This is a genomic window from Pseudomonas rhizosphaerae, assembly GCF_000761155.1.
Taxonomy (GTDB): Bacteria; Pseudomonadota; Gammaproteobacteria; order Pseudomonadales; family Pseudomonadaceae; genus Aquipseudomonas; species Aquipseudomonas rhizosphaerae.
Genome location: NZ_CP009533.1, coordinates 3,914,133 through 3,971,803 on the forward strand (window position 1 = coordinate 3,914,133; position 57,671 = coordinate 3,971,803).

At 63.3% G+C, this 57,671-nt stretch carries 49 protein-coding genes and 1 pseudogene (2 of these 50 cut by a window edge); 17 read left to right on the forward strand and 33 right to left on the reverse strand.

Annotated elements, in window-relative coordinates; genetic code table 11:
• The 12 genes from yccS to LT40_RS17440 all read right to left on the reverse strand — a co-directional run.
• A protein-coding gene (gene yccS / locus LT40_RS17385) for a YccS family putative transporter (protein WP_043192352.1) crosses the window boundary here: on the reverse strand, positions 1-1,878 show its 5' portion. 312 nt of this gene lie to the left of the window's left edge; only the first 1,878 of its 2,190 coding nucleotides appear in the window; it begins with the start codon at positions 1,876-1,878; the stop codon falls past the left edge of the window.
• 256 nt (positions 1,879-2,134) lie between these two features.
• A complete protein-coding gene (locus LT40_RS17390; RefSeq protein WP_043192353.1) occupies positions 2,135-3,313 on the reverse strand; it encodes a BaiN/RdsA family NAD(P)/FAD-dependent oxidoreductase in 1,179 nt (392 codons plus the stop codon).
• Positions 3,314-3,414: 101 nt separating this feature from the next.
• Positions 3,415-4,752 (reverse strand): ATP-dependent RNA helicase DbpA, encoded by a 1,338-nt coding sequence (gene dbpA, locus LT40_RS17395; RefSeq protein WP_237749334.1) that lies wholly within the window; start codon positions 4,750-4,752, stop codon positions 3,415-3,417.
• A 115-nt stretch (positions 4,753-4,867) separates the two neighbouring features.
• Positions 4,868-6,295, reverse strand: coding sequence for a multidrug transporter subunit MdtD (mdtD, locus tag LT40_RS17400; RefSeq protein WP_043192355.1), 1,428 nt, complete (start codon positions 6,293-6,295; stop codon positions 4,868-4,870).
• Between the two features lie 131 nt (positions 6,296-6,426).
• Complete coding sequence (locus tag LT40_RS17405; protein ID WP_043192356.1) at positions 6,427-7,755, reverse strand: TldD/PmbA family protein; 1,329 nt, start codon at positions 7,753-7,755, stop codon at positions 6,427-6,429.
• Positions 7,752-9,194: a TldD/PmbA family protein gene (locus LT40_RS17410; protein WP_043192357.1), complete on the reverse strand. Its 1,443-nt coding sequence runs from the start codon at positions 9,192-9,194 to the stop codon at positions 7,752-7,754. The genes LT40_RS17405 and LT40_RS17410 overlap by 4 nt, the downstream gene beginning before the upstream one ends.
• 174 nt (positions 9,195-9,368) lie before the next feature.
• Entirely contained in the window at positions 9,369-11,075 is a 1,707-nt protein-coding gene (gene betA / locus LT40_RS17415) for a choline dehydrogenase (protein ID WP_043192358.1), read from the reverse strand.
• Between the two features lie 90 nt (positions 11,076-11,165).
• Positions 11,166-12,638 carry a betaine-aldehyde dehydrogenase gene (betB, locus tag LT40_RS17420; protein WP_043192359.1) on the reverse strand — a complete coding sequence of 491 codons (1,473 nt, stop codon included), beginning with the start codon at positions 12,636-12,638 and terminating at the stop codon, positions 11,166-11,168.
• Positions 12,639-12,686: 48 nt separating this feature from the next.
• Positions 12,687-13,280: a transcriptional regulator BetI gene (betI, locus tag LT40_RS17425; protein WP_043192360.1), complete on the reverse strand. Its 594-nt coding sequence runs from the start codon at positions 13,278-13,280 to the stop codon at positions 12,687-12,689.
• Positions 13,281-13,592: 312 nt separating this feature from the next.
• Positions 13,593-14,774, reverse strand: a complete 1,182-nt coding sequence (gene choV / locus LT40_RS17430) for a choline ABC transporter ATP-binding protein (protein ID WP_043192361.1) — start codon at positions 14,772-14,774, stop codon at positions 13,593-13,595.
• The gene (gene choW, locus LT40_RS17435) at positions 14,771-15,616 is read right to left on the reverse strand and encodes a choline ABC transporter permease subunit (protein WP_043192362.1); all 846 of its coding nucleotides are present in this window, start codon (positions 15,614-15,616) and stop codon (positions 14,771-14,773) included. Before choW ends, choV begins: the two co-directional genes overlap by 4 nt.
• A gap of 75 nt (positions 15,617-15,691) precedes the next feature.
• Positions 15,692-16,639: a choline ABC transporter substrate-binding protein gene (locus LT40_RS17440; RefSeq protein ID WP_043192363.1), complete on the reverse strand. Its 948-nt coding sequence runs from the start codon at positions 16,637-16,639 to the stop codon at positions 15,692-15,694.
• Between the two features lie 653 nt (positions 16,640-17,292).
• On the opposite strand from LT40_RS17440, the gene gbdR reads away from it, so the two are divergent.
• On the forward strand, positions 17,293-18,387 hold the full coding sequence (gene gbdR, locus LT40_RS17445) for a choline metabolism transcriptional regulator GbdR (protein WP_043192364.1): 1,095 nt from the start codon (positions 17,293-17,295) through the stop codon (positions 18,385-18,387).
• A 152-nt stretch (positions 18,388-18,539) separates the two neighbouring features.
• On the opposite strand, the gene LT40_RS17450 is transcribed toward gbdR, so the two are convergent.
• Positions 18,540-18,797: a hypothetical protein gene (locus LT40_RS17450; protein ID WP_043192365.1), complete on the reverse strand. Its 258-nt coding sequence runs from the start codon at positions 18,795-18,797 to the stop codon at positions 18,540-18,542.
• Between the two features lie 221 nt (positions 18,798-19,018).
• Between LT40_RS17450 and LT40_RS17455 the strand changes: the two genes are divergently transcribed.
• Both LT40_RS17455 and LT40_RS17460 read left to right on the forward strand, forming a co-directional pair.
• Positions 19,019-20,251, forward strand: coding sequence for an AAA family ATPase (locus LT40_RS17455; protein ID WP_043193794.1), 1,233 nt, complete (start codon positions 19,019-19,021; stop codon positions 20,249-20,251).
• Complete coding sequence (locus tag LT40_RS17460) at positions 20,248-20,874, forward strand: hypothetical protein (protein ID WP_052393456.1); 627 nt, start codon at positions 20,248-20,250, stop codon at positions 20,872-20,874. Before LT40_RS17455 ends, LT40_RS17460 begins: the two co-directional genes overlap by 4 nt.
• Before the next feature lie 140 nt (positions 20,875-21,014).
• Here LT40_RS17460 and LT40_RS17465 read toward each other — a convergent pair whose 3' ends face one another.
• The 4 genes from LT40_RS17465 to choX all read right to left on the reverse strand — a co-directional run bounded on the left by LT40_RS17465 (position 21,015) and on the right by choX (position 24,516).
• On the reverse strand, positions 21,015-21,467 hold the full coding sequence (locus LT40_RS17465; RefSeq protein ID WP_043192366.1) for a thioesterase family protein: 453 nt from the start codon (positions 21,465-21,467) through the stop codon (positions 21,015-21,017).
• Positions 21,464-22,429, reverse strand: coding sequence for an L-carnitine dehydrogenase (locus LT40_RS17470; protein ID WP_043192367.1), 966 nt, complete (start codon positions 22,427-22,429; stop codon positions 21,464-21,466). The genes LT40_RS17465 and LT40_RS17470 overlap by 4 nt, the downstream gene beginning before the upstream one ends.
• 119 nt (positions 22,430-22,548) lie before the next feature.
• On the reverse strand, positions 22,549-23,433 hold the full coding sequence (cdhC, locus tag LT40_RS17475) for a 3-dehydrocarnitine:acetyl-CoA trimethylamine transferase CdhC (RefSeq protein ID WP_043192368.1): 885 nt from the start codon (positions 23,431-23,433) through the stop codon (positions 22,549-22,551).
• 162 nt (positions 23,434-23,595) lie between these two features.
• Entirely contained in the window at positions 23,596-24,516 is a 921-nt protein-coding gene (gene choX, locus LT40_RS17480) for a choline ABC transporter substrate-binding protein (protein ID WP_043192369.1), read from the reverse strand.
• Between the two features lie 228 nt (positions 24,517-24,744).
• On the opposite strand from choX, the gene LT40_RS17485 reads away from it, so the two are divergent.
• Positions 24,745-25,692, forward strand: coding sequence for a GlxA family transcriptional regulator (locus LT40_RS17485; protein WP_043192370.1), 948 nt, complete (start codon positions 24,745-24,747; stop codon positions 25,690-25,692).
• A 191-nt stretch (positions 25,693-25,883) separates the two neighbouring features.
• A complete protein-coding gene (locus LT40_RS17490) occupies positions 25,884-26,141 on the forward strand; it encodes a hypothetical protein (protein ID WP_043192371.1) in 258 nt (85 codons plus the stop codon).
• Positions 26,142-26,151: 10 nt separating this feature from the next.
• On the opposite strand, the gene LT40_RS17495 is transcribed toward LT40_RS17490, so the two are convergent.
• The gene (locus LT40_RS17495; RefSeq protein ID WP_043192372.1) at positions 26,152-26,568 is read right to left on the reverse strand and encodes a DUF3010 family protein; all 417 of its coding nucleotides are present in this window, start codon (positions 26,566-26,568) and stop codon (positions 26,152-26,154) included.
• Positions 26,569-26,570: 2 nt separating this feature from the next.
• Positions 26,571-26,972, reverse strand: coding sequence for a lysozyme inhibitor LprI family protein (locus tag LT40_RS17500; protein WP_043192373.1), 402 nt, complete (start codon positions 26,970-26,972; stop codon positions 26,571-26,573).
• A 374-nt stretch (positions 26,973-27,346) separates the two neighbouring features.
• Between LT40_RS17500 and LT40_RS17505 the strand changes: the two genes are divergently transcribed.
• From LT40_RS17505 to etfB, 6 genes are all read left to right on the forward strand, one after another.
• The gene (locus LT40_RS17505) at positions 27,347-28,324 is read left to right on the forward strand and encodes a dipeptidase (RefSeq protein WP_043192374.1); all 978 of its coding nucleotides are present in this window, start codon (positions 27,347-27,349) and stop codon (positions 28,322-28,324) included.
• 119 nt (positions 28,325-28,443) lie between these two features.
• A complete protein-coding gene (locus tag LT40_RS17510; RefSeq protein ID WP_043192375.1) occupies positions 28,444-28,974 on the forward strand; it encodes a DUF5943 domain-containing protein in 531 nt (176 codons plus the stop codon).
• Positions 28,975-28,992: 18 nt separating this feature from the next.
• Positions 28,993-31,053, forward strand: coding sequence for a dimethylglycine demethylation protein DgcA (dgcA, locus tag LT40_RS17515; RefSeq protein ID WP_043192376.1), 2,061 nt, complete (start codon positions 28,993-28,995; stop codon positions 31,051-31,053).
• A gap of 119 nt (positions 31,054-31,172) precedes the next feature.
• Complete coding sequence (dgcB, locus tag LT40_RS17520; protein WP_043192377.1) at positions 31,173-33,125, forward strand: dimethylglycine demethylation protein DgcB; 1,953 nt, start codon at positions 31,173-31,175, stop codon at positions 33,123-33,125.
• Positions 33,125-34,345: an electron transfer flavoprotein subunit alpha gene (gene etfA / locus LT40_RS17525; protein WP_043192378.1), complete on the forward strand. Its 1,221-nt coding sequence runs from the start codon at positions 33,125-33,127 to the stop codon at positions 34,343-34,345. The genes dgcB and etfA overlap by 1 nt, the downstream gene beginning before the upstream one ends.
• 28 nt (positions 34,346-34,373) lie before the next feature.
• Positions 34,374-35,144, forward strand: a complete 771-nt coding sequence (gene etfB / locus LT40_RS17530) for an electron transfer flavoprotein subunit beta (protein ID WP_043192379.1) — start codon at positions 34,374-34,376, stop codon at positions 35,142-35,144.
• 56 nt (positions 35,145-35,200) lie between these two features.
• On the opposite strand, the gene LT40_RS17535 is transcribed toward etfB, so the two are convergent.
• The 6 genes from LT40_RS17535 to gbcA all read right to left on the reverse strand — a co-directional run bounded on the left by LT40_RS17535 (position 35,201) and on the right by gbcA (position 43,474).
• Positions 35,201-37,225: an acyltransferase family protein gene (locus LT40_RS17535; protein ID WP_052393457.1), complete on the reverse strand. Its 2,025-nt coding sequence runs from the start codon at positions 37,223-37,225 to the stop codon at positions 35,201-35,203.
• 120 nt (positions 37,226-37,345) lie between these two features.
• Positions 37,346-40,360 (reverse strand): RHS repeat-associated core domain-containing protein, encoded by a 3,015-nt coding sequence (locus LT40_RS17540; protein WP_052393458.1) that lies wholly within the window; start codon positions 40,358-40,360, stop codon positions 37,346-37,348.
• 173 nt (positions 40,361-40,533) lie between these two features.
• Positions 40,534-40,812 (reverse strand): hypothetical protein, encoded by a 279-nt coding sequence (locus LT40_RS17545; protein WP_043192380.1) that lies wholly within the window; start codon positions 40,810-40,812, stop codon positions 40,534-40,536.
• Positions 40,781-41,107 (reverse strand): hypothetical protein, encoded by a 327-nt coding sequence (locus tag LT40_RS17550; protein ID WP_043192381.1) that lies wholly within the window; start codon positions 41,105-41,107, stop codon positions 40,781-40,783. Before LT40_RS17550 ends, LT40_RS17545 begins: the two co-directional genes overlap by 32 nt.
• Entirely contained in the window at positions 41,100-41,876 is a 777-nt protein-coding gene (locus tag LT40_RS17555; protein WP_148308576.1) for a hypothetical protein, read from the reverse strand. Before LT40_RS17555 ends, LT40_RS17550 begins: the two co-directional genes overlap by 8 nt.
• A gap of 302 nt (positions 41,877-42,178) precedes the next feature.
• A complete protein-coding gene (gene gbcA / locus LT40_RS17560; protein ID WP_043192383.1) occupies positions 42,179-43,474 on the reverse strand; it encodes a glycine-betaine demethylase subunit GbcA in 1,296 nt (431 codons plus the stop codon).
• A gap of 287 nt (positions 43,475-43,761) precedes the next feature.
• Between gbcA and gbcB the strand changes: the two genes are divergently transcribed.
• Entirely contained in the window at positions 43,762-44,862 is a 1,101-nt protein-coding gene (gene gbcB, locus LT40_RS17565; protein WP_043192384.1) for a glycine-betaine demethylase subunit GbcB, read from the forward strand.
• A 148-nt stretch (positions 44,863-45,010) separates the two neighbouring features.
• Here gbcB and LT40_RS22120 read toward each other — a convergent pair whose 3' ends face one another.
• Complete coding sequence (locus LT40_RS22120; RefSeq protein ID WP_410904288.1) at positions 45,011-45,883, reverse strand: methyl-accepting chemotaxis protein; 873 nt, start codon at positions 45,881-45,883, stop codon at positions 45,011-45,013.
• Positions 45,866-46,636 (reverse strand): annotated as a pseudogene (locus LT40_RS22125) (MCP four helix bundle domain-containing protein); the annotation flags it as partial. The pseudogene LT40_RS22125 and the gene LT40_RS22120, both read right to left, overlap by 18 nt.
• A 256-nt stretch (positions 46,637-46,892) precedes the next feature.
• Between LT40_RS22125 and LT40_RS17575 the strand changes: the two are divergent.
• The 3 genes from LT40_RS17575 (at position 46,893) to hemE (ending at position 48,585) form a co-directional block, all read left to right on the forward strand.
• Complete coding sequence (locus LT40_RS17575; RefSeq protein WP_043192386.1) at positions 46,893-47,117, forward strand: hypothetical protein; 225 nt, start codon at positions 46,893-46,895, stop codon at positions 47,115-47,117.
• Complete coding sequence (locus LT40_RS17580; RefSeq protein WP_043192387.1) at positions 47,114-47,407, forward strand: cell division protein ZapA; 294 nt, start codon at positions 47,114-47,116, stop codon at positions 47,405-47,407. Before LT40_RS17575 ends, LT40_RS17580 begins: the two co-directional genes overlap by 4 nt.
• 113 nt (positions 47,408-47,520) lie before the next feature.
• Positions 47,521-48,585, forward strand: coding sequence for a uroporphyrinogen decarboxylase (gene hemE, locus LT40_RS17585; RefSeq protein WP_043192388.1), 1,065 nt, complete (start codon positions 47,521-47,523; stop codon positions 48,583-48,585).
• A gap of 108 nt (positions 48,586-48,693) precedes the next feature.
• Here the strand turns inward: hemE and LT40_RS17590 are convergent, their stop codons facing one another.
• Positions 48,694-49,962, reverse strand: coding sequence for an MFS transporter (locus tag LT40_RS17590; RefSeq protein WP_043192389.1), 1,269 nt, complete (start codon positions 49,960-49,962; stop codon positions 48,694-48,696).
• A 204-nt stretch (positions 49,963-50,166) separates the two neighbouring features.
• Between LT40_RS17590 and LT40_RS17595 the strand changes: the two genes are divergently transcribed.
• The gene (locus LT40_RS17595; RefSeq protein ID WP_043192390.1) at positions 50,167-50,937 is read left to right on the forward strand and encodes a ParA family protein; all 771 of its coding nucleotides are present in this window, start codon (positions 50,167-50,169) and stop codon (positions 50,935-50,937) included.
• Between the two features lie 223 nt (positions 50,938-51,160).
• On the opposite strand, the gene trxC is transcribed toward LT40_RS17595, so the two are convergent.
• Positions 51,161-51,604, reverse strand: coding sequence for a thioredoxin TrxC (trxC, locus tag LT40_RS17600; protein ID WP_043192391.1), 444 nt, complete (start codon positions 51,602-51,604; stop codon positions 51,161-51,163).
• Positions 51,605-51,760: 156 nt separating this feature from the next.
• On the opposite strand from trxC, the gene LT40_RS17605 reads away from it, so the two are divergent.
• Positions 51,761-52,483 (forward strand): aspartate/glutamate racemase family protein, encoded by a 723-nt coding sequence (locus LT40_RS17605; RefSeq protein WP_043192392.1) that lies wholly within the window; start codon positions 51,761-51,763, stop codon positions 52,481-52,483.
• A 1-nt stretch (position 52,484) separates the two neighbouring features.
• Here LT40_RS17605 and LT40_RS17610 read toward each other — a convergent pair whose 3' ends face one another.
• From LT40_RS17610 to mscK, 4 genes are all read right to left on the reverse strand, one after another.
• Entirely contained in the window at positions 52,485-52,829 is a 345-nt protein-coding gene (locus LT40_RS17610) for a type II toxin-antitoxin system HicB family antitoxin (RefSeq protein WP_043192393.1), read from the reverse strand.
• Positions 52,826-53,089 (reverse strand): type II toxin-antitoxin system HicA family toxin, encoded by a 264-nt coding sequence (locus LT40_RS21420; protein ID WP_084139839.1) that lies wholly within the window; start codon positions 53,087-53,089, stop codon positions 52,826-52,828. The genes LT40_RS17610 and LT40_RS21420 overlap by 4 nt, the downstream gene beginning before the upstream one ends.
• Before the next feature lie 196 nt (positions 53,090-53,285).
• Positions 53,286-54,731 (reverse strand): protein adenylyltransferase SelO, encoded by a 1,446-nt coding sequence (gene selO, locus LT40_RS17615; protein ID WP_043192394.1) that lies wholly within the window; start codon positions 54,729-54,731, stop codon positions 53,286-53,288.
• A 26-nt stretch (positions 54,732-54,757) separates the two neighbouring features.
• Positions 54,758-57,671, reverse strand: the 3' portion of a protein-coding gene (gene mscK / locus LT40_RS17620; RefSeq protein ID WP_043192395.1) for a mechanosensitive channel MscK. The gene runs 467 nt beyond the window's last position; the window shows 2,914 of its 3,381 coding nt (coding positions 468-3,381); the start codon falls outside the window, past its right edge; it ends in the stop codon at positions 54,758-54,760.

Here is a 57,671-nt window from a genome sequence, read left to right on the forward strand (position 1 = left end):
GTAGCTGAGCAAGGTGTGCGACAGCACCAGGAAGCGGAAGCCGACGTCGGCTTCCTTGCGGAAGTGCCCCGGCTCCATGAGCATGTTGGCCAGGGTGGTGGAGAGCGCGGCATCGGCGTTGTGCGCGTTGCGCCGGGCCAGGCGGTAGGCGAGGTCGTCGCTCTTGCCATTGGCGTACTGTTGCATGATCTGGCGCAGGTAGATGCTGTTGCAGGTCAGGGTATTGGCCAGCACCTTGTTCAGTTTGCGGCCCTGCCAGTCGGGCAGGAACAGGAACACCGCCAGGCCGGCGATCAGGCTACCGAGCAGGGTGTCGAACAGCCGTGGCAGGAACAGGCCGTAGCCGTCGCCGGTCTGGTTGAAGCAGAACAGCACCATCAAAGTGATGGCCGCAGTGGCCAGGGTGTAGCGCGTGGTGCGGTTGACAAAGAACACCAGGCCGGCGCCGATGGCGAACAGCGATTGCACGATGGGGCTGGGGAACAGATCGAACAGCGCCCAGCCCACGGTCAGGCCGATGGCGGTGCCGATGATGCGCTGGCCCAGCTTGCGGCGGGTGGCACCGTAGCTGGGCTGGCACACGAACAGGGTGGTCAGCATGATCCAGTAGCCCTGGCTGGGGTGGATCAGATGAACCATGGCGTAGCAGATCACCAGCGCCAGGGGCAGGCGCAAGGCGTGGCGGAACAGCAGCGAGGTGGGCGTGAGGTTCTGCCGAATGCGGCCCCAGAAGTCCTTGAGGGTGTGCGGCGAGCGGTCCAGCAGGCTGCTGTCGCGGGCATCGGCCAGACGGTCGGGGTTGCCGGCGTCGCTGAGCAATCGGTCGAGGGTGCCAAGGTTGGCCGCCAGTGCGCGCAGCGAACGCAGCAGCCCACGCCAGGCCGGGTTGCTCTGGATGCGCAGGTGTTCGAGCGAGGCGCGCAGGTCGCTCAGGGCTTCGGCGAAGCTGTCGTCGTAGATGAACGGCTGGCGCAACTGGATCGACTCGCCCAGGCGCTGGCAGGCGACGCCTTGCTGGCGCAGCAAGCGCTGGCAACGGAACAGCACGTCGCTGTGGAAAAAGGCTTCGGCCAGCGCGTTGTAGGGGTAGTGGGAAGAGCTGGCGCGTTCGTGGATGTCCTGGGCGAGGAAATACAGCTTCAGGTAACGACTGACCTTGGAGCCGGGACGGCCGTTGCCGACCCGGTGCAGGATGATTTCCTTGGCGGCGTTGAGCGCCGCCACGACCCGACCGTTCTGCTTGGCCAGCTCCAGGCGGCGGGCTTCCACATCCAGTTGGCGAATCGGTTCGAACAGGCTCGACTTGAGTTTGAGGTACTGCCCCAGTTCGCTGAACAGTCGCGCCAGGGCCTGTTGCACCGGCTGGTTGGAAAACAGCACCTGCCACAGCACCGAAAGCAGGCCGTACCAGGCGGCACCGGCCACCAGCAGCAGCGGCTCGCGCCACAGGTTGCTGACTTCGCCGCCGCGCTGGTCGACGCCAATCATGGTGTAGACCGAGAGGATCAGGGTGGCGTAGGCGATCGCCCCGTAGCGCTCGCCCAGCGCGCCGAGCATGGTCAGGGCGAAGCTGGCCACGGCCAGGGCGGTGACAAAGACGTAGGGGTAGGGGAACAGCAATTCCACGGCGAAGGCGGCGACGGTGAAGCAGGACAATGTGGCCGCCAGGGCGCGGATGCGGCCTTGCCAGTTGTCGTCGGTCTCGGCCAGGGCGCAGGCGATGATGCCCAGGAACAGCGGGACCAGCAGGCGCATCTCGTTTTCATACCAGCACAGCGCCATGCTGCCGGACAGGGCGATGAACACCCGTACGCTGTAGCTGAACTTGTCCAGTGCCCACAAGCGGCGCATGGATTGGCGGAACGACCTGGATGCCATGAAGAGGGAATAGACCTGTAGGCGAGGGAGCTGATGAACGGCGTCAATCTATCACTGTCGGCGGTCGACGGGTACTGCGCGGTGGCCCCGACGCGGCTCGCGCCGCTGCTACAAGAGCGGTGGTGGGTCGATGGTGCGCGGTGGCTCCGACGCGGCTTGCGCCGCTGCTACGGGGGTGGTGGTGGATCGATGGGGTGTGGGGACTCTGTAGCAGCGGCGCGAGCCGCGTCCGGGGGCGCTGCGCACTGGCGTCGTGCTACACGTACTGCGCTGCTGCGTAACCCGAGGCCCAGGCCCACTGGAAATTGAACCCGCCCAGGTGCCCGCTGACGTCGAGCACCTCGCCGATGAAATACAGACCCGGGCTCTTCAACGATTCCATCGTCTTGGAGGACACCTCGCGGGTATCGACCCCGCCCAGGGTCACCTCGGCGGTGCGGTAGCCCTCGGTGCCGGCGGGCACCAGTTGCCAGGCGCCCAAGGTGTTCGCCACCGCCTGCAACTCCACCGGGGTGTACTGCTTCATCGGCTTGGACACGAACCAGTGTTCGGCCAGCAGGTTGGCCATTTTCTTGGTGAAGACTTCGCCCAGCAGGGTCTTGAGCTCCGAATTGGGTCGTTCGGCCTGCTGTTGCTGCAACCAGGCCAGCGCATCGTGATCGGGCAGCAGATTGATCTCGACGCTGTCGCCAGGCTGCCAGAACGAGGAAATCTGCAAGATCGCCGGGCCGCTCAGACCACGATGGGTAAACAGCAGGTTCTCGCGAAACGCCTGATCGTTGCAGCTCACCAGGCAATCCACCGAAGTCCCCGACAGCTCGGCGCAGATATCCTTGAGCTGGTCGGTGATGGTGAACGGCACCAGGCCGGCGCGGGTGGGCAGGACGCTGTGGCCGAACTGGCGAGCGATCTGGTAACCGAAGCCGGTGGCACCCAGGGTCGGAATCGACAGGCCACCGGTGGCCACCACCAACGACTGGCACGCCAACGGCCCCATTGAAGTCTGCAAGCGATAGCCTTCGGCGGTTTTCTCGATGGCCTGCACCGAGGTGTCCATGCGCAACTCGACGCCTGCGCTTTCACATTCGGCCAGCAGCAGGCCAAGGATGTCGCTGGACTTGTTGTCGCAGAACAGTTGGCCGAGTTTCTTCTCGTGGTAGGGCACGGCGTGCTTGGCCACCAAGGCGATGAAGTCCCATTGGGTGTAGCGGGCCAGGGCCGACTTGCAGAAATGCGGGTTCTGCGAGAGGAAGTTGGCAGGTTCGGTGTACATGTTGGTGAAGTTGCAGCGACCGCCGCCGGACATGAGGATCTTCTTGCCAGGCTTGTTGGCGTGATCGATCAGCAGCACTTCGCGGCCCCGCTGTGCGGCACTCAGGGCGCACATGAGGCCGGCGGCACCGGCGCCGATGATGATGACGGGGGTAGAGCGCACTGCTGGGTCCTCTTGCTTCGTGGGGTGTCAGGGGTGGCCTCTTCGCGGGCAGAGACCCGCTCCCACAGGGTCGTGTGGGAGCGAAGAGGCCTAGCCTGCAGTCAGAGAATCCGCACGCGCAGCGAACGGCCCTTGATCTTGCCGCTGTTCAGCCGCTGCAACGCCTGCTGGGCGATCCCGCGTTCCACGGCCACGAAGGCCTGGAAATCAAAGATGGCGATCTTGCCGACCTGGGTGCCGGGGATGCCCGCATCGCCGGTGAGTGCGCCGAGGATATCGCCCGGACGCACCTTGTCCTTGCGCCCGGCACCAATGCACAGGGTGCTCATCGGCGGCAGCAGTGGCTCGCCGCCCTTGGACGTCAGGCTGTCGAGCTCGGCCCAGGCCAGTGGCGATTTCTGCAGTTGCTCGATGGCCTGCGCCCGATGCGCCTCGGCCGGAGCGACGAAGCTGATCGCCAAACCTTTCTCCCCGGCGCGACCGGTACGGCCCACACGGTGGATGTGGATTTCCGAATCGCGCGCCAGCTCGACGTTGATCACCATGTCCAGGGCATCGATGTCCAGGCCGCGGGCGGCCACATCGGTCGCCACCAGCACCGAAGTGCTGCGGTTGGCGAACATGGCCAGAACCTGGTCGCGGTCGCGCTGCTCCAGGTCGCCATGCAGCGCCACGGCGCTGATGCCCTTGCTGGTCAGGTGATCGACCACTTCCTGGCACTGCTGCTTGGTGTAGCAGAACGCCACGCACGACTGCGGGCGGAAGTGGCCCAGGGCGCGCACCACGGCGGCCATGCGGTCATCCGGCGAAATCTCGTAGAAACGCTGCTCGATCTGGCTGTCGGCATGCAGAGCCTCGGCCTTGACCTGCTGCGGATCGCGCATGAACTTGGACGACAGCTGCTTGATCCCGACCGGGTAGGTGGCCGAGAACAGCAGGGTCTGCCGGCGTTCCGGAGTCTGCTCGATGATGTCGGCGATGGAATCGTAGAAACCCATGTCGAGCATGCGGTCAGCTTCGTCGAGCACCAGGGTGTTGAGCCCGTCGAGCACCAGCGAACCCTTGCGCAGGTGCTGCTGGATACGTCCCGGCGTGCCGACGATGATGTGCGCGCCGTGCTCCAGCGAAGCGATCTGCGGGCCGAACGACACGCCGCCGCACAGGGTCAGCACCTTGATGTTGTCTTCGGCACGCGCCAGGCGGCGGATTTCCTTGGCCACCTGGTCGGCCAGCTCGCGGGTGGGGCACATGATCAGCGCCTGGCAGCCGAAATAGCGCGGGTTGATCGGGTTCAGCAGGCCGATGCCGAACGCGGCCGTCTTGCCGCTGCCGGTCTTGGCTTGGGCGATCAGGTCCATGCCCTTGAGAATCACCGGCAAGCTCTGCGCCTGGATCGGCGTCATCTGGGCATACCCGAGGGATTCAAGGTTGGCCAGCATGGCGGCGGACAGGGGCAGCGTGTTGAAAGCAGTGGCAATGGTGGTCACGGGACGGGCCTGCAAAACAAAATGTCGCGCAGTGTATCAGTCCCGTGGCCTTTCGCCCTAAACCTCCCTAGTGCTCGACCGGAGGTTCCTGACGAGGTGCGCGCCGTCCATCGCTGTCGGACAGCTGCACGAAGATCCCGGCGGCGAGCATTGCCATCAGCCCGATGGTCAGGAAGGTGGCCTGGAAGGCGCCCAGCACCGTGTCCACGCCCTCGTTGCCCAAAGACGCGGTGAAGCCACCCAACAGGGCGCCGGCGCAGGCCACGCCCAGGCCCAGGGAGAGCTGTGCCACCACCGAGAGCAGGCCGTTGCCGCTGCTGGCGCTTTCGTCGTCCAGATCGATCAGGGTCACGGTGTTCATCGCCGCGAACTGCAGCGAGTTGACTGCGCCGAGCAGGCCCAGCTGGGTCAGCAGCAGCCAGTAGGGCGTGCTTTCCGAGACCAGGCCGAGGCTGGCCAGTAGCAAGCCCAGCAGCAAGGTGTTGCCAGTGAGCACGATGCGATAGCCGAAGTGCTCGATGATCGGCCGGGAAAATGATTTGGCCACCATGGCCGCAGCCGCCAGCGGAATCATGCTCATGCCGGCTTCCGAAGGCGAGTGCCCCAGGGCCACTTGCAACAGCAGCGGCACCATGAAGGGCAGGGCGCCGCTGCCCAGGCGCGCGAACAGGTTGCCGAGGATGCCGATGGCGAAGGTTCGCGTGTGGAACAGTTTCGGCGAGAACAGCGGGTTGTCGATCTTTCCCGCCCGCAGCCAGTAGGCGGCCAGGCAAGCCATGCCGACGAACAGCAGCAGCATCACCCGCAGGTGCGGCAGGTGCAGCTCGCCCAGGCCTTCCATGGCGATGGTGATGAGCACCATGGCGGCACCGAACAGCAGGAACCCGATGCCGTCGAAGCGCGTCCGCTCGGCGCCGCGCAGGTCGGGCACGAAGTGCCACACCGCCCAGCAGCCCAGCGCGCCCACCGGCAGGTTGATGAGGAAGATCCAGTGCCAGCTCAACCATTCGACCATCCAGCCGCCCAACGTCGGGCCGAGCAGGGGGCCGAGCAGCGCTGGCACGGTGATGAAGCTGAGGATGCGCACCAGCTCCGAGCGCGGGTAGGCACGCAGCACCACCAGCCGGCCCACCGGCAGCATCAAGGCACCGCCCAGGCCCTGGATGACCCGTGCCACCACCAGCATCGCCAGGCTCTGGGACAGCGCGCACAGCAGCGAGCCGATGCTGAACAGCATGATGGCGCTGAAGAACACCTTGCGCGTGCCGAAGCGATCGGAAATCCACCCGGACGCCGGGATCAGCAACGCCACCGTCAGCATGTAGGCGATGATCACCGACTGCATGCGCAACGGGTTTTCCGCAAGATCGCTGGCCATGGCCGGCAGCGCGGTGTTGAGGATGGTGCCGTCCAGGGCCTGCATGAAGAAGGCAATGGCGATGACCCAGGGCAGCCAGCGAGCGGTAGCGGGATCCAGTGTTGGGCGCGTGGACATGGGGCCTCTTGTTGTTTGAGGTTGATGATGGATGTTCATGGCCAGCCGGTAAGAGCGGTCATCGGCCGCGAAGGGTACGTTGCGGTGTGCCTGATACACCGCGGTGTGGTTTTCGCAGCCAGAGACCGCTCCTACAGGGTCAACAGCAACCGCTTCACCAACGCGCCGGGCAGCAGGCTGGAGCTGGTCTGGCGCTCGCCGTAGGTGCTGGTCGAGAGAATCAGCTCGCGCTCGGCCGTCAAGGCTTCCAGCTGGTCACCCAGGACACTGTAGACGCTGTCGTCGAAACGCATGGTATTGACCGGTGCAACGATGTGACCGTCCTCCACCCAGAAAGTGGCAAAGCGGGTCAGCCCGGTCATGCGCGCCGCCGGCATGTCGGAGTAGTTCAGGTACCACAGGTTGCTGATGTACAACCCGGTCCCCAGCCGTTGCAGCGCGTCGGCCAACGGCAGGTCACCGGCGGCCATCTGCAGCGCCCCCGGCATTTCCGAGTTGTCCGCGCCGTTGCCTTGCAGGCCGTATTCGGCGGCGCTGCGCGAGTCCACCAGGCGTTCGCCGGCCAGCCCGTGGCGGACCAGCGAAAGATCCTTGCGTGGATAGCCTTCCTGGGAAAACGCCGGGGTCAACGAATCGCTGATGCGTTCCTCGAAGCTCACCTGCGCGCTCAACCGGGCTTCGCCTGCATACAGCCGCTGCAAAGGGCTGTTCTTGCTGGCAATGGCCTGCGCCGAGAAGCCGCCCCAGCCCAGCATGCCGATGATTTCATCCAGGGCCGCTGGCGCCAAATACGCGCGATAGGCCCCCGGAGGCAGCACCTTGAGCGGACGGCCCAGGTGCTCCAGTTGCTCGCGGGCCTGGGCCAGGCGATCGGCGAAAGCCTGCGCCTGCCACTGCTGGCCAGCGTAGTTGGCCTTCACCGCTTCGCCATTGGCATGGAACAGGCTGAAATCGAAATTGAAGCTGTTGGCCTGATGCCAGCCAGTGGCTCCATCGCTGTTGGCAAAACCCCGGCAGATCGTGCCCGCAGCATAGATGCCGACCAGATCCAGGCCACGGGCCGACGTGCCGATTTGCTCGACGACTTCAGCCGCATCGGGCAATGGCGTGTCGTCGACGTGGTGCGTCTGCCACTGCGCGGCGTTGAGTTGCAGGTACGGGTCAGGTTGCAGCAGCGGCAGGGTCTGACTCAGCTGTTGCACCGCCTGGGTCAGACGCTGTCGGTCTACCTCCAGATCCTCGGACAGGGTCAACTGCAACTCGGCCTGTCGGCCGTTTTCGATCAGCTTCAGCGACACTGTGGCCTGGGCCACCTGGCCCGCCTGGCGCACCTTGGCATGGTTGAAGCGGATGAAATCCGAAGCTTCGGCGTTGTAGCTCAGGGTAAAGCGCTGGCTCGGGGCGACGGCTTGCCGCAACCACTGTACCAGTGCCTGGAAATGCTCGGCGTGATGGCTCATGCGTCACCTCCGAACACGTCGATCTGGCTGAACACGCAGCTGGGCGATGCATGCCCCACACGGATCACCTGGTTGGGTTCGCCCTTGCCGCAGTTAGGCGTACCCAACACCTGCAGGGTGCTGGTGTCACCGACCGCCCGCAGGTTTTTCCAGAAGCTGGCGGAGATACCGCGGTAGTTGGGGTTCTTGACCACGCCCTTGAGTTCGCCGTTTTCGATCAGTTGGCCCCATTCGCAGCCGAACTGGAATTTGTTGCGTGCGTCATCGATCGACCAGGAACGGTTGGTGGACATCAGGATGCCGTGCTCGATACCCGCGATCAGTTGCGCCTGGCTGTGCTCGCCCGGCTCGATGTTCAGATTGGCCATGCGATCGATCGGGGCCCGGTTCCAGCTGCTGGCACGGCTGTTGGCGACGCCATCCATGCCGCTGCGGTATTGCGACAGCGCGCCGCCCAAGGGGCGTACCAGCACGCCGTCACGAATCAGCCACTGTTTGCTGGCTGCGGTGCCATCGTCGTCGTGGGCATAGCTGGCCAGCTCGTGCGGGATGTCGGGGTCGAAGGTCACGTTGAGCAACGGCGAACCATAATGCAGGTGGCCGAAGTCCTCGACCTTGACGAAGCTGGTGCCCGCATAGTTGCGCTCGTCGCCCAGAATGCGATCCAGTTCCAGCGGGTGGCCGATGGACTCATGGATCTGCAGCATCATCTGGTCGGGCGTGAGCAGCAGATCGCGCGGGCCTTGCGGGGCATTGGGGGCCAGCAGCAATTGCAGGGCCTGGTCGGCGACCTGGCGGCCCGCGCCGATGATGCCGCAGCGCTCGATCACGTCGACACCGCCTTGCTGGCCGAAGTTGTCGCGGCCCAGGCTGCGGGTCTGGCTGTCGCTGCCATCGAAGGCCGTCACGCTCAGGCCGGGGAAGACGAAGCGCTGCGCCTGGCGAATCTGCGCGCCGGCGCTGTTCAGGTAGATCTGTTCGACGTCGGTGACGCTCAGGCCGGCATACCAGCTGACCAGCCGCGGATCGTCCGGCACGCTGGCGGATTCGTCGGCGAGCAATTGGTAGCACTGGGCAATAGACGGAAAAGCCGTTTGTACATCGGGCGAGAGGTAGTCGCTGCGGGCACTGCTGACCGGGTGTTGGTGCAGGTCGAGCAGGGCATGGGCGGCGATTGCGCCTGCCTGTCGTTCGGCGCGTTCCAGTGCTTGCTGCAGACCGCGTACGGACAGATCGCCGGTGGCCGCATAGGCTTCCACGCCGTTCACGCGAACGGTGATCATCACCCCTTCGTCGAGACTCAGGCTCGGCGGTTCGGCGATGTTCTTGCGTACGGCCAGGTGCTGGCTGGATTGGCGCACGTGGCGCAGGGAGAAGAATTCGGCGCGGGTGCGCAGGGCGGCGAAGCGTTGTTGCAACAGGGCGGTGGAATCGAACATTCAGAGGCCTCTGTGGTGGGGCAGTTTCGGCCCTTTCGCGGCTGCTAGCCGCTCCTACAGAGGAAACGCGATCTCATGTAGGAGCGGCTAGCAGCCGCGAAGGGGCCGGCATGCAGAGCCGGGTTGAGCAGGCCCACAGCTTAGGCCCCACCGCCGCCATGGGGCAAATCTGGATCAGCCGTGGGCGGTCGCACCCACTTCGCGCATCGGCTTGCCACGCACCGGCGCGTCGCCTGCCACGTAGTAGGCCGCGGTCGAGCGTGCTTCGGGCTTGCGGCCACGAATGCGGTCGGCGATTTTCTCGGCGATCATGATGGTCGGCGCGTTCAGGTTGCCGGTGGTGATGATCGGCATGATCGAGGCGTCGACCACGCGCAGGCCTTGCAGGCCATGCACGCGACCCTGGCCATCGACCACGGCCATCTCATCGGTGCCCATCTTGCACGAGCACGACGGGTGATAGGCGGTTTCGGCATGCTCGCGGATGAACCGGTCCAACTGCTCGTCCGTCTGCACCTCGATGCCGGGGCTGATCTCGCGGCCACGGTACTGATCCAGCGCGGGTTGCTGCATGATTTCGCGGGTCAGGCGGATGCCGTCGCGGAATTCCTGCCAATCCTGCTCGCTGGCCATATAGTTGAACAGGATGCTTGGGTACTCGCGCGGGTTCTTCGACTTGACGTTGACCCGGCCACGGCTCGGCGAGCGCATGGAGCCGACGTGGGCCTGGAAACCGTGCTCCTGAACACCCTTGGTGCCGTTGTAATTGATCGCCACCGGCAGGAAGTGGTACTGGATATTCGGCCATTCGAACTCAGGGCGCGAACGGATGAAACCACCGGCCTCGAACTGGTTGCTGGCGCCGATACCGGTGCCCAGGAACATCCATTCGGCGCCGATCTGCGGCTGGTTCCACCACTTCAGCGACGGGTACAGCGAAACCGGCTGGGTGCAGCTGTATTGCAGGTACATTTCCAGGTGGTCCTGCAGGTTCTGGCCCACGCCTGGCAGGTCATGCACGACGTCGATGCCCAGCGGCTGCAGCACCTCGGCAGGGCCGACGCCGGAGCGCTGGAGAATCTGTGGCGAGGCGATGGCGCCACCGCACAGCAGGACTTCCTTGCGGGCCCGGGCCTGGATGCGTTCGTCGCTGTCACCAACCAGGTAGCTGACGCCGACCGCACGCTTGCCTTCGAAGACGATCTTGTCGGTCAAGGCGTGGGTGACGATGGTCAGGGTGTCGCGCTGCTTGGCCTGGTCCAGGTAGCCGCGTGCGGTGCTGGCGCGGCGGCCCTTGGGCGTCACGGTGCGGTCCATGGGACCGAAGCCTTCCTGCTGGTAGCCGTTGAGGTCGTCGGTGCGCGGAAAACCGGCCTGCACGCCGGCTTCGACCATGGCGGCGAACAACGGGTTGTTGCCGGCCTTGGGCGTGGTGACACTGACCGGGCCTTCGCCGCCGTGGTAATCGTTGGGGCCGATGTCGCGGGTTTCGGCCTTGCGGAAGTACGGCAGGCAGTCCAGGTAGCTCCAGTCTTCAAGGCCCGGCAGTTTGGCCCAGCCGTCGTAGTCCATGGCGTTGCCGCGGATGTAGCACATGCCGTTGATCAGCGAAGAGCCACCCAGGCCCTTGCCACGGCCACATTCCATGCGACGGTTGTCCATGTGCGGCTCGGGCTCGGTTTCGTAGGCCCAGTTGTAGCGGCGGCCCTGCAGCGGAAAGGCGAGGGCGGCGGGCATCTGGGTACGGAAGTCCAGGCGATAGTCGGGGCCGCCGGCTTCGAGCAGCAGGACGGTGACGCCTGGATCTTCGGTCAGGCGCGTGGCCAGGGTGTTACCGGCCGAGCCAGCGCCGATGATGATGTAGTCGAATTCCTGGGACATGAAGGTTCCCTCTTTGAAAAAATGGGTCGGTGGGGCCGATCACCCTGTAGGAGCGGTCATCGGCCGCGAACGGCGCGCTGCGGTCTCGGCTCAGAACACCGAAACGTAATCGCCCAGTTCCACCTGCACCGATTTGATCCGGGTGTATTGCGCCAGCGAGCTGATGCCGTTTTCGCGGCCCACGCCGGATTGCTTGTAGCCACCCACCGGCATCTTCGCATCGGACTCGCCCCAGGCGTTGATCCAGCAGATGCCTGCTTCGAGCTGATGGATCACTCGGTGCGCACGGTTCAGGTCACGGGTGACCACACCGGCAGCCAGACCCATTTCGGTGGCGTTGGCGCGGCGGATCACTTCGTCTTCGCTGTCATAGCCGAGGATGCTCATCACCGGGCCGAAGATTTCTTCGCGCACGATGGTCATCTCGTCGCTGCAATCGGTGAACACGGTCGGTGCGACGAACGCGCCCTGGCCCAGTTCACCCTCGGTCAGCCGCTCGCCGCCGCACAGCAGGCGCGCACCTTCGGCCTTGCCCTTGGCGATATGACCCAGCACGTTTTCCATGTGGGCGAAGCTCACCAGCGGACCGAAATTGGTGTTCTCGTCTTCCGGGTCGCCGATGCGGATGCGCTGGACGCGCTCCAGGATCTTGGCTTCCAGCTGGGCCTTCAGCGCATTGGGCACGAACACCCGAGTGCCGTTGGTGCAGACCTGACCGGAGCTGTAGAAGTTGGCCATCATGGCGATGTCGGCGGCCTTGTCGAGGTCGGCATCGTCGAAGATGATCAGCGGCGACTTGCCGCCCAGTTCCATGGTCACTTCCTTGAGCGAGGAGCTCGAGGCGCTGGCCATGACTTTCTTGCCGGTGCTGACGCCGCCGGTGAACGAGATTTTCTCGATGCGCGGGTGCTCGGTGAGCCAGGCGCCGACTTCGCTGCCGCTGCCGGTCAGCACGTTGAACACGCCAGCGGGCAGGCCGGCTTCGGTGTAGATCTCGGCCAGCTTGAGGGTGGTCAGCGAGGTGACTTCGCTGGGCTTGAAGATCATCGCGTTGCCGGCGGCCAGGGCCGGGGCGGACTTCCACAGAGCGATCTGGATCGGGTAGTTCCAGGCACCGATACCGGCGGTCACGCCCAGGGGCTCGCGACGGGTATAAACGAAGGAGGTGTCGCGCAGCGGGATCTGCTCGCCTTCGATGGCGGGCACCAGGCCGGCGTAGTATTCGAGCACGTCGGCACCGGTGACGATGTCCACGTAGCGGGTCTCCGAGTAGGCCTTGCCGGTGTCCAGGGTTTCCAGCAGGGCCAGTTCGTCGTTGCGCTCACGCAGGATGTCGACGGCTTTGCGCAGCACGCGCGAGCGCTCCATGGCGGTCATCGCGGCCCAGATCTTCTGGCCCTTTTCGGCGCTGGCGACGGCTTTCTCGACGTCTTCAGCGGTGGCGCGCTGGACTTGCGCCAGCACTTCACCGGTGGCCGGGTTGACGGCATCGAAGGTGCCGCTGCCACTGGCGTCCACGTAGCCGCCATCGATGTAGAGTTTTTGCGTTGGGAAACGGGCCATAAGATCCTCGCGGTGCAGTTAAGGTGGCAGCAGGCGAGGCGCGAAGCTTCAGCGCTGCTGTTTTGCCAGTTGCATGTCCATGTATTCGCAGGCGATGCGATGTGCCTGCGCGGTATCGAAAGCATCGCCCGACAGGGCGCCGCGCAACCACAGACCGTCGATCAGTGCAGCCAGGCCGCGTGCGGCGCTGCGTGCCTGTTCCACCGGCAATTCACGGCGGAACTGGCAGCACAGGTTGGAATACAGGCGGTGGTCGTTGATCCGCTGCAACCTGTGCAAAGACGGCTGATGCATGCTGGTGGCCCAGAAGGCCAGCCAGGTCTTCATGGCTGGGGCGTTGACCTGGCTGGCGTCGAAGTTGCCTTCGATGATCACCTGCAGGTGCGCCCTGGCGCTGTCGTCGGTCAAGGCCTGTCGGCGCGTGGCGACGTTGTCGATCAGCATGTTCATCAGGTGGCGCATGGTCGCTGCGATCAGGCCGTTCTTGTCCTGAAAGTAGTGACTGATGATGCCGTTCGACACACCCGCCAGGCGGGCGATCAGAGCAATGCTGGCGTCACTCATGCCGACCTGATCGACAGCCTGGAGCGTGGCTTCGATCAACTGTTGGCGGCGGATGGGTTGCATACCGACCTTGGGCATTGCGCGAATCTCCTTGGGCCTGCAGTACGGGCAGTGAGTGACAGCCGACTGAAGCCAGTCTAGTTTATTTTGATTGAACGATCAATCAATAAAAAAGGATGGGTGAATGTGTGCAGGGTTTTTAGAGGATCGGGGAGGGGAAGGCAATAAAGTTTGAGCGGGGGGGTGTCAGGGAGATTGCGGTGATGCATTCGCGGGCAGAGACCCGCTCCCACAGGGTTCACGCAAACCTTGTGGGAGCGGGTCTCTGCCCTCGAAGAGGCCGGCGCGGTTGTGACAGGCAGGCCGCGTCAGGACTCCTGCCAGCGAGGCTCAGCCCAGGTTCTTGCCCAGCAGAGCATGGTACAGCTCGGTATCCCCGAGAATGCCCACCACCTGTTTGTCGCTGTCGTGCAGCACCAGCTTATGACCGGTCTGGTAGCGGATCTGCAAGGCGTCGCGCATGCCGATGTCGGCATTGACCAGCGTTGGCCTGCGGCCCAGGCCTTCCAGAGCCTGCCCTGGCGCCCAGCCTTGCAGGTCGAGCACGGCATCGCCCTGGCGCGCGCTGGTCAGCGAGTTGCCGGCGCCCAGGTTCAGCCATGAATCCACGCCCGGGTCCAGGCACACCGAGCCATTGACGCGGGTGCACTTGTCCAGCGTGCGCATCAGGCTGCGCCCGCACAGCACGTTGAGCGGATTGGTGTGAGCCACGAAAGTACGCACGTAATCGTCGGCCGGGTTGAGCACGATTTCCTCGGGCACGCTGTACTGGATGATCCGCCCGTCCTTCATGATGGCGATGCGGCTGCCCAGCTTGAGTGCCTCGTCCAGGTCATGGCTGACGAACACGATGGTCTTGTTCAGCTTGCGTTGCAGCTCCAGCAACTCGTCTTGCAGACCTTGACGGATCAACGGGTCGAGCGCCGAAAACGGTTCATCCATCAGCAGGATGTCGGCGTCCATCGCCAGCGCCCGGGCCAGGCCCACACGCTGCTGCATGCCACCGGACAGCTCGTCGGGTTTCTTGTTGCGCCACTGGGTCAGCCCCACCAGCTCGAGCTTCTCGTCGACCAGCTTGCGCCGTTCCTTTTCCGGACGGCCCTGCATCTCCAGGCCGAAACTGATGTTCTCGCGCACCGTCAGCCAGGGCATCAGGGCGAACTTCTGGAACACCATGGCGATGCGTTGGGTGCGCATCATCTTCAGTTCCGCTGGCGTGCACGAGGCGATGTCGATCTGGCGGTCTTCATGCTCGACGAACAGCTTGCCGCGGCTCACCGTGTTCAGCCCATTGATGCAGCGCAGCAGGCTCGACTTGCCCGAGCCGGACAGGCCCATCAGCACGCAGATCTCGCCCTTGTTGATGTCCAGGCTGGCCTTTTCCACGCCGACGATCTGCCCGGTCTTCTTCAGGATCTCGTTGCGGGTCAGACCTTGGTCGAGCAGCTTCAGCGCTTCGCGTGGATCCTTGGCGAAGATCACATCGACGTTGTCGAATCGAATAATGCTCATGCATCACCCCCTATCTTGACGTCGGGTTGTTTGCAGATACGGTCCAGCATGATTGCCAGCAACACGATGGCCAGGCCGGCTTCGAAGCCCAGCGCGATGTCGGCGGTGTTCAGCGCGTTGACCACCGGCTTGCCCAAGCCATCGGCGCCGACCAGGGCCGCGATCACCACCATCGACAGCGAGAGCATGATGCACTGGGTGATGCCGGCGGCGATGCTCGGCATGGCGTGGGGCAACTCGATGCGCGACAGCAGCTGGCGTCGCGAGCAGCCAAAGGCCTTGCCGGCATCCATCAGTTCCTGCGGGACGTCGCGGATGCCCAGGTAGGTCAGGCGAATCGGCGCGGCGATGGCGAACACCACCGTGGAAATCAGGCCCGGCACCACACCTAGCCCGAACAGGGTGAGCGTGGGGATCAGGTAGACGAAGGTCGGTACCGTCTGCATCAGGTCGAGGACCGGACGCATCATGGTGTAGAACATGGGTTTGTGTGCGGCGACGATGCCCAGCGGCACGCCGATGATTACGCAGACCAAGGTGGCGAACAACACTTGCGCCAGGGTCTCCATGGTTTCCTGCCAGTACCCCAGGTTGAGGATCAGCAGGAACGACAACGCCACGAACAGCGTCAGCCCCCATTTGCGCTGGATGAAGTGCGCCAGCGCGGCGATCAGGGCGGTCAGTACGTAGGGGTTGAACCAGGTGAGGCCGGCGGTGAAACCATGAATGATCGCTTCGAGCGTGGATGCGATGGCATCGAACGTCGAAGCCCCGTGTTGGGTGAGCCAGTCGACGAACGCCGCGATGTACTCGCCCAGGGGGATCTTGTGGTCTGTCAGCATGGTAGTGAGTGTCCGCATGCGAGGGAACAAAGTGCCGGCCAGTGAGGCCGGCAACTGCCGGCCTGCGGGTCAGCGTTATTGCGCGAGCTTGGCCTTGACGGCTTCAAGACCCGGCTTGCCATCGATGGTGGTGACGCCAGCGAGCCAGGTGTCGAGCACCTGCGGGTTGTTTTTCAGCCAGGCCCGAGCAGCCGCGTCGGGTTTCTGCTTGTCGTCCAGGACGTTGCCCATCAGCGTGCTTTCCATGGCCAGGCTGAACTGCAGGTTTTTCAGCAACTGGCCAACGTTGCTGCATTCTTGGGTGTAGCCCTTGCGGGTGTTGGTGTAGATGGTGGCCTGGCCGAAGTTGGGGCCGAAGTAGTCGTCGCCGCCGGTCAGGTACTGCACCTTGAAGCGGGTGTTCATCGGGTGCGGTTCCCAGCCCAGGAAAACCACGTCGGTGTTGCGCCGCTGCGCGCGGTCGACCTGGGACAGCATGCCGGCCTCGCTCGATTCGACCACCTTGAAACCGGCGTCCTTGAGGCCGAAGGCGTTCTTGTCGATCATGCTCTGGATCAGGCGGTTGCCGTCGTTGCCCGGCTCGATGCCGTAGATCTTGCCGTCCAGCTGGTCCTTGAACTTGACGATATCGGAGAAATCTTTCAGGCCCTTGTCGTACAGCGCCTGGGGCACGGCCAGGGTGTACTTGGCGTTTTCCAGGTTGGCGCGCACCGTTTCCACCGTACCGGCGTCGCGGTAGGGCTTGATGTCGTTTTCCATGGTCGGCATCCAGTTGCCGAGGAAGACGTCCATGTTCTTGCCGTCGGCCAGGGACTTGTAGGTCACGGGTACGGAAATCATGGTGGTCTTGGTCTTGTAGCCCAGCGACTGCAGCACCGCACTGGTGACGGCGGTGGTGACGGTGATGTCGGTCCAGCCGACATCGGAGAAATTCACAGTGGCGCATCGCGCCGGTTCCGCTGCTTGAGCCAGTACAGGCAGGCCCAGCAGGGTGGCCAGCAGAATCGATGTTGGACCTTTCATGGTGTGCTCCCGGTTTTTCTCGGCGTGTGACCCGAAGGCTCGACACGCTTGTTTGAATGCTCGATAGCCGTGCCCGTGGTCGGTGCGCCGCCACGGTGCCAGGCGATCGAGCCGTGAGTGATCATGTACCAGCGCAAATCAGCCGCCTACAGGGTGCGTCGTATCCAGTGCGGGCAGAGTCGTATCCAGTGTCGGTGACGTCGCTTACAGCTCATGGGGCTTGCAGCAGCGACCTTACCTGCGACACCTGCGCACATCCACTTATATGAAGTTGCCACACGAACGTGCAGGCGTGGGTTGAACGCCTCTTTTTCGCGCGCACCTTTGGCCAGGCTGCGGTGGACGCGCGCCAGTGGCGGCCACAACGGTCGACGTGCTTGCGGTGACACTTGCCGGTGCAATGCCTCACCCATTGCTACCAAATTGCTCAGACACCACGGCAGGTATGCTTTTGGCGAGAATCGAAGGGTGCCGACATCGACCGCTTGCGTCGCTCTGCATAGCCCTGCGCGACGTCGTTTTCAGGCGCCCTGGAGTTCCCGACCAATTGTCGGCATGGCGTTTGCGTAGCAAAGCAAAGCCCCTGTTAAACAGAGGGCAATAACAAGAGCCTGCCTGAGGCCACCATCCGCTTCGCGTTAGGAGATACCGCAATGACGTCCTTCACCACCGGCGCTCAACCGCAGCCTCGCAGCCCGCAGTCCATCGGCTTCCTGTTGCTCGACAACTTCACCCTGATCTCCCTGGCCTCGGCAGTCGAACCCCTGCGCATGGCCAATCAGTTGTCCGGGCGCGAGCTGTATCGATGGACCACACTGAGCGCCGACGGTGGCCAGGTATGGGCCAGTGACGGCCTGCAGATCACTCCGGATTCGGCCATGCACAAGGCCGCACCGATGGACACGGTGATCGTCTGTGGTGGTGTGGGTATCCAGCGCGCGGTGGGCCGTGATCACGTCAGCTGGCTGCAGAGCCAGGCGCGGCAGTCCAAGCGCCTGGGCGCGGTCTGTACTGGCAGTTGGGCGCTGGCCTGCGCCGGTCTGCTCGATGGCTTCGAGTGCAGCGTGCACTGGGAGTGCCTGGCCTCGATGCAGGAGGCTTTTCCGCGCGTGGCGATGAGTACGCGTCTGTTCACCCTCGACCGCAACCGTTTCACCAGTTCGGGCGGCACGGCGCCGCTGGACATGATGCTGCACCTGATCAGCCGCGACCATGGCCGCGAGCTCTCGGCGGCGATTTCCGAGATGTTCGTCTACGAGCGCATCCGCAACGAGCAGGATCATCAGCGTGTACCGCTCAAGCACATGCTGGGTACCAACCAGCCCAAGCTGCAGGAGATCGTCGCGCTGATGGAGGCCAACCTGGAAGAGCCGATCGACCTGGACGAGTTGGCGGTGTATGTGGCGGTGTCGCGGCGCCAGCTGGAGCGGCTGTTCCAGAAGTACCTGCATTGTTCGCCGTCGCGCTATTACCTCAAGTTGCGCCTGATCCGGGCACGGCAGTTGCTCAAGCAGACACCCATGTCGATCATCGAGGTGGCGTCGGTGTGCGGCTTCGTGTCGACGCCGCATTTTTCCAAATGCTATCGCGAGTACTTCGGTATTCCGCCGCGTGACGAGCGCGTCGGCTCAAATACGACCCAGCAGGTGGCGATGCTGCCGATCCCTCAGGCCATGGTCTTGGCCGGACCATTGTCGGCACTGAGCCAGGCGCGCAACGAATCGACGTTTGCCAGTGTAAGAATCTGATACCGCGGCGCGGCCTTCGCGGGCAGAGCCCCGCTCCCACAGGGTTTACATCACACAGAGCTTGCATCACACCTGTGGGAGCGGGCTCTGCCCGCGAAGAGCGCGCCGCGATAGGTCAGACTACCCGCCATCAGCAGGGGTTGCGCTGGAATTCAGGCCTGCTTGAAATGCTGGGCCAACGCCGGCAGCAAGGTCCGGTCGATCGCCTGGCGGACGGCCGGCAGGATGGTCGCGCTGCCCGTCAGCATCTGTTCCACCATCTTGCGCAGGGCCTGGGCGCGGCCGCGGTCCAGGCCGCGCACTGCGCATTCACAGGCCTGCTCGGCCGTGGCGCCTGCGGGCATCTCGAAGCCCAGGGCGCGCAGCTGGCCCAGCAGGTCATCCTGATCAATCAAGTCTGCATGCATCATGGTGTCGATCCTTCTTCGAATAGGGGAACGCTGTCCGGATTCTGTAAGCCGCAAACGCGCTCGGCAAGAGGCGCTGGTCGCCATGGCCGGATTGCACACAAGCAGGTCGTTTTTGGCCTGTTCGGCCAAGGCCCGAGCGAACCGTGTAGCACTGGGGTATGGCACCCAGCGACGCCGCCCTGAATACCCTTGCCGTTCACTTTCAATGGACGGCAATGGACATGCTCGATTTTCTCTCCTTTCAGGGCGTCGGCCCTGCTTCTGCCCTGGGCCCCATCGGCCTGGCGCCACGGCTGAACTTCATCACCGGCGACAACGGCCTGGGCAAGAGTTTCGTGCTCGACACGGCCTGGTGGGTGCTGACCCGTACCTGGGCGGCGGGCAGGCCCATCAAGGCGCGCGACCAGGCCGCATTGCCGGTCATCGACTATCGGTTCACGGGTGCAGCCCACAGCGCCGGACAATGGGCCTGGCAGAAAGACCGCTGGACGCCAGTAGGGGATGTCGCCCCAAGCCGCGCGCTGGTGGTGTATGCCCACGCCAACGGCACCTTCAGCGCCTGGGACCCGGTGCGCAACGCAGGTGAACTAGCGGCCTATCATTTCGATGAGACCCAGCTGTGGCGAGGTACGCCGATGGCAGGACAGGGGCGCCTGTGCAATGGGCTGCTCAACGACTGGGTACGCTGGCAGCGAACCCACGGCTGCAAGGCATTCGCGGCCTTGAAGCAGGTCCTGCGCGCACTGTCGCCGTCGCGCGAAGAACTGTTGCTGCCCGGCCGACCGTGCCACATCGGCCTGCTGGATGAAACCGAATACCCGACGCTGCAGCGGCCTCAGGGACGGGTGCCTTTGCCCGAAACTTCCAGTGCGATCCGCCGCGTGGTGGCCCTGGCCTACATGTTGGTCTGGAGCTGGGAGGGGCATCGCCGCGCCTGCCGTCTGGCCGGTGTGCAGCCGAGCGATGAATTGGTGTTTCTGGTGGACGAGGTCGAGTGCCATCTGCACGCTCAGTGGCAACGCCGGATCGTGCCTGCGTTGATGAACGTCGTCGGCGCGCTGACCCGCCAACGCCTGGCGGTGCAGATGATCGTGGCCACTCACTCGCCACTGGTGCTGGCTTCCATGGAGAGCCAGTTCGTCGAATCTCGCGACGCGCTCTTCACCCTGGGTTTGCAGGCCGGCGAAGTGCAGCTGCACCAGCAACCCTGGGCGCCCCAGGGTGATGCGGTGAACTGGCTGGTGTCCGAGAGCTTCGGCCTGCGCCAGGCACGCTCGGTGGAAGCGGAAGCGGCGATTGGCGCTGCCGAAGCCTGGATGCGCGGTGAGCGATCGGGCCTGCCCGAGGGGCTGGACAGTGAAGAGGCGATTCAGACGCAGCTGCTGCAAACCCTGCCCACGGGGGATCACTTCTGGCCGACCTGGGTCGTGGCCAAGGCGGGGGTGCCAGCATGATCGAGCTCGCTCACCCACTGCCCGAACCCAATGGCTTCGACCAGCGCTGCCGCCAGCGCGGCAATGCCTGGTTGCAGGACAACCCGGACGTCGGCAGGCCGCGGGACTACTGGTCGCCGTTCCGCCCGGAGCTGGGCGAGGGCTTCGCCAACCGTTGCGCCTTCGGCGCCATGTACATTCCCAGCGGCACTGTGGAGCATTTCATCAGCTGTGATCAGGACCGCGGCATGGCCTACGAGTGGAGCAACTACCGCTATGTCGATGCGTGGATGAACAGTGCCAAGGGCAGCAAGAAGGCCGAGGATTTTCTCGATCCGTTCGAGGTGCGCGAGGGCTGGTTCGAGGTGCTGCTGCCGTCGTTGCAATTGGTGCTGACCGACCGGGTGCCGGAAGCGGTCAGAGCGCGGGCTGAGTACACCCTCAAGCACCTGCCGCTGCGCGACGACGAGCGCGTGATGCGTGTGCGGCGGCAGTGGTTGCGCTTGTTCGAGGAGGGCAAGATCGGCCTCGAAGGGCTGCGCGAGATGGCGCCGCTGATTGCCGCAGCGGTGGAGCGGCGGGAAGTGCGTGGTGCAGCTTTCGCGGCCGATGACCGCTCCTACGGCCCAACCCAAACCCCGTAGGAGCGGTCCGTGGCCGCGAAGGGCGCGACGTGGTGTGTCAGGCAGACCCCAGTGCAGCTTTTGCGGCCGATGACCGCTCCTACGGTGAAACCCAAACGTCGTAGGAGCGGTCCGTGGCCGCGAAGGGCGCGACGTGGTATTCAGCCGGGCAACGCAATCCGTCGCCCGGCATACTCGGCTGCAGGCTGTTGCCGCTGCGCCTCGAAAGCCTCGGCCAGGACCGCCAGCGAAGCCTCCCCGAACACCGCCGACCTCGGCCCCTGCAAATCCACATGCAACAGCATCTGCTCGCTGGCCGCCAGCACCTCGTCCGCGTTTTGCAGGTGCAGCGTGTGGTACACCTGCACCCGCTTGCGGTCATGGGCCAGCACCCGTGTGCGCACCTGCACCTCGGCCCCCAATTTTACCTCGTGCAGGTAGTTAAGGTGGCATTCCAGGGTGAACAGCGAGTGCTGGTCACGCTGCGGATCGATCCCGATGCGGGCCATGAACGCGTCGGTGGCGTAGCTGAAGATCAACAGGTAGAACGCGTCGCGCAGATGGCCGTTGTAGTCCACCCACTCCGCGAGCACGGGCGTTTGATAGGTGATCATTCGGCGAAGCTCATGCCGTGACGGGCCTTGGTCACCCGTACCGCGTCCAGCACCGCCAGCAGGCAATCGTCGCGGTAACGCTCCAGGGCGCCGATGCTGTGTTCCCCCAGTTGCGCCGAGGTCCCAGCCACGACATCGTTGATCAGCGTGTCGGTTAGTTCCGGCGCGGGCAGGTAGGTCCAGGGTAGCTTCAGGGCCGGGCCGAACTGGTTCATGAAATGGCGCATGCCGGCGTCGCCGCCGGCCAGGGTGTAGGTCAGGAAAGTGCCCATGAACGACCAGCGCAAGCCGGCGCCGAAACGAATGGCGTCGTCGATCTCACCCGTGGTGGCCACACCGTCGTTGACCAGGTGCAAGGCTTCGCGCCACAGCGCTTCGAGCAGGCGGTCGGCGATGAAGCCGGGCACTTCCTTGCGCACGTGCAGCGGGCGCATGCCCAGGTTTTCATAAACGCTGATGGCCGCCTGGATTGCCTCGGGTGCAGTGTGTCGGCCGCCGACCACCTCCACCAACGGCAGCAGGTAGACCGGGTTGAACGGGTGCCCGACCACGCAGCGTTCCGGGTGTGTGGCGCCCTCGTAGAATGCACTGGGCAGCAGGCCAGAGGTGCTGGAACCGATCAAGGCGTCGGGCTTGGCGGCGGCGCTGATGCGGGCGTGCAGTTCCAGCTTGAGTTCCAGCCGCTCTGGAGCGCTTTCCTGGATGAAGTCGGCGTCGCGCACGCAGTCCTCGACGGTGGCCACGAAGCGCAGCCGCGACTGCGCTGCACCCGCCGCCAGACCTTGCTTGACCAGCGCGGGCCAGGCATTGGCGATGCGCTGGCGCAAGGCAGCTTCGGCGCCTGGCGCCGGGTCCCAGGCGACGACGTCCAGGCCATGGGCGAGGGCGCGGGCAACCCAGCCGCTGCCGATGACTCCGCTGCCCAGGGCGGCGAAGGTGTTGATGTGGGTGATGTAGGTCATGGGTTGTTCCTGGAGAAGTGTGTGGGGTGAGGGCCTCTTCGCGCTCCCACAAGATGAGTACGAACCGTGTGGGAGCGGGTCTCTGCCCGCGAAGAGGCCCTCTGGAGGCACCAAAGAAATCACCGTCGAACGAGGTTCATCTTTTGCCGCCCCTCGGCCGGCGTCAGCACCCGTGCCCCGAGCCGGGTCAGAATCTCGCTGGCCCGTTCCACCAGTTGACCGTTGGTGGCCAGCACGCCTTTCTCAAGCCAGATGTTGTCTTCCAGCCCGACCCGCACGTTGCCGCCAAGCAGCACGGCCTGCGCGGCCATGGGCATCTGCATGCGGCCGATACCGAAACCGGCCCACACCGCATCTGCTGGCAAGTTGTCGACCATGGCCTTCATGGTAGTGGTATCGGCCGGCGCCCCCCAGGGGATGCCCAGGCACAGTTGGAACAGCGGATCGTGCAGCAGTCCTTCCTTGATCATCTGCTTGGCGAACCACAGGTGACCGGTGTCGAAGATTTCCAGTTCTGCCTTCACGCCCAGCTCGGTGATGCGTTGTGCGCCGGCGCGCAGCTGCGCGGGGGTGGACACGTAGATGCTGTTGCCGTCGCCGAAATTCAGGGTGCCGCAGTCCAGGGTGCAGATCTCCGGCAGCAGCGCTTCGACATGGGCCAGACGCGCCAGTGGACCAATCAGGTCGGTGCCGGGGCCGAACGCCATCGGAGTTTCCCCTGGGCCGATTTCCAGGTCGCCGCCCATGCCGGCGGTGAGGTTGACGATGATGTCGATATCGGCCTCGCGAATGCGCTCCATCACTTCCCGGTACAGCGCCACGTCGCGGCTGAAGCGGCCAGTCTGCGGATCGCGCACATGGCAGTGCACCACGGTGGCCCCGGCCTTGGCCGCTTCGACGGCGGCAGCGGCGATCTGTTTCGGCGTAACGGGCACGTGAGGGCTTTTGGCGGTGGTATCGCCCGCACCGGTCAGGGCGCAGGTGATGATGACGTCGTGGTTCATTGCAGGGATCCTTGAGGTGTGTGTGGTCTTGGCAGCGCGGTCATCCAAACGCGAACGGGGAGCGTGTAGCAGCGGCGCGAGCCGCGTCGGCGGTGAATGCGGTGTGGCTGATGCAGCGCGGCCGGCCCCGGACGCGGCTTGCGCCGCTGCTACAGGAATTGCTCAGGAGGCGGGTTTGCCGTCGAAGGTGGTCACGCCCTGCAGCCAGCGCTGTCGGTCCTGGGGGTGGTCCTTGAGCCATTGCCGGGCCGAGTCGAAGGCGTCCTTGTGCTCCAGCAGCGGTTGCATCATTCGGCTCTCGTCGGCCGCGGTGAAGGTCAGGTTGCCCAGCAGTTTGTCCACGTTCGGGCAGCGGCTGGCGTAGTCCGGCGCGGTCACCGTCCACACCGTGGCCATGCCTTCGTTCGGGCCAAGGGCGTCTTCGCTGCCGCTCAGGTAGGTCATGTCCTGGTTGACGTTCATCGGGTGCGGCGCCCAGCCGAAGAACACGATGGCCTCGTTGCGCTTCACCGCGCGGGTCACCGCCGACAGCATCCCGGCCTCGCTGGACTCCACCAGTTGAAAGTCGCCCAGGCCGAAGCGGTTCTTGGCGATCATGTCCTTGATCTGGGTGTTGGCACCCGAGCCCGGCTCGATGCCGTAGATTTTGCCGCCCAGTTCCTTTTTGAACCTGGCGATGTCGGCGAAGCTTTTCAGGCCCTTGTCGGCCAGGTAGGTCGGCACGGCCAAGGTGGCGCGGGCGTCTTTCAAGCTGGGCTGGTCCAACACGCGTACCTGCTTCTGTTCCACGAACGGGGTGATGGTCTGGGTCATCAGCGGATTCCAGTAGCCCAGGAACATGTCCAGGCGCTGGTCGCGGATGCCGGCGAAGATGATCTGCTGGGAGGCGCTGGTCTGCTTGACGTTGTAGCCCAAGTCGTCGAGCAATACGTTGGTCATGGCGCTGGTGGCGATCACATCGGTCCAGTTGACCACGCCCAGGCGCACGTTCTTGCAACTGGCCGGTTCCGCGGCGCTGGCCGTGCCGGTCAACAGCGCGGTACCGGTGAGCATCAGCAGGCAGCAGCTGATCAATCTATTCATGATGGCTCCCTCAAGCGGCAGTTCGAATTGTTATGGGGGCGGCGTCTGTGCGCCGTTTGCATAAGGTACGCAGGGCCTCCGGGGAAAAATCGCACTGCAGCGACCGGCTCTTGCACAGTGGCGACGTGGTAGGTATTAGTGGTGTCCCATAGGCCCTCTTCGCGGGCAGAGGGCTCGCCGCCCGCCACGCCCTCACAGGATCGCGCCGCAGAAATCACCGAGCACACCATGGCCCAAGACTTCCACTTCCTGCTGCTGCCCGGCTTTTCTGCGATGGGTTTCATCTCGGCCATCGAGCCGCTGCGTGTGGCCAACCGCTTCCGCGGCGAGCTGTATCGCTGGCAGGTGCTGAGCCTGGACGGCGGCGCGGTGTTGGCCAGCAACGGCATGTCGGTGAATGCCGACGGCGGGCTGACCGCGTTGGCCCCGGGGGCGACGCTGCTGGTGGTGGCCGGTTTCGAGCCGCTCGCCACCTTCGATGGGGCACTGCGCGACTGGCTGCGCCGTCTGGATCGCGAAGGGGTGACGCTGGGCGGCATCGACACCGGCAGCTTTGTCCTCGCCGAAGCGGGCCTGCTCGAGCGCCACCGTGTGGCGCTGCATTGGGAGGCTCTGGATGCCTTTCGCGAATCCTATCCGGCATTGAGCGCCAGCCAGGAGCTGTTCGAAACCGACAGTGCGCGCATCACCTGCGCCGGTGGTACCGCCTGCATCGACCTGATGCTCGATCTGATCGGCCAGGCCCACGGCAGCGAGCTGGCGATCCAGGTCTCGGAGCAATTCGTGGTCGGCCGCATCCGGCCGCGCAAGGATCACCAGCGCATGCAGATCGCCTCGCGCTACGGCATCGGCAACAAGAAGCTGGTGCAGGTGATCGGCGAAATGGAGCAGCACACCGAGCCGCCGCTGAGCACGCTGCAGTTGGCCGAGCTGGCCAAGGTCACGCGACGCCAATTGGAGCGCTTGTTCCGGCTGCACTTGAACGACACGCCGAGTAATTTCTACCTGCGCCTGCGTCTGGAGAAAGCCCGGCAACTGCTGCGCCAGACGCCGATGAGCGTGCTGGAGGTCAGCATCGCCTGTGGTTTCGATTCACCGTCGTATTTCACCCGCAGCTATCGGGCGCGGTTTGCCCGCTGCCCGCGGGAAGATCGGCGTGGCCGCGAGTCGGGGTAGATCATTGCTCATGCAGCGGCTGGGCTGAATCATTCGCGGCCACTGGCCGCTCCCACGGATGGAATGTGTTTGTCCGGTGGGAGCGGTCTGTGGCCGCGAAGGCGTCAGTAAGGCTAATGCATATGTACCGTTCTTGCGCGCCACACGGCCGCTAACCTGCGCGCTCATTCATCGATAAAGGAATCATCGAAATGGGCAAGCACGTCATGGCATCGAGCCTAGTTACTGCGGCGCTTCTGACTCTGGCCGGACCGGCATCGGCCGCCTGGTACGACTGTCGCGTCATCGACAATCAGGCCACCGACGCCTGGGACAACACCCTGGTGGATCTGCCCGTGGAGGCCGACAGCCTGGCGGAGGCCGAGCGCAAGACCCGCGCCTTCGTGGCGCAGGACCCTGGCAATCCGACCGACATCAGCCTGAACTGCCGGGTGAACGAGGAGGAATGAAAGGCAGCTCTCAACGAGCTTTGAGCAGTACTGCGCAAGCGGCCTTGTAGGCTTCGTGCTGGTACTTGTTCAGGCTGCCCGGCAACTCGGCCAGCTTCTTGGCCTGGGCACTGATGGTCTGCGGGGACACCAGCACCGCCTCGCAGCCATCGAGCAGTTGCAGCACGCCTTCAATCTTGAAGGTGGTCGGCCCGCCGGCGAATTCACCCTTCTTGCCGCGTTTCTTGATGGCAAGCATCTTCAACCCGTTATCGCTGATGAACGCGGCGACTTGCGTGCGGAACTGCCGCACGTTTGCGGCGATGTCATCGTCTTCCAGGGCAATCTTCTTGACGGTAGCGGGTACGTGCGCCAGATCGGCGTCGACGTACTCCACCACGGCGAAGATCGCTTCGCTGCCCTTGATCTCGACCCCGGCTATTTTCACGCTCACTCCAGGCCCACCGACTGCAGGAACTCGGAGCGCTCGTCGCTTTTCTGCGCGCGACAATCGTTCTGCGCGATCTCATACGCCTGGGTGCCTTTGCCGGCATTGACCGTGTACACGTCGCAATCGGCTTCGCGCGACTTGGCCCACAGGTCCTGGGCGGCCTTGAGCTTGCCGGTGAATGCCTTGAGCTCGGGCGAGTCTGCGGGGAACTGGGACTTGATGCGATCGAGCAGGTCGGTGTACGACCCGCTCATCTCGGCTTCCGAGGTCTTGCGGTTGTAGGCCGAGCAATCGTAGCTCTGCTGATCGGTTTCGACGTTATCGCACGGGGTGGGGCTGTCGGACTCTTCGGCCTGGGCGGCGAAGGACAGCAGGGCAAGCATCAGCAGCGTGAATCTCATGAGAATCTACCTAACCCGTTAAGCAGGACAATGCCGCTGATTCTGTCTCAGCAGCGGTGCAAAGCATAGGGGCAGAGCGATGGCATGCGGTATTTTTCATGCAGTGGCCGGTGGTGGCATGGACAGGTCCACCGTAGGAGCGGTCATTGGCCGCGAAGAGCCCGCCGCGCAATGCCTGATTCACCACGGCGATCCTTTCGCGGCCGAGGACCGCTCCCACGGGGAAGTTGGCTATCGTTTGGATCGGGCGTTGACGCTTTCGGCAATTCCCCTGTCGTTTTTGCATCCGGTCGCCGGTTCGCGCAGGCATATGCTGGCCCCATGAAGCGCCGACATACGATTCGGCGCCTGACTTGCCTGATGGGGACCGCCCGATGAGCCCAGCCGAACTGCACGCCGACAGCATCGTTATCGACGGGCTGATCATTGCCAAATGGAACCGTGAGCTGTTCGAGGACATGCGCAAGGGCGGTCTGACCATGGCCAACTGCACCGTATCGGTGTGGGAAGGCTTTCAGGCCACCGTCGACAGCATCTGCAAGAGCCAGAAGCTGATGCGCGAGAACAGCGACCTGGTCATGCCGGTGCGCACCACCGCCGACATCCGCAAGGCCAAGGAAATCGGCAAGACCGGCATCCTCTTCGGTTTCCAGAACGCTCACGCCTACGAGGACCAGATCGGCTACGTGGAAGTGTTCAAGCAGCTGGGCGTGGGCATCGTGCAGATGTGCTACAACACCCAGAATCTAGTGGGGACCGGCTGCTACGAGCGCGACGGCGGGCTGTCCGGATTCGGTCGCGAAATCGTCGCCGAGATGAACCGCGTCGGCGTGATGTGCGACCTGTCCCACGTCGGCTCGAAAACCAGTGAAGAAGTCATTCTCGAATCGAAGAAGCCGGTGTGCTATTCGCACTGCCTGCCCTCGGGCCTCAAGGAACACCCGCGCAACAAGTCCGATGAAGAGCTGAAGTTCATCGCCGACCATGGCGGCTTCGTCGGCGTGACCATGTTCGCGCCGTTCCTGGCCAAGGGCATCGATTCGACCATCGACGACTACGCCGAAGCCATCGAATACACCATGAACATCGTTGGCGAAGACGCCATCGGCATCGGCACCGACTTCACCCAGGGCCATGGCCAGGACTTCTTCGAATACCTGACCCACGACAAGGGCTACGCGCGGCGCCTGACCAGCTTCGGCAAGATCATCAACCCGCTGGGCATCCGCACCGTGGGCGAATTCCCCAACCTCACCGAAACCCTGCTCAAACGCGGCCACAGCGAACGCGTGGTGCGCAAGATCATGGGCGAGAACTGGGTCAATGTCCTGCGCGACGTCTGGGGAGAATAAACCCCGGATCCCTCATTCACCCCTTGCCCCGTAGGAGCGGTCATCGGCCGCGAACACCGCCACGCGGTGCCATCCCCCGTGGGCAAGGGCAAACCATCGTTTTCCGGAGTTACCGAAGCATGGCCAAGATCGCCCCGCAACTGCCCATCGAAGTCGACAGCGAAACCGGCGTCTGGACCTCCGACGCCTTGCCGATGCTGTACGTGCCACGCCACTTCTTCGTCAACAACCATATGGGTATCGAAGAAGTGCTGGGCGCCGACGCCTACGCCGAGATTCTCTACAAGGCCGGCTACAAATCCGCCTGGCACTGGTGCGAGAAAGAGGCCGAATGCCATGGCCTGGAAGGCGTCGCGGTGTTCGAGCACTACATGAAGCGTCTGTCGCAGCGCGGCTGGGGGTTGTTCAAGATCCAGGACATCGACCTGGATAAAGGCACCTGCAGCGTCAAGCTGGAACATTCCGCCTTCGTCTACGTGTACGGCAAGGTCGGGCGCAAGGTCGACTACATGTTCACCGGCTGGTTCGCCGGGGCCATGGACCAGATTCTCGCCGCTCGCGGCAGCAGCATTCGTACCGTCGCCGAGCAAGTCTACGGCGGCTCCGAAGAAGGCCACGAAGATGGCCTCTTCACCGTGAAACCGTTGTAAGTCGAGGAAGACGCCGCCATGGCTTTCGAAGCGATGTTCCAGCCGATCCAGATCGGCAAGCTGACGATCCGCAACCGCGTGCTCAGCACCGCGCACGCCGAGGTCTACGCCACCGATGGCGGCATGACCACTGATCGTTACGTCAAATACTACGAAGAGAAAGCCCGTGGTGGTATCGGCTTGGCCATCTGCGGCGGTTCCTCCAGCGTGGCCATCGACAGCCCCCAGGGCTGGTGGAAATCGGTGAACCTGGCCACCGACAAGATCATTCCGCACTTCCAGAACCTGGCCGACGCCATGCACAAGCATGGCGCCAAGATCATGATCCAGATCACCCACATGGGCCGTCGCTCGCGCTGGGACGGCGAGCATTGGCCCACGCTGATGTCGCCCTCGGGCATTCGCGAGCCGGTGCACCGCGCTACCTGCAAGACCATCGAGCCTGAAGAGATCTGGCGCGTGATCGGCAACTACGCCAGCGCCGCGGCGCGGGCCAAGGCCGGTGGCCTGGACGGCGTGGAGCTGTCGGCGGTGCATCAGCACATGATCGACCAGTTCTGGAGCCCGCGGGTCAACAAGCGGACCGACGAATGGGGCGGCAGCTTCGAGAACCGCATGCGCTTCGGCATCGAGGTGATCAAGGCCGTGCGCAAGGAAGTCGGCGACGACTTCTGCGTGGGCCTGCGCATCTGCGGCGACGAATTCCATCCCGATGGCTTGAGCCACGAGGACATGAAGGAAATCGCCAAGTACTACAGCGACACCGGCATGCTCGATTTCCTCGGCGTAGTGGGCTCGGGTTGCGACACCCACAACACCCTGGCCAACGTCATCCCCAACATGAGCTATCCACCGGAGCCGTTCCTGCACCTGGCGGCCGGCATCAAGGAAGTGGTGAACATCCCGGTGCTGCACGCACAGAACATCAAGGACCCGAACCAGGCCACGCGCATTCTGGAAGGCGGCTACGTCGACATGGTCGGCATGACTCGCGCGCACATCGCCGACCCGCACCTGATCGCCAAGATCAAGATGGGCCAGGTCGACCAGATCAAGCAGTGCGTGGGCGCCAACTACTGCATCGACCGGCAGTATCAAGGGCTGGACGTACTGTGCATCCAGAACGCGGCCACGTCGCGGGAATACATGGGTGTGCCGCACATCATCGAAAAATCCACCGGCGTGAAGCGCAAGGTGGTGGTGGTCGGTGCCGGCCCGGCCGGCATGGAGGCGGCGCGGGTGTCGGCCGAGCGCGGCCACGACGTGACCCTGTTCGAGAAGAAGGAATTCATCGGCGGCCAGATCACCACGGCGTCCAAGGCGCCGCAGCGTGACCAGATCGCCGGCATCACCCGCTGGTTCCAGCTAGAACTGGCACGTTTGAAAGTCGATCTGCGCCTGGGCACTGCTGCCGATGCCGACACCCTCATGGATCTGCGTCCGGACATCGTCGTACTGGCCGTGGGTGGCCATCCGTTTCTCGAGCAGGGCGAGCACTGGGGCGCCGATGAAGGCCTGGTGGTCAGCAGCTGGGACGTGCTCGACGGCAAGGTCGCGCCGGGCAAGAACGTCCTGGTGTACGACACCATCTGCGAATTCACCGGCATGTCGGTGGCCGACTTCCTGGCCGACAAGGGCTGCCAGGTCGAGATCGTCACCGACGACATCAAGCCGGGCGTGGCCATCGGCGGTACGTCGTTCCCGACCTACTACCGCAGCATGTACCCCAAGGAAGTGATCATGACCGGCGACCTGATGCTGGAAAAGGTCTACCGCGAGGGCGACAAGCTGGTGGCGGTGCTGGAGAACGAATACACCGGTGCCAAGGAAGAACGGGTGGTCGACCAGGTGGTGGTGGAGAACGGCGTGCGTCCCGACGAGAAGCTCTATTACGAGCTCAAGCAGGGTTCGCGCAACAAGGGCCAGATGGACATCGACGCTCTGTTCGCCATCCAGCCGCAACCGTCGTTGAGCACAACGGGTGACGACTACCTGCTGTTCCGCATCGGCGACTGCGTGGCCCAGCGCAACACCCACGCGGCGATCTACGACGCGCTGCGCCTGTGCAAGGATTTTTGATCCTTCCCCTGTAGGAGCGGTCATCGGCCGCGAAAGAAGCACTGCGGTGTACCTGATACAACGCAGTGGCCGTTTCGCGGCCGATGACCGCTCCTACGAGGGTCCAAAGAGGCTTCACCATGCTCGACACACTGCTTCCCATCCTGCTGTTCGCCGCCCTCGCCCTGGCTGTCATGGGCGCCGTGCGGCGAATCAATATGTGGCGCCGCGGCCGGCCTTCACAGGTCGACCTGCTGGGCGGCCTGTTGGCCATGCCCAAGCGCTACATGGTCGACCTGCACCACGTGGTCGCTCGCGACAAATACATCGCCAACACCCACGTGGCCACCGCCGGTGGTGCGGTGCTGGCGGCGGTGCTGGCGGTGCTCGTCCACGGCTTCGGCCTGCACAACCGCATTCTTGGCTACGCGCTGCTGTTGGCCACGGCGCTGATGTTCGTCGGTGCCTGCTTCGTCTACGCCCGCCGCCTCAACCCGCCTGCGCGCCTGTCCAAAGGCCCGTGGATGCGCCTGCCGAAAAGCCTGCTGATGTTCTCGGCGACCTTCTTCATCGCCACTTTGCCGGTGGCCGGTATCTTGCCGATGAACTTCGGTGGCTGGGTACTGGCCGTGGTGCTGGGCATTGGTGTGGCCTGGGGCGTATCCGAGTTGTTTCTCGGGCTGACCTGGGGCGGACCGATGAAGCACGCTTTCGCCGGCGCCTTGCACCTGGCCTGGCACCGCCGCGCCGAGCGCTTCGGCGGCGGTCGCTCGACCGGCCTGAAACCGCTGGACCTGAACGACCCCACGGCACCGCTGGGTGTGGAAAAGCCCAAGGACTTCACCTGGAACCAGTTGCTGGGCTTCGATGCCTGCGTGCAATGCGGTAAATGCGAGGCCGCCTGCCCGGCGTTCGCCGCCGGCCAGCCGTTGAACCCCAAGAAGCTCATTCAGGACATGGTCGTGGGCCTGGCGGGCGGTACCGATGCCAAGTTCGCTGGCAGCCCGTACCCTGGCAAAGCCATCGGCGAGCACGCCGGCAATCCGCACCAGCCGATCGTCAATGGCCTGGTCGATGCCGACACGCTGTGGTCGTGCACCACCTGCCGCGCCTGTGTGGAAGAGTGCCCGATGATGATCGAGCACGTCGATGCCATCGTCGACATGCGCCGCCACCTGACCCTGGAAAAAGGCGCCACGCCCAACAAGGGCGCCGAAGTGCTGGACAACCTGATTGCCACCGACAACCCCGGCGGCTTCAACCCCGGCGGCCGCATGAACTGGGCCGCGGACCTGAATCTGCAGCTGTTCGGCGACAAAAAAAACGCCGACGTGCTGTTCTGGGTTGGCGACGGCGCTTTCGACATGCGCAACCAGCGCACCCTGCGCGCCTTCGTCAAAGTGCTGAAAGCTGCCAAGGTCGACTTCGCCGTTCTGGGGCTTGAGGAACGCGACAGTGGCGACGTGGCCCGGCGACTGGGTGACGAGGCGACTTTCCAACTACTGGCCAAGCGCAATATCGGCACCTTGGCCAAGTACGGCTTCAAGCGCATCGTCACCTGCGATCCGCACAGCTTCCACGTATTGAAGAATGAATACGGCGCGTTGGGCGGCAATTATCAGGTGTTGCACCACAGCACCTTCATGGCCGAACTGGTCGGCGCCGGCCAGCTCCGACTGGGCCAGCACAAGGGCGCCAGCGTGACCTACCACGACCCGTGCTACCTCGGTCGCTACAACGGTGAGTACCAGGCACCGCGCGATGTGCTCAAGGCACTGGGCATCGAGGTCAGGGAAATGCAGCGCTCGGGTTTTCGTTCCCGCTGCTGCGGTGGCGGTGGCGGGGCACCCATCACCGACATCCCGGGCAAGCAACGGATTCCGGACATGCGCATGGAGGACATCCGCGAAACCCAGGCCGATGTGGTGGCCGTCGGCTGCCCGCAGTGCACCGCCATGCTCGAAGGCGTGGTGGAGCCGCGGCCATTGATCAAGGACATCGCCGAACTGGTGGCCGAGGCGCTGATAGAGGACACCGTTGCGCCCGCCAAACCGGCACCGGTCAAACGTGAACTGGCCGAGGAGGCGCATTGATGAGCGACCTTATTCGTCGTGATCCGCGAGCCGAGTGGATCGCTCGCAACCGGCTGCATCCGTTGCACAGCGCCATGCAGCCTCAGGCCAGCACGTGGATGGGGCCCAACGGGGTCATGCGCAAGAACCCCCATGGCATCGGCTTCATCGGCCCCAATGGGGTCAAGCGCATCGACCGCAGCGGGGCCCAGCAGGGCGGTAGCGGCAAGCGCTCGACAGCCGTTGAAGTTAAGTTGCCGCTGCACCAGGTGGCCGTACCGGCGTTCTACATTGCCGTGGTGCCGGACATGATCGGCGGCCGCCTGAGCAGTCACGACCGCGACGTGCTGGGCCTGGCCCATCAGTTGGCCGGCCAGGCGGGTGCGGTGTTGGCCATCGTCTTCGGCGAGCACAAGGAAAGCGCCTTCGACACGGCCGGTGTGGATCGCTTGCTGGTACTGGACGGCGTCGAATTCGACGGCTATGCCCCCGAGCAGCGTATCCAAGGCCTGCAGGCGGTGGACAATCAATTCGCACCGCGTCACTGGCTGCTGCCAGACAGTCGCACCGGTGGCGGTGAACTGGGTCGGCGCTTCGCCGCGCGCGTGGGCGAACGCCCCGCAACGCGTGTGTGGCAGGTCAAGGACGGGCAGTGCATCAGCCGCGCCGGTGCCGGCCAGCAGGACATCGCCCGGCCGCTGCCGCGCTTGATCCTGGCGGCCGCCGAATGCGCCGAGCCGGTGGATGAAAGCCGCCACGAAGTGCTGCCGGTGGCGTTGTCCGCAGCGGCGCCACGCAGCCTGCCGCGCATCGAAGATTTGGGTGCAGTGGCGGTCGACCCTGCCGCAATTCCCATGGCCGAATCGGAATTCATTTTTTCCGGTGGCAATGGGGTGAAGGATTGGCAGCTGTTCCACCGCACCGCCCAGGCCCTGGGTGCAACCGAAGGTGCCTCGCGGGTGGCGGTGGACGATGGCTTCATGCTGCGCGACCGTCAGGTCGGCGCCAGTGGTACCTGGGTAACCGCGCGGGTCTATGTGGCGGTGGGCATTTCCGGTGCGATCCAGCATTTGCAGGGTATCGGCGGGTGCGACAAGGTCATTGCCGTCAACCTCGATGCCAACTGCGACATGGTCAAGCGGGCGGATCTGTCGGTGATCGGCGACAGCCAGGCGATCATGCAGGCCCTGATCGCCGCCATTGAAGCCTGGCGCAACCCAGCCAAACGCGACGCCGCCTGAAGGGCGCCTCGATGAGAGAGACGAAGTCATGAACACGAAAGTCATCAGTCTGGTTTCCATCGGAGCCCACCCGACCTCCGGCCGTCCTCGACGCGCCGACCAGGACTCGCGCGCGGTGGAACTGGGCCTGCAACTGGCTGGGGACGACTTGCAGGTGCTGCACGCCGGCGATGTGGCCGAGCCGGCCCTGCGTGCCTACCTGGGCATGGGGCTGCACCAGTTGCATGTGCTCGAACAACCCCAGGGCGCCGACGCCTTGCCGGCATTGTGCGAATACCTGCAAGGCGCCGGCGCGCAACTGGTGCTGACCGGGACCCAGGCCGAAACCGGCGAAGGCTCGGGCATGCTGCCGTTTCTGCTGGCCGAAAAGCTCGGCTGGCCGATGATCGTCGGCCTGGCGGAAGTGGAGTCCATCGACAACGGCGTGGCTCAGGTGCTGCAGGCTTTGCCCCGTGGCCAGCGACGGCGCCTCAAGGTGCGTCTGCCAATGCTGGCCACGGTCGACAACGCTGCCCCCAAACCACGGCAGAGTGCCTATGGCCCTGCCCAGCGTGGGCGGCTGGCGGTGGACGATGTGGAAGTGATCAACGACGCGCTGTTCGACAGCGCCGAACTGCAACCGGCCAAACCTCGGCCAAAGCGTTTGAAAGTGATCAAGGCCAAGAGTGGCGCCGACCGCATGAAAGCCGCCACGGCCAAGGCCAGTGGTGGTGGCGGGCAGGTGCTCAAGGGCTTGAGCGCCGAAGATGGCGCTCAGGCGATCCTCAAGGCGTTGATCGAAGAGGGGGTGGTGCGTTGATATTGTTGCGCGTTGCTGCAGTGCCAACGCGCTGACCCCGGACGCGGCTCGCGCCGCTACAGAGGGCGGTAGAGATTTATCAGGAACTGCGTGAACGAAGGCTCCAGCACTCGGTTGCCGTGACCGCTGAGGTGGTCTGCATCGGCGAACAAAGGGTCGCCTTTCTCGTCATAGGCCGAGCACAGGTGGCCAGGGCACAGGATCGGCAACGGGTCCCAGATCTTCAGCACCGGGTACTCCCGGGCCAATTGGGTCAGCAAATGCATCTGCGGCGCGCGTAGCTGCAATAACCGATCCCGCTCCACGGTCAGCCCGGGTGCGCAGATCGGGTTCATGCGGTTGAACGCGTCCGAACAACGGTTGGCCGGCGCCTTGAAGACCGGCGACGGTGCGTCGATCAGCACCGTCAGCCCAGCCGCCTGCAAAGGGGCGAGCACCGCATCGGCGGCAGTGCGAGCAGCTTGGGCCTGTTGCGCGGTGCGTTCGCCCAGCGCTTGAGCAAAGAGAACATCTTCATCCTTCCAACCGTCGCGTCCCGCCAGTTCCGGCATGCGCAGGGACGCCAGGAACACCACGTCGCCGGGTTTGGCACGGGCCTGGATATCGGCCAGTGCATCGTTCTTCCACTCACCACAGGCCGCCGGATCGGCCGCCAAGAGGCTGACTACCGCACAGCCACCGCGCTCGTATTCCACCACCTCGATCCCCAGGCGCAACGAGACGATATTCAACATCGTGCGGTAGGCCGCCGTGTGCGAATCGCCCAGCACGAACAATTGACGTCCTTGCAGGGCAGGGTCCTCGACCACTTCGATGGGTTCACGAGGGTAGTGTTTGTAGGCGTGCCAGACGTAGCTGTCGGCAACGCGGCTCAAGGACAGGCGCTCGGTGTTGTCCACCGTCCACATGGCAGCCCCGGCAGACAGCCCCACGGCCAGCAGGGCCGCGCTGATCGTCAGGCCGGCACGGCATTGAAGCATTCTGCGGCCACGGCGCATGGGTTGTTCGATCCAGTGGTAGGAAGCGGCAGCCAGACCCAGCACGACCAGTGGGTACAGCACCTGTACGAGCACTGTCTCCAAGCCAACGGTCCAGCGCAGAAACACCGCCACTGGCCAGTGCCACAGGTACAGCGAATAGGACAGGCGTCCGAAATAGGTCACTGGCCACGCACTCAAGACGCGGTGCAACACACCAGCCCGCCCGCCGCCGCCGCCGGCGAGCACGATGCCGGCGATGGCCAACGCAGTTCCGGCCACAGTGACCAATGCCCAGGGAAAGGGGAATTCGCGTGCAGGTGTCCATACAAACCCTGCCACCAGCAGCCCCAGCCCTGCGCCCAGCAGAACCAACGGCCATGTTGCCCTGCGTCGAGCATCGGTTGTGTTGTCCAACATCTGAAACAACAGCGCTCCGGCCGCGAGCTCCCAGAACCGGCTGGGCAATAGGTAGAACGCCGACAACGGCGCGGCCTGGGTTTGCATCGCGCACCACGCCAGCGAAGCGAGGGTCAGCAGCGGCAATGCGATCCGGGCCAGCAGGTGGGTGGTGTGGTAGCGCAGCCAGCAGAAGAACAGTACTGGAAAGATCACGTAGAACTGCTCCTCCACGGCCAATGACCAGGTGTGCAGGTAGGGATTGAACTCGGCACTGGGGGAGAAATACGTGTTGCTTTGCCACGCCAGGGTGAAGTTGCTGACGCCCAGAAACGCGGTCAGGCCGGTGTCGGCATTGTGGTTGCTGAGCCACACCGGCGGTACCAGCAGGGCGGACACCAGCACGCTGACCAGCAATACCACCAACAGCGCCGGCAGGATGCGCAGGGCCCGGCGGCGGTAGAAATCCAATAGGTAGTCACGCAAAGCCCGGTGGCGTCTTTCGGCCAAGGACTGGCTGATGACATAACCGGAAATGACGAAGAACATGTCCACGCCAGTGAAGCCCCCTGGAAGGAACCCGAGAAACTCGACGTGGAAGACGATCACGGCAAGGACCGCGATGGCGCGCAGGCCGTCGATGCCGGGTAGATAGCCCCCGGCGGGTCGACGGTCTGTGCTGGGCAGATGAAAGGTGGATGACATGGTGACGCCCCTGTTTTTTTATTGTCGGGGCGACACTAGTTCACGGATCCTGTGGAGCAAATGTTCTACAGTATCCGGATATTTCCTCTTTCGATTCAGGGCTTTTCAGGCGTGCCGAAATCAAGCCGCCTGCATCGCGCCTGGATGTCGTTGGCGGAACGCTGCCACCGCTGCGCCAGCCTCCTGCAGGCTATCGATGGCTGCACCGAACTTGGCCGCAACATCACCCAACGTCATGGTTTGTGACACGCCTTCATACAGCCCAGGCAACGGGTCATCCGCCTCGGTAGCGCCGTACATTTTCGCCACGCGCAGCGTGCGTTCGTACAGCTCGGCGAAGGCTTGGTCTGGACCGGCTTCCAGGCGATCCAGCTTGGCCGGGTCCTTGTCTTGTTGCGACTTGTACACTTCATAGCCGGCCTTCACCGAGTCCACACCCATCTTGAAGGCAACGCCGTAAGGGCCCAAGACCTTGGAACCCGTAGTTTTCACAACTTCGGTCGTCAGGTTTACGCCGTTCTTGGTGCTGTCCGGCACCAAGCCGCGGAATTTGGCGTACGCCTTGCCGGGTATGCCGTTCTTGCGGATCTTGGCATCGTTGACGATCGATGACGGTCCCAGGCTGCCAGAATGGAGGTCGAGAGTTGCCGTATTACCCGCTTTTTCCATACCTTTTTCAGCGGCAACACTCGCCAGCTTGCCGACCACCATACCGATGCCTGTGCCGACCACGGTGCCAGGACCAGGCAGTACCATAGTTCCGAGTACGGCACCTGTAGCCGCACCCACGCCTGTGGACGCCAGGTTAGAGACGGCAATCGTTGCCCCGCGCAGGGCTACCGACTTGGCCAGTTCGCTTTTGCTTTCCATGTTTTTCAATGCCTGGATGACTCCAGCGCTGCGAGTATGGGCGATTTCGAACGACGCCAGCAGTACCCGTGCTCGTGAGTCTCTGGCGCGGTTGAACCACGTTTTGCAGTGGCCTTTCCAGTTGTCGTACTTACGCTTCTGCTCTTTCGCCGAACCTCGCCCCCAACTGGGCTGACCCTCCAGGTATTCGGCAGTCGGGCCTGCAGCGATCATGTCCTCGAGTGTGTCGTAGTGAGTCTTGGCGCGGCCGTCGCTGTCGACCATGGAGACCGGGTTGTTGCCCACCATGGCATACAGATTCAAGCCATCGATGTCGCCGCCTGGATCGGGGTTGATCCAGCGCATCAGCCAAGGGGCGTAGTAGCGCAGGCCGTAGTAGTACAGTCCGCTGGCATCGCGCTCCTTGCCCGAGTAGCGCACCGTCTTGTACTTGGCTTCCAGTGCGCTGCGCCCGGCCCAGCAGGCCGTGCCGCCGAAGGGGTAATACTCTTCACGGCTGAGCAGGTGCCCATCCTTGTCGACTTCCAGGGTGCACGAACCCAGATGGTTGCTCAGGTTGTAGCGCAGTTGGTCATTGGGCAATGCCTCAGGCTTGCCCTCTGCCCAATGCAGCAGCCGTACGCTGCTATTGCCGGCCTGGGCCAGGATCACGTGCAGTCGTTCGCCGCTGCGGCTATCGGTACGAATTTCAAGGCCAGGCAGGTAGCGCACTTCGCACACACGCGAGCCCTGGCTCTGCATCGCCGTGGACTGCTTGCGTACCCGAGCGCCGGACGCATCGTAGACATAGCGCTCGTAGTCGTTCTGGCCGTCATCGCGGCGCACGGTCGCCACTTCGTGCAGCTGATTGTACTCGTCCCAGGCCAGTGCCTGGCCTGCCTCCAAGGCGTGGCCGTTGCCGTTGCGGTCGAATGCGGCAGCAAGTTGCGCTTCGTCGGGCAACTGCCCATTGCGCTCGGCCAAAGACCGATTGTTGGCGCGTGCCACAGCCATGCGCTGGGTCCGGTTACGTTGGCCGTTGACGTGCCGAAGTTCCACCAGATTGCCGGCTTCGTCGTAACTCAAGTGTTGCGTGTAGTTGAGCAGCAACGAAGCATCCTGGGGCAGGGCCAGTAGCGGGGGTAGCAGCGGCCCGTCACCGCCGGTATTGGCCGCTTCGCGACCGCAGGCTTCGATCAGTTGGCCGAATGAGTCATAGCGGTAAAGGTTGGTCGGCTCGGTGCGCTGATTGGCGAAATGTCGAACCGGTTGGGCGTCATCGCTGATCTGCACGACGTTGCCTACTGGATCGTACAGATAACGCAGATCCTGCAGCACCGAGTTGTCGGCGCGCCTGGAGATCGAGCGTTGCAACCTCAAGTCGACAGGGTCGTACTCGTTGCGGCTGGTCACCCCATTGCCCGCGGTCTGCGACACCACACAGTCGGCAGCATCGCGTACCGTGGCTCGCAGCAGTTCGTGCTCTGTGCCTTGGGCGGTGATCAACCGTGCGGTGTGCTGTGCTCCGCTGGCATCGTGGCCGAAGTGCTGGACATTGCCCAGCGCATCGGTATGGCTCAGCAGTTGGCCGGTTGCATCATGCCGGTACGTGCTGTGATAGCCCGCACCGGGTTCGAGCAACGCATCGCGTTCACTGTGGGGTTGCGGCCAATCGGCAGCCACCGTGCCGGCCAGGTAGTGGCGCGTCGTGCTGATGATCTGGTTCTGGATGTCCAACGCTTCGGTGAACACGCTTCCGGCGTCGTCATCGTGGCGGTAGATGGCGCCGCACAGATTGCGTGAAGCCTGCTCGGCATTCGCTGCGGCGTAGCTGACCCGCTGTGCAGTGCGTGGCTGGCCTTCGGCGGTGCATTTGACCGTGGTCACCAGGCGCGCAATATCATCATAGTGGCAATGGGTTGCGATACCGCGACTGTCCCACGTAGAGGTAGGTAGCCCATGACGGTCATGCAGCATGATCTTCCAGCCCGAATCGACATTGTGCTGGCGAAGGGTGGCGCCGGAAAGGCTGAATGTCGTGCGCTGATTGGATGTCTCGCTGTTGCCGGCGCAGAACTGGGCGAACTGGCGTGGATCCCATTGAGCGATGGGACGCCCGGCGCAGTCATGCCATTGGGCATTGATGCGAGGCACTGCCGGGGTGTCGGCTTGTCGGCGATAGTAACCGATACTGCGAACGGCTAAACCTCGAGGGTCGCAAACCGCCAGTGCAGGCGTGCGGCTGTGGATGGTCAGTTGATCGGATGAACGGGGGTGAGGCGACATGGGGTCCTGCCTTGATCGGATAGATTTCCCTCTTTATCTACGATCGATCAGCCTCCAGCCATGAACCTCTATGGTATGCACTTCTTGCACAACTGCAGTGAGGTCCGGCGCGCCGGCCACTGGCGCGGTTCATTGAGAACCTGAGCAGTGGCCGACGCGCCGGGCGCGGTTGCCTACGCTGCCTTACGGTTTTCCAGGTGCTGGCGCAAGTTGGTCTGAGTCGTGTGTATCTGATTGATCAAACCGTCTTTCCTGCGTTCCAGAGAGTCGAGGCTCTTGGCTGCCGGCAGTGCCTTGAACTGCGTCTCGATGCTCGGGTACTGCGCCCCGTCCTGGGCCAGCAACGCCTTGATCTCGGCAAAATCCCACTCGATGTAGTTCACCAAGACGTCCCCCTGGTTGATCAGGTAGTTGATCTTCTCATCGCTCTTGGGGCCTTTGGCCAGTTCCACGCCCAGCGTGATGGCGGAGGAGCACCACCGAGGCGACCACATACTGTGTGCTAACGACTTCGCCGAAGGGCAGGGCGCGCTCGGTAACGTCCTTGAAGGTATCGGCCCACTCGGCCTCCGTCTCCGGCTTGAGTGAGCGGATGCGATCTTTGATCCGCCGGCCCTGGGTGAGAAAATCCTGCTGCTCATGGGAGTCATAGTCCCAGTCGAATGCGTGAGACATGATATTGAGCGGTGCGCCCAAGCCTATTTCATCGGCCAGCTTGCCTGCTGACTGGGCGAAGATTTCACCCATCACCAAGGTACCCGCAACTCCGCCAACCGCTGCGCCAAACGGACTGGCCACAAAGCCAACTGCGGCTCCTGCCACGCCACCGCGCGCTTTCCTGCCCGGTTATGTCGTAGCTCGGCGTTTGTCGGTTGCCTTTGGCATCCGTCATGCTCAGCGGTGCACCACTGGCATCGAATTGACTGAGGCTCAGGTAACCGTCGCCGGGTTCGAGCAGGGCATCGCGCGCGACGATCTCGGCAGGCCAGTCCGACGCCGCGAGATCGCTGAGGAAGCGCTGTCGCTGGGCGCTGGTTTCTCCCCGCAGCGTGTAGCTGTCGAACAACAGCGTACCGCTGTCGTCGTCATGCCGGCAGATGCGCCCGCACTGGTTGCGTGCCGCAGACGCTGCATCTGCCGGACCGTAGCTCAGGCGTTGAGTGGTCCGCATGCTGCCATCGGATCCCGACTGAAGAATGGCGACCGGCCTTGCGCAGTCGTCGTACCGGTATTGCCTGACGGTGCCTTTGGCATTCCAGTTGTCAGCCGGACGACCGGCCACATCGTACAAATTGGTCCTGCTCGCGCTGTCCACATTGTGTTCGAGTACAACGTTGCCCGTCAGGCTATATACAGTGTGCTGGTTGGGCGTCGTACGGGTACCGGCCTGAAAGTGGGCGAACTGACGTGCATCCCATTGATCGGTCGGACGTCCGGCGTGGTCATGCCACTGAGCGTTGATTCGTGGTTCTGCAGCGGTACCGGCCTGGCTTCGGTAGTAGTCGATGCGACGCACGGCAAGGCCGCGAGGGTCCGACAACACCAAGGTAGGGGTGCGGCTGTGAAGGCTGAGGTGTTCCGAGGTATTTCGAGGGGTGACATGGTGTCCTGCCTGGATCTGATAAATTCTCTCGTTTATCTCTGATCGGTAGGGTGCTCACCACGAGCGCTTTTGGTATGAATCACGCGTACAAACCCAGCTTCGCCTGCGCGAGACCCGAGGCGCCAGCGTCAACGGCGCCAACCGCGTCGGCCCTCGCTGCGGCCTTTCAGGTGCGCTGCGGTGGCCATTGACGCGGCATGCGCCGCGGCTACGGGTTACTCGTGCACGGCCACACCCTTCAAGTAGGCCGCAGGCTCCGCGCCCAGGTTGCTCAGCAGGCGCTCGCTGTACCAGTCGATGAAGTTCACCACGCCGAACTCGTAGGTTTTCGAATACGGGCCTGGCTGGTAGGCGGTGGAGTTGATGCCGCGCTGGTTTTCCTCGGCCAGGCGACGGTCCTGGTCGTTGGTGGCGTCCCACACCTGACGCATGCGCGCGACGTCGTAGTCCACGCCTTCCACGGCATCCTTGTGCACCAGCCACTTGGTGGTGACCAAGGTTTCCTGGGCGCTGATCGGCCACACCGTGAAGACGATGATGTGGTCACCCATGCAGTGGTTCCAGGAATGGGGCAGGTGCAGGATGCGCATCGAGCCCAGGTCCGGGTTCTTGATGCGGCCCATCAGTTTCTTGCAGCCGACCTGGCCGTCCATCGTCATCGACAGCGTGCCCTTGAGCAGCGGCATGCGCACGATGCGATTGCGCAGGCCGTGGCTGGCGTGGGCGTAGGGGATCTTCTCGGCATCCCAGGCAGCGGCCGAAGCGGCCACGTGGTCCTTGAAGGCCTGGTCGGCACGGGGGTCGGTGACGTCGTCCCATTCCAGCAGGGTCTTGAGCAGTTCGGGGTGGGAGCCGCCGCAGTGGTAGCACTCGCGGTTGTTCTCCAGCACCAGTTTCCAGTTGGCCTTTTCCAGCAGATCGGTCTGCACCGCGACCTTGGTGTTTTCCATGTCGTACGGTTCCATGTAATGGTTCAGCGTACTGAGGAAGTTGTCGATTGCGGGCGGGTTCTGGGCCAGGCTGATGAAGATGTAGCCGCCGGAGGTCTTCACGTGCACAGGCTTGAGGCCGTACTGCTTCATGTCGAAGTCGGCGCCCATCTCGGTGCCGGCGAACAGCAGCCGACCGTCCAGCTCGTAGGTCCATTGGTGGTAATGGCAGACAAGCTTGGCCACCTTGCCCTTTTCCTTGGTGCACAGCCGCGAACCGCGATGGCGGCAGACGTTGTGGAAAGCGTGCACGACGCCTTCGGCCCCGCGTATCACGATGATAGGGTTGCTGCCGATCTGCAGGGTCAGGTAGTTGCCCTTGGCCGGGATTTCGCACGTCATGCCGGCGATCAGCCATTCCTTGTTGAAGATCTCCTGCATGTCGATCTGGAACAGGCGCTCGTCGTTGTAGAACGGCTGCGGCAGCGAGAAGGTGCGCTCGCGCTCCTGCAGCATCTGGGCGGTGGCCTTGCGTGCGGGTTCCAGTGGATCGCCCAGGCTCAGGGTAGTGGTGGCATCCATCGTGTTGATCCTCATGGCCATGCAGTGTGGCCGCGAAAAAAAGTGGCGGTTACGGTTGTCGACGCAAGGCGGCTGAAACTGCGTTCAGATGCGGTGGAGTGTGCGACTCGGCGCGCCGGCAACCTTATCCATGGGCGACATGGCCAAATCCATTCCCGACGCTGCAGGCTAGGCAGCATGGGGCTGGTCGCCATAAGCATGTGGATGTCGCGGATGGGAATGTGGCAGGGGCGGTGCGCACGCAGAATCGCTGCACGCACCGTCGGCAGTCGACCTTGGAGACCAGCATGTCCAACCCCTTCCTGATGCCCGTCAATACCCAGACCTGGGCCAACGGGCGGCACATCGTTCGTTGCGTCAAGGTGATCCAGGAAACCTGGGACGTGCGCACCTTCTGCTTCATGGCCGACCAGCCGATCCTGTTCTTCTTCAAGCCGGGCCAGTTCGTGACCCTGGAGCTGGAAATCGAAGGCGAGCCGGTGATGCGCTCGTACACCATCTCCAGCGCGCCGTCGGTGCCCTACAGCTTTTCCATCACCATCAAACGGGTGCCGGGCGGGCGGGTGTCGAACTGGTTGCACGACACCCTGCACGAAGGCCAGGAGCTGGCGGTGCATGGTCCGGTCGGGCTGTTCAATGCCATCGACTTCCCGGCGCCGAAGATCCTCTACCTCAGCGGCGGGGTCGGCATCACGCCGGTGATGTCGATGGCGCGCTGGTTCTACGACACCAATGCCAACGTCGACATGGTCTTCGTGCACAGTGCGCGCTCACCCAAGGACATCATCTACCACCGCGAGCTGGAGCACATGGCCTCGCGCGTCGACAACTTCAGCCTGCACATCATCTGCGAGAAGCATGGGCTGGGTGAGCCGTGGTCGGGCTACCGCGGGTATCTCAACCACAAGCTGCTGGAGCTGATCGCGTCCGATTTCATGGAGCGCGAGGTGTATTGCTGCGGGCCGACTCCGTACATGAACGCGGTCAAGCGCCTGCTGGAAGCCGCCGGCTTCGACATGACCCGCTACCACGAGGAATCGTTCGGCGCCACGCCTCCCGAGGCGCGTGCCGACGCCGTGGAACAGGCCGAGCAGGCCGCCGATGCCCCGGAAGTCGACGTTTCGGAGCAGCACCTGGTGGAGTTCACCGCCAGCGGCAAGAGCATCCGCGTGGCACCGGGTGAAACCGTGCATGCGGCGGCGTCCAAGCTCGGCATGATGATCCCCAAGGCGTGTGGCATGGGAATCTGCGGCACCTGCAAGGTGTTGAAGCTGGGCGGCGAAGTGGAGATGGAGCACAACGGCGGCATCACCGAGGATGACGAAGCCGAGGGTTATATCCTTTCCTGCTGCAGCGTGCCGAAGGGGGATGTGCGGATCGAGTTCTGATCTATCTGTGGGAGCGGTCCGTGGCCGCGAAAGGAACGCCTCGGTGGGTCAGGCATCAGGTGGCGGACCTTCGCGGCCGATGACCGCTCCCACAGGTTACGGCGGTGCACGCGGTGTCTCTGAATGACCGCATCGAGGCGCCGGTGGTTTACACCTTGAAGCGCGCCACCATCGCATTCAGATCCACCGCCAGGCGCGCCAATTCCCCACTGGCCGCCGTGGTCTGCGCCGAACCTGCGGCAGTCTGCACCGACAGGTCGCGAATGTTCACCAGGTTGCGGTCCACTTCGCGTGCCACCTGCGCCTGCTCTTCGGCGGCGCTGGCGATCACCAGGTTGCGCTCGTTGATCTGCACGATCGCACCATTGATGGTCTCCAGCGCCATGCCGGCGCCCTTGGCGATGTTGAGGGTCGACTCGGCGCGTTCGGTGCTGTTGCGCATCGAATCCACGGCCTGCTCGGTACCCCCCTGGATGCTGCCGATCATGCGCTCGATCTCGCTGGTCGACTGCTGGGTGCGATGCGCCAGCGCACGCACTTCGTCGGCCACCACGGCAAAGCCGCGACCTGCCTCACCAGCACGTGCCGCCTCGATGGCCGCGTTGAGCGCCAGCAGGTTGGTCTGGTCGGCCAGGCCACGGATCACGTCCAGCACCTTGCCGATGTCCCGCGATTCGGTGGCCAGGTTGCCGATCAGCTCGGCGGTGCTCTGCACGTCACCGCTCATGCGCTCGATGGCGCTGACCGTTTCCATGACCAGGTCACGACCATCGCTGGCCGAGCTGGTGGCATCGCGCGACGCCTCGGACGTGCTCACGGCATTGCGTGCCACTTCCTCGACCGCGCTGGTCATCTCGTTGACCGCCGTGGCGGCCTGTTCGATTTCGTTGTTCTGCTGAGTCAGGCCGCGGGCGCCTTCGTCGGTCACGCTGTTGAGTTCCTCGGCGGCAGAGGCCAATTGGGTCGCCGAACCGGAAATGCGTTGCAGGGTATCGCGCAGCTTGCCTTGCATCTTCTGCATGGCCAGCAGCAGCCGCGCGGCTTCATCGCGGCCTTCAGCATGAATCGGTTGGGTCAGATTGCCCTCGGCGATTGCCTCGGCCGCGATGAGCGCTTGATCGATCGGCTTGACGATGCTGCGGGTCAGCAGCCAGGCGAACAGGAACGTCAGCAGGGTAGCCACGATCAGCATGCCCACCACCCAGGCGAACGCCGAACGGTACTCGTCCTCGGCTTGCTGATTGATCTCGCGGGTTTGCACGTTGTTGATCTTGACCAGCTTTTCGAGCACGGCGTTGACCTGTTCCGAGTTGCTCAGCATGTCGCTGTTGAGCATCGCGCGCAGCTCATCCACCTGGCCGGTGGCCGAGAAGTTCTTCATGCGCGCCTCGAGCTGACGGTACTGCCCCAGCAGACGCTTGTAGTCGTCGTAGGCGGCCTGCTCCTCGCTGCTGGCGATCATTTTCTCGTAGCGAGCCTGGGCCTGGTTGATCTGCTCGTTGCGCTGATCGAACAGCTGCACGGTTTTCTGCTGGGTATCGGCTTCACGGTTCAGCAGCAGGCGATACGACAGCACGCGCAGGCGCAGGGTCAACTGGGTCAGCTCGTCGAGGCTGGTGATGCTGGGTACGGTGTTGTTTTCAATGTTCTGGCCCGCGGCGCGGATATGGCTCATCTGGTTCAGGGAAAACACCCCGAGCACGATCATCAGCAGGCCAATGAGCGAGAAGCCGAGCAGGGCACGCGGGGCGATATTCATGTTGCGTAAAGACATGTGAGGTTACCGAAGGGAAGGCGCGGTCCGTGCGACACAGGAAAGGGCATCACGGCTTATCGGACGAATACGGAAAGTCTTGAGGGACCAATTGCCGCAGGTGACGAGCGTCGTCGAGCGCCGCGAAGGCATGAAGATCGATGAACGGGACGAACCGAACCGCGATCTGTGGGTCCATCGGGGTCCTATCAAAGCTGGCTCGAGCGATTTTTTTTCTTTATCGTTCGCGCCCCTGAAAAAGTGTTGGAAATAGCAAATGTTGGAAGCATCCCTGAATCAATTGGAAAGCCTGGTAAACGATCTGGTAAAGCACAACCAGGAACTGGCCGAACGCAATGCCCAACTGGCCGGTGAGCTGGCCCAGGCCAAGGATGACAACGACACGCTGCAGCTCAGTCTGCTCGAGCAGGAAGAGAAACAGGGTGCGACTGCCGCGCGCATTCAGGCCCTGGTCGAGCGTGCTGCTGCGGCGGCGGTATGAACCTTGATGACGGGGTCGAGGTCTTCTCGATTCTGGGCAACGAATATTCAGTGAAAGCGCCGCCCGGCGAACAGCAGGCGCTGCGCCAGGCGTTCGGCATGCTCGAACGCACCTTGGCACAGACCAAACGCAGTCACCCGACGTTGGTCGGCGACCGCCTGTTGGTGCTGGCAGCATTGAACCTGTGCCAGCGCCAGGTCGAATTGAGCCAGGGCCATGCCCAGGCCATGGACCAGTGCAAAAGCCGGATCGATGCCTTGGTCAGCCGTTGCAGCGACACTGGAAACTGATCCAACCGGGCAGCAGGGCGGTCCCCCCTAGAGGTCCGCCGCCCACCCCCTGGCGGGTAGCGTGTTGCCCTGCGCTCTGCGAAAATCCCCCCACTTTTCTGCCGGATGTTGACATGACTGCCCTCAAGAACGACCGCTTCCTGCGTGCCCTGCTCAAGCAACCCGTCGACGTCACCCCCGTGTGGATGATGCGCCAGGCCGGTCGCTACCTGCCCGAGTACCGCGCCAGCCGGGCCAAGGCCGGCGACTTCATGAGCCTGTGCAAGAACCCGTCGTTCGCCTGCGAAGTCACCATGCAGCCGCTGGAGCGTTACCCGCTCGACGCCGCCATCCTGTTCTCCGACATCCTCACCATCCCCGATGCCATGGGACAGGGCCTGTACTTTGAAACCGGCGAAGGCCCGCGTTTCCGGAAGGTCGTCAGCACCCTGGCCGACATCGAAGCCCTGCCGATCCCCGACGCTCAGAAAGACCTGGGCTACGTCATGGACGCGGTCAGCACCATCCGCCGCGAGCTCAATGGCCGGGTGCCGCTGATCGGCTTCTCCGGCAGCCCCTGGACCTTGGCCACCTACATGGTCGAAGGCGGCTCGTCCAAGGACTTCCGCAAGACCAAGGCCATGCTCTACGACCAGCCCCAGGCCATGCACCTGCTGCTGGACAAGCTGGCGCAGTCGGTCACCAGCTACCTTAATGGCCAGATCATGGCCGGTGCCCAGGCCGTGCAGATCTTCGACACCTGGGGCGGCAACCTGTCGGCGGCGGCGTACCAGGAATTTTCCCTGGCCTACATGCGCAAGATCGTCAGCGGTTTGATCCGCGAGCACGAAGGGCGCAAGGTGCCGGTGATCCTGTTCACCAAGAACGGCGGCCTATGGCTGGAAAGTATTGCCGATGCAGGCGCCGACGCGCTGGGCCTGGACTGGACGTGCGACATCGGCGAGGCACGCCGTCGGGTCGGCCAGAAGGTGGCGCTGCAGGGCAACATGGACCCTACCGTGTTGTACGCGAAACCCGAAGCGATCCGCGCCGAAGTGGCGCGGATCCTGGCCAGCTATGGCCAGGGCGATGGCCACGTCTTCAACCTCGGCCACGGCATCACGCCGGAAGTCGACCCAGAGCACGCCGGTGCGTTCATCCGCGCCGTGCATGAGTTTTCGGCGCAGTATCACGGCTGACATCTTGCCGCGTTGAATCCTGACGCGGCTTGCACCGCTGCTACAGAAACACCCCAACCCCTGTAGCAGCGGCGCGAGCCGCGTCGGCGGTGCATGCGGTGCCTCGCTCTAACGCGTCGACACTCCCACCGGCTGCAACTTCGCCAGCTTTGCCGCTACGACCAACGCCACCGTCAACAATCCCGCAATAAACCCGCCTACGCCCGTCCACCCGCCGTAATGCCAGGCCATCCCCCCCGCTGTCCCAGCCACGCTCGACCCTGCGTAATAACTGAACAGATACAATGAAGACGCCTGCCCCTTGGCCGTCAACGCCCGTCGCCCGATCCAGCTGCTGGCCACTGAATGCGCCCCGAAAAAACCGAAGGTAAACATGAGCATCCCCAGCAGGATCACCGGCACCGGGCTGAACAAGGTCACCAGCAAACCGGCGAACATCAGCACGATGCTCATCCAGAACACCTTGCGCCGCCCGTGCTTGTCGGCCAGTGAACCGACCTGCGCCGAGCTGTAGATGCCGGCCAGGTACACCACCGACAGCAACCCCACCAGCGCCTGGCTCATGTGGTAAGGCTCGGCCAGCAGCCGATAGCCGATGTAGTTGAACAGGGTGACGAAACTGCCCATCAGCAGGAACGCTTCAAGGAAAAGCCACGGCAGCCCGGCGTCCTTGAAGTGCATGGTGAAGCCATCGATCAATCCGCGAGGATTCATCACACGTGGGCGAAAGTTGCGCGATTCGGGCAGGATCTTGACGAACACCGCCGCCGCGATCAGCGCCAGGCCGCCGACCACCAGCAGGGCGGTGTGCCAGCTGACGAAGTCGATCAGCACGCCTGTGATCAGTCGTCCGCTCATGCCGCCGATGGCGTTGCCGCCAATGTACAAACCCATCGCCAGGCCAATGTGCTGGGGGTGGATTTCCTCACTCAGGTAGGTCATGGCCACTGCGGCCAGGCCGCTCAGGCTCAATCCCGTCAACGCGCGCAACAGCAGCACGCCGTCCCAGGTCGGCATCAGCGCACTGCCCACGGTGCACAGCGCCGCGCAGAACAGCGCGGCGACCATCACAGGTTTGCGCCCCACGCTGTCGGAAATCGGCCCGGTGATCAGCAGACCGATGGCCAGCATCCCGGTTGCCACCGACAGCACCAGGCTGCTCTGGGCTGCGTTGATGCCGAACTCGTGGGACAGGATCGGCATCATCGGTTGCACACAGTAGAGCAAGGCGAAGGTGGCAAATCCGCCGCTGAACAAGGCGAGGACCGTTCGCAGAAACTGCGGCGTACCCTTTTCGATGTACTGCTCGCCGAGTTGAGCGGTGCTTTGATGAGGGGTATCGACAGCTTGCGCGGAAGGCGCGACAGCAGTTTTCACGGTGACCTCGGGGTTGGGGCGGCAGGAGTGGGAAAACTATATAGCTGGCTAATGATCGATGCCAACCCATTGGGCTTTCATTACCAGGCTTTCATTGTAGAAAACCGTTGTAGGAAAAATCCGAGAATGAACGTCCCGGCGCGCTAGTAACTGTAATATTCTGGTCGCTACACTCGAGGCTTTGCCTGTCATGGAGGGGTATAGATGCGGCGCGTGGTGTTCAATCAGAAGGGCGGCGTAGGCAAATCCAGCATTGCCTGCAACCTGGCGGCCGTGAGTGCCAACGAGGGTTTTCGCACGTTGTTGATCGACCTCGATGCACAGGCCAATTCGACCCAGTACCTCACCGGGCTGACCGGCAACGACATCCCGATGGGCATCGCGGATTTCTTCAAGCAGATTCTCTCGTCCGGACCAGCCAGCAAGAAAGGCAAGGTGGACATCCATCAGACGCCCTACGATAACCTGCATGTGGTCACGGCCTCCGCAGAACTGGCCGACCTGCAGCCCAAGCTCGAGGCCAAGCACAAGATCAACAAGCTGCGCAAACTGCTGGACGAGCTCAGCGAAGACTACGACCGGATCTATATCGACACGCCGCCGGCGTTGAATTTCTACGCGGTCTCGGCCTTGATCGCTGCGAACCGGGTATTGATTCCCTTCGATTGCGACAGCTTTTCCCGGCATGCGTTGTATGGCCTGCTCAGTGAGATCGCCGAGTTGAAAGAAGACCACAACGAAGGCCTGGAAGTGGAGGGCATCGTGGTCAACCAGTTTCAACCGCGCGCCAGCCTGCCTCAGCAGATGCTCGACGAACTCATTGCCGAAGGCTTGCCGGTATTGCCGGTGTACCTGAACAGCTCGGTGAAGATGCGCGAGTCCCACGAGCTGAATATCCCGTTGATCCACCTGGATCCGCGACACAAGCTGACCCAGCAGTTCGTCGAATTGCACGACCTGCTCGAACACGCCTGACTGCCACACGGCGAACCGCAGGATCCACCAGACCCTCCGCGCTGCCCGCCGACGTGGCTTGCGCCGCTGCTACGGGAACGCGGCGCCTGTTGACGCGGCTTGCGCCGCTGCTACGGGAACGCGGTGACTGTTTGACGCGGCTTGCGCCGCGGCTACAGGGCGCCGCGATCCCCTGTAGCAGCGGCGCGAGCCGCGTCCGGACGCGATGCGGTCTATCAGGCTGTCACAGACTGGCAATGCCTTGAGCGCGCAACCAGCCCAGCAGCTGTGGCAACGGCATCGCGCCGCTCTGCCGCGCGACTTCCCGGCCATTCTTGAACAGAATCAAACTCGGTATCGAACGAATGCCCAATTGCGTGGACAACTGCGGGTTGGCCTGGCTGTCCAGCTTGGCCAGTCGGCATCGACCCTCCAACTGCACTGCCGCCTGCTCGAACACCGGTGCAAAGGACTTGCACGGCCCGCACCAGTCTGCCCAGACGTCCACCAGCAGCGGCAAGTCGCCCTTGATCTGGCTGCTGTAGTCGCCCTGAGTCAACTCGAAGGGTTTATTCAACAATACCGCCGCCTTGCACCGCCCACATTTAGGCTGGTCCGCAAGGCGTAAAGCGGGAATGCGGTTGAGCCCGTTGCAATGCGGGCAGGGGATTACCAGTGAGTCGCTCATGCCGGGCTCCGGTTGGATGAATGCACTAAAGGTATGTGGAGGCGGCCCAGTTGGATATCAACCGACGCTGTACCTGCCGATTGCCCACCGGCTGTACCTGTAGTCTTTGATCCCTGCCCAGTAGAGTCGAATCCGACCTGTAATGAGGAACACTCCATGGCACTGCTCGGCATACTCGGCGGCATGAGTTGGGAATCGACCGCTTCCTATTATCGTCTGCTCAACGAAGGCTATCGCGACGCAAAAGGCGGACTTCACTCGGCTCCCCTGTTGCTCCATTCGGTCGACTTCGCCAGCATTGCCTCGCTGCAGAAGGCTGGAGATTGGCAAGCCGCAGGCATTCACTTGGCTAAGGCTGCACGCGGACTGGAGCAAGCGGGGGCGGGCGCCATATTGCTGGCGACCAACACCATGCACAAGGTTGCCGATGCCATCGAACAAGCGGTCGAGATCCCCTTGCTGCACATCGGCGACGCGGTAGGTGAGGCCCTACAAGCCGGCGGTTTCCAGCGAGTGGCCTTGCTCGGCACACGCTTCACCATGCAACAGGACTTCTATCGTCTGCGACTGGCCGAGCACTATGACATCGAGGTGATGCTGCCTGAAGAGCCGCAAATGGTAGAGATCGACCGGATCATTTTTTCTGAGTTGTGCCAAGGGCAATTCACCTCGGTATCGCAGGCGTACTACCTGGCCTGCCTTGAAAGTCTCCACAGCCAGGGCGCGCAGGCAGCCATTCTAGGTTGCACCGAGATCGGCCTTCTGCTGCAGAGCGTCGGGGCACCCTTGCCGCTGATCGATAGCAGCCAGGTCCATGTGCAGAGCGGCCTGCGCTGGTTGTTAGATCGCAGCGATGAGTCTGCCCAGAAACAAAGATGATCTACAGCTTCACCGCCTTGAGCTCATGCTCGAGGCTGCGCTGCACGAACTGATTAAGACTGACACCCAGCGCAGCCGCTGTCTCGGTAACTTGGGCGTGCAGCGCCTCAGGCAGCCGCAGCTGGAATTTCCCAGAGTAGGATCTGACAGGTTCGATGCCTTCTTCAGCGCACACCTGTAGAAACACCCGCAGTGACTCGGCGCCTGCAGTCTTCAATGCGCTGACGCTGTCGGCATGGAAATCCGCGCCGCCATTCAGATTAATGAACTCTCCGCGAAATGTGCCGATCTCCGGGTCGTACTGAATGACGGCCCGATGGCCGTTGATGATCATGATGTTGTTCATGGTTTGACTCCGTTGGTTGCCAACCAGTTGCGGATGCTTGCCACTGCAGCCTTGTCGGTTTCTGGGGACGGATGAGGACGATGGAATACCCGCACGGCCCCGAAAAGCACGACCGCCACGCAGGAGCCCTCTCGCTCTTGCACCTTGGCCCCTAATTCGACGAACAATCTCTCGATGCGTGACCATCGGATGGTTCCTGATACTGGGCGAGCGTAGATCGCCTCAAGCACGTCAATGTGTTTGAGCTTTGAAAGGTTCATCGTAACGCTCCGCGGGCCAAAACGGTACCAAAAATCAGTACCGTTTCAGATATGGGCTTCGGGGCTTACGATGATGTGCCGGGTGCACTAAAAGGTCAGTCAGACAGGCTTGAAAGCGATGTAGGCGGCGTCCGATGCAGGCCGATCATGCAGAGTGTCAACCTTCACACGAGGCTGCGGGACCGTCAGACACCTATCACGACGAACAACTGATCTCCAGATGCTTGCCCCACTCCGGTGGCCGCTCGGCGTAACCCTCCATGCCCGGCTGTGCCTCGAACGGATTCGATAGCACCTGGTGCAGTCGCCGCACCTCTGAATAGTCGCCGTCTTCGGCGGCGTCGATGGCTTTCTGCGCCAGGTAATTGCGCAGGATGTACAACGGATTGACCTGGTTCATGCGCTCGGTACGGCCGTCTACCACATCGCGATCCATGCGCGCCTGGTAATCCGCTGCCCAGGCATCGAAGCCCTGCATATCGACGAAGTCGTCGCGCAGTACGGCCAGCGAGCCGGCTTCGCCCAGGCGTCGGAAGAACAGGTTGTAATCCACGCCACTGTTCTGCATCAGGCCCAGCAGGCGTTCGAGCAGCACCTTGTCGCCTTCTTCGGCCAAGGTGAAGCCCAGCCGACGCCGCATGATGTCCAGATAGGCGGCCTCGTACAATGGCAGGAACAACCCCAATGCTTCCTGCAGCGCTGGCACCTCGATCAAGGGCGTCAACGACTGAGCCAGGGCGCTCAGATTCCAGTGCGCCACGGGCACCTGGTTGCTGAAGCTGTAGCGGCCTTCATGGTCGGAGTGGTTGCAGATGAAGTTCGCGTCGAAGTCATCCAGGAAGGCGAACGGTCCGAAGTCGAAGGTGATGCCCAGAATCGACATGTTGTCGGTGTTCATCACCCCATGGCAGAACCCGTAGGCTTGCCACTGCGCGATCAGCTCGGCGTTGCGTTCGACGATTTCGCGAAACATGTCCAGATAGGGTTCAGGCTGAGTGGCACAGCCCGGAAAGTGCGCCGCCAACACGTGGTCGACCAGCTGTTTCTGCAGTTCAGGCTGGCGGGTGTAGTAGAAGTATTCGAAATGACCGAAACGCACGTGGCTTGGCGCAAGGCGCAGAAGCATGGCCGCGCGTTCCTGTTTCTCCCGCCACACCGGAGTGTCCGACGCGATCACGCACAGGGCGCGGCTGCTGGGAATACCCAGGGCATGCAAGGCTTCGGACGCCAGGAATTCGCGGATCGAGGAACGCAGCACTGCCCGGCCATCACCGCTGCGCGAGTAGGGCGTGGGCCCGGCGCCCTTGAGGTGCAGGTCCCAGTGTTCGCCGACGTCGTTGTACACCTCGCCGAGCAGTACACCGCGGCCGTCGCCCAACTGAGGGGTGTAGCCGCCGAACTGATGACCCGAATAGATCATCGCCCGCGGCTCGGTGTCGCTCCACAGTTTGTGGCCGCTGAACAGCTCGGCGAACAGCGGGGTCTGGGCGCACGCGGGGTCCAGGTCCAGCAGGCTCATGGCTGCATCGCTGGCCACCACCAGCCGTGGATTGTCGATGGGCTCCGGCAGAACATGCGTGGAAAAGACGTCGCCCAGGCAGGCAAAGCGGTTGTCGAAGATCAGTTCGTCGAGGCCTTTCATGTGCGTTCTCCGTGGGCGTAGTGCGCTCAGTCAAGTTTCGAGGGCGGCGGCTGGGGTGCGTCGACAACCCGGGGCGTGCTGGGAGGCTCCGCCTGTGCAGGCGTTGCGGCCGGTTGCAGGGTGCCAGTGCTTTCACCCGTTTCGGCCGGCACCAGCTTGTACTCTTTGCCGGTGGTGTTCTTCAGGTAGATCTCCATCTGCCGGAACGAAATATTGATGTTCTGGCGCTTGAATTCCTTGTTGATGAACCGGTTGATCTCATCCAGGACCGGGTTACGGTCACCCAGGTCACGCACGTGCATGCGCAACTCGTGGTCCAGGGTGCTCTCGCCGAAATTGAGGAAATACACCAGCGGCTCGGGTTCCTTGAGCACCCGCGGATTGTCACGCGCTGCCTTGAGCAGCAGGTCGCGCACTAGGTCGAGGTCCGAGCCGTAATCCACACCCAGTTTCAGCGTCACTCGGGTAATGGTGTCGGTCAGCGACCAGTTGATCAATTGCCCGGTGATGAAGGTCTTGTTGGGGACGATGATGTCCTTGCGGTCGAAGTCGGTGATGGTAGTGGCACGGATGCGGATCTTGCTCACTGTACCCGACAGGTTGCCGATGGTGATGGTGTCACCGATGCGCACCGGACGCTCGAACAAAATCATGATGCCGGAGATGAAGTTGGCGAAAATCTCCTGCATGCCGAAACCGATACCCAGCGACAAGGCCGCGACCAGCCATTGCAGCTTGTCCCAGCTCACCCCCAGGGTGGACAGCGTGGACACGAAACCGACACCGGCGATCACGTAGGACAACAACGTGGTGGTGGCGTAGGCGCTGCCCTGGGCCAGGTTCAGCTTGGACAGCACCAGCACCTCCAACAGCCCCGGCAGGTTGCCGGCCAGCACGATGGTGATGCCGATGATCATCGCCGCACCGATGAAGTCGCTGAGGCTGATCGGCACCATGCTCATGGCCGCGCCGGTGCCGCTGGTGTACTCGTACAGGGTGATGTTGTCCAGGTAGGCGAACACGCTGATCAGATCGCTCCAGACCCAATACAGCGCACCGATGAAGCCGGCCAGCAAGGCCAGGCGCACTAGGCGCAAGGATTGCTGGTTGATCTGCTCGATGTCCAGGGTCGGCTCTTCGACCACCAGTTCGCCTTCGCCGCTTTCCTTCGCCGTCTGCCGCTTGGCCAGCGCCCGTTGGTAGGCCAGGCGCCGGGCGGCCACACTCAGGCCGCGCACGAACGCCGCTTCGATGACCAGCCAGATCATCAACAGGTAAAGGGTGTCGATCAACCGGTCGGAGAGCTTCAGCGCCGTGTAGTAGTACCCAAAACAAACCGCCACGAACAGCGCGATGGGCAGCGCCGTGAACAACAGGCCTATGGTGCGGCGAAACAATGAGGCGCTCTTGTGGGTCGGACTGCTGATCAACAACCGCCCCAGCAGCCAGGCCATCAAGGCATAGCAGGCCAGCACCACGGCGATGCCCAGCACGTCGTCGGCCAGCGCCGAGGGTTGCAGCTCGGCCACCGCCACCACCGACACCAGAGCCAGCACGACGAAGCCCAAGCGGCGTACCCAGCCTTGCAGAAAGGCCACCTGCGCCCGCTCCCAGCGAAAATGCAGCTCGGCCACGCCACCGGGGGCAAGGATGCGATACGCGGTGTAGAACACCAGCCAGGCCTGGGCGATCTGCAGCATGGCCGCGCCCAGTCCGGCATTCTGCCCGCGCGCATCGATCAACAAGGCATAGCCGCACAGGGCCAGGCCCAGGGACATGGGCATGGCCAGCAGGATGTTGATCAGAATGGCGGCAGGGGTGTGCCATTGCCGGTCGCGCTTGAAGTGGCCGATGTCCTGATGCACCGCATTGAGCTTCTGGTAGAGAAACTTTCGCTTCCATTGCAACAGGCCGATCACCAGCAGCAGCGGCAGGAACAGCAAGGGGCGCTGCGCCAGGCCGTCGGTCAGCTCGCTCACGCTCGAGGCCCAGGGCAGGGTCGTGACCTGGTTTTCCAGGCGCCGCGGCACGGCCTTGAACCACTCGTCATCCAGCGGCTTGTTGCTGGGGATCCAGAACATCTGTTCATCCAGCGTGGCGCGCAGGCTCTGTGCGGTACTGAGCAATTGTTTCTGATTGAGCTGCAGGGTGATCGATTCGTTGAGCAGTGCGCTCAGCTCGCGGTTCAGGCGCTCCAGCAGGTCGCTGCGGGTGACCGCCAGTTCCAGCACGCTCCTGCGCAGCTGCGGCGTGTTCTGGTCCTGCGGCTGGTTGGCCAGCAGGTTGTCCACGTACGCTGCCGGGTTGCTGATGGCCTCGCGCTGTTGATTGACTTCGAACTGGTACAGGCGGATGTCGGCGATCTCGTCGGCCAGGTCGCGGTCGACCTTCAAATGCGGCAACGCCTGCTTCTGCTTGTAGAGAATCTTGGACAGCAGCAGGCTGCCCCTGAGCACGCTGATCTGCTCGTCCAGGGCCTGGTCGCTCTGCGTGACGCTGTCGAGCTGCTGACGGGTCTTGAGGTTCTGCTGGGTCAGCTCGTTGAGGCGATCGGTGCTGCGCAACAGGTAGTCGGACAGCTTGACGTTGGCCGCGCTTTCCGTAGCCAGCACACTGCTGCCCCCGGCTTTCTGCGCTTCCAGCGACTGCTTGGTGACCGTTTCCTGGGATTGCGCCAGGCGTTTCTGGTTGATCAGCGTCTGCAGGTCCTGGATTTCCTGATCCAGGCGGGTGGTCTTTTCCAGCACCAGGTCGTGCCGGGCGTTGCCCAGGTCCTGGAGGGTACTGTTGCCGGCCAATTCCTGACGGCGCAGGTTGATCAAGGCGTTGATCGAGGCCTGCTCGGCCGTCAGCTGGTTGCGCGTGTCGGGCGTCAGCGCCTTGCCGTCGTTCTTGCCCAGCTTGAGGATGCCGTTGATCTGCTGGATACGGTTCTGGCTG

What these genes read in the sequence shown, in the direction of transcription:
- dbpA (WP_237749334.1), bottom strand. Translation starts at nt 4,752, where the DNA reads ATGCTGGCCAACCTTGAATCCCTCGGGTATGCCCAGATGACGCCGATC.
- mdtD (WP_043192355.1), bottom strand. Translation starts at nt 6,295, where the DNA reads ATGTCCACGCGCCCAACACTGGATCCCGCTACCGCTCGCTGGCTGCCC.
- LT40_RS17405 (WP_043192356.1), bottom strand. Translation starts at nt 7,755, where the DNA reads ATGAGCCATCACGCCGAGCATTTCCAGGCACTGGTACAGTGGTTGCGG.
- LT40_RS17410 (WP_043192357.1), bottom strand. Translation starts at nt 9,194, where the DNA reads ATGTTCGATTCCACCGCCCTGTTGCAACAACGCTTCGCCGCCCTGCGC.
- betA (WP_043192358.1), bottom strand. Translation starts at nt 11,075, where the DNA reads ATGTCCCAGGAATTCGACTACATCATCATCGGCGCTGGCTCGGCCGGT.
- betB (WP_043192359.1), bottom strand. Translation starts at nt 12,638, where the DNA reads ATGGCCCGTTTCCCAACGCAAAAACTCTACATCGATGGCGGCTACGTG.
- betI (WP_043192360.1), bottom strand. Translation starts at nt 13,280, where the DNA reads ATGCCCAAGGTCGGTATGCAACCCATCCGCCGCCAACAGTTGATCGAA.
- choV (WP_043192361.1), bottom strand. Translation starts at nt 14,774, where the DNA reads ATGAGCATTATTCGATTCGACAACGTCGATGTGATCTTCGCCAAGGAT.
- choW (WP_043192362.1), bottom strand. Translation starts at nt 15,616, where the DNA reads ATGCTGACAGACCACAAGATCCCCCTGGGCGAGTACATCGCGGCGTTC.
- LT40_RS17440 (WP_043192363.1), bottom strand. Translation starts at nt 16,639, where the DNA reads ATGAAAGGTCCAACATCGATTCTGCTGGCCACCCTGCTGGGCCTGCCT.
- gbdR (WP_043192364.1), top strand. Translation starts at nt 17,293, where the DNA reads ATGACGTCCTTCACCACCGGCGCTCAACCGCAGCCTCGCAGCCCGCAG.
- LT40_RS17450 (WP_043192365.1), bottom strand. Translation starts at nt 18,797, where the DNA reads ATGATGCATGCAGACTTGATTGATCAGGATGACCTGCTGGGCCAGCTG.
- LT40_RS17455 (WP_043193794.1), top strand. Translation starts at nt 19,019, where the DNA reads ATGCTCGATTTTCTCTCCTTTCAGGGCGTCGGCCCTGCTTCTGCCCTG.
- LT40_RS17460 (WP_052393456.1), top strand. Translation starts at nt 20,248, where the DNA reads ATGATCGAGCTCGCTCACCCACTGCCCGAACCCAATGGCTTCGACCAG.
- LT40_RS17465 (WP_043192366.1), bottom strand. Translation starts at nt 21,467, where the DNA reads ATGATCACCTATCAAACGCCCGTGCTCGCGGAGTGGGTGGACTACAAC.
- LT40_RS17470 (WP_043192367.1), bottom strand. Translation starts at nt 22,429, where the DNA reads ATGACCTACATCACCCACATCAACACCTTCGCCGCCCTGGGCAGCGGA.
- cdhC (WP_043192368.1), bottom strand. Translation starts at nt 23,433, where the DNA reads ATGAACCACGACGTCATCATCACCTGCGCCCTGACCGGTGCGGGCGAT.
- choX (WP_043192369.1), bottom strand. Translation starts at nt 24,516, where the DNA reads ATGAATAGATTGATCAGCTGCTGCCTGCTGATGCTCACCGGTACCGCG.
- LT40_RS17485 (WP_043192370.1), top strand. Translation starts at nt 24,745, where the DNA reads ATGGCCCAAGACTTCCACTTCCTGCTGCTGCCCGGCTTTTCTGCGATG.
- LT40_RS17490 (WP_043192371.1), top strand. Translation starts at nt 25,884, where the DNA reads ATGGGCAAGCACGTCATGGCATCGAGCCTAGTTACTGCGGCGCTTCTG.
- LT40_RS17500 (WP_043192373.1), bottom strand. Translation starts at nt 26,972, where the DNA reads ATGAGATTCACGCTGCTGATGCTTGCCCTGCTGTCCTTCGCCGCCCAG.
- LT40_RS17505 (WP_043192374.1), top strand. Translation starts at nt 27,347, where the DNA reads ATGAGCCCAGCCGAACTGCACGCCGACAGCATCGTTATCGACGGGCTG.
- LT40_RS17510 (WP_043192375.1), top strand. Translation starts at nt 28,444, where the DNA reads ATGGCCAAGATCGCCCCGCAACTGCCCATCGAAGTCGACAGCGAAACC.
- dgcA (WP_043192376.1), top strand. Translation starts at nt 28,993, where the DNA reads ATGGCTTTCGAAGCGATGTTCCAGCCGATCCAGATCGGCAAGCTGACG.
- dgcB (WP_043192377.1), top strand. Translation starts at nt 31,173, where the DNA reads ATGCTCGACACACTGCTTCCCATCCTGCTGTTCGCCGCCCTCGCCCTG.
- etfA (WP_043192378.1), top strand. Translation starts at nt 33,125, where the DNA reads ATGAGCGACCTTATTCGTCGTGATCCGCGAGCCGAGTGGATCGCTCGC.
- etfB (WP_043192379.1), top strand. Translation starts at nt 34,374, where the DNA reads ATGAACACGAAAGTCATCAGTCTGGTTTCCATCGGAGCCCACCCGACC.
- LT40_RS17535 (WP_052393457.1), bottom strand. Translation starts at nt 37,225, where the DNA reads ATGTCATCCACCTTTCATCTGCCCAGCACAGACCGTCGACCCGCCGGG.
- LT40_RS17540 (WP_052393458.1), bottom strand. Translation starts at nt 40,360, where the DNA reads ATGTCGCCTCACCCCCGTTCATCCGATCAACTGACCATCCACAGCCGC.
- LT40_RS17550 (WP_043192381.1), bottom strand. Translation starts at nt 41,107, where the DNA reads ATGGGTGAAATCTTCGCCCAGTCAGCAGGCAAGCTGGCCGATGAAATA.
- gbcA (WP_043192383.1), bottom strand. Translation starts at nt 43,474, where the DNA reads ATGGATGCCACCACTACCCTGAGCCTGGGCGATCCACTGGAACCCGCA.
- gbcB (WP_043192384.1), top strand. Translation starts at nt 43,762, where the DNA reads ATGTCCAACCCCTTCCTGATGCCCGTCAATACCCAGACCTGGGCCAAC.
- LT40_RS22120 (WP_410904288.1), bottom strand. Translation starts at nt 45,883, where the DNA reads ATGCAGAAGATGCAAGGCAAGCTGCGCGATACCCTGCAACGCATTTCC.
- LT40_RS17575 (WP_043192386.1), top strand. Translation starts at nt 46,893, where the DNA reads ATGTTGGAAGCATCCCTGAATCAATTGGAAAGCCTGGTAAACGATCTG.
- LT40_RS17580 (WP_043192387.1), top strand. Translation starts at nt 47,114, where the DNA reads ATGAACCTTGATGACGGGGTCGAGGTCTTCTCGATTCTGGGCAACGAA.
- hemE (WP_043192388.1), top strand. Translation starts at nt 47,521, where the DNA reads ATGACTGCCCTCAAGAACGACCGCTTCCTGCGTGCCCTGCTCAAGCAA.
- LT40_RS17595 (WP_043192390.1), top strand. Translation starts at nt 50,167, where the DNA reads ATGCGGCGCGTGGTGTTCAATCAGAAGGGCGGCGTAGGCAAATCCAGC.
- trxC (WP_043192391.1), bottom strand. Translation starts at nt 51,604, where the DNA reads ATGAGCGACTCACTGGTAATCCCCTGCCCGCATTGCAACGGGCTCAAC.
- LT40_RS17605 (WP_043192392.1), top strand. Translation starts at nt 51,761, where the DNA reads ATGGCACTGCTCGGCATACTCGGCGGCATGAGTTGGGAATCGACCGCT.
- LT40_RS17610 (WP_043192393.1), bottom strand. Translation starts at nt 52,829, where the DNA reads ATGAACAACATCATGATCATCAACGGCCATCGGGCCGTCATTCAGTAC.
- LT40_RS21420 (WP_084139839.1), bottom strand. Translation starts at nt 53,089, where the DNA reads ATGAACCTTTCAAAGCTCAAACACATTGACGTGCTTGAGGCGATCTAC.
- selO (WP_043192394.1), bottom strand. Translation starts at nt 54,731, where the DNA reads ATGAAAGGCCTCGACGAACTGATCTTCGACAACCGCTTTGCCTGCCTG.